The following is a 55,331-nucleotide window of genomic DNA, read 5'->3' on the forward strand; positions in this document are numbered from 1 at the left end:
GCGCTGATCGATCTCACCGGCCGCCGTTCGCCGCGGCTGGCCAATCACATCGTCTCGTGGACCTCGCTGCCGGTCGGCGTCGTCTCGTTGGCGGAACGCTTTGGCGGCCGCACCGTGACGCGCGAGATATTCACCGCCATGGTCGACGACGTCGCCGGCAGGCTGGCCGCTTTCGATGGCCGCGATCGGTTGAGCCATCTCAAGGCCGGCCCGAATTTTCATCTGCTGGGCACTTCGGGCACGGTGACGACGCTGGCCGGCGTCCATCTCGACCTCGAGCGCTACGATCGCCGACGGGTCGACGGCCTGTGGATGGACCGCGACAGCGTCGACCGCATGGTGGAGAAACTGGTCGGCTGGGATTTCCAGCAGCGCTGCGCCAACCCCTGCATCGGCGCCGACCGCGCCGATCTCGTGCTGGCCGGTTGTGCCATCCTCGAAGCAATCCGCGCCGTCTGGCCCTCGGAGAGGCTGCGCGTCGCCGACCGGGGCTTGCGCGAAGGAATATTGAGTGAGCTGATGGCCGATGACGGCGTCTGGCGCAATGACGGGCGTGCCAGGGCATCATGATCATGCTCAAACAAGAAATCAGGCAATGACGAAGAAACCGGAAAAGCCAGGATCCGCCAGCATTCGCGTGCTGAAGACGCGGATCAAGAAGAAAAGCGGGCTGAAGGAATCGTCGCGCCGCTGGCTGCAGCGCCACATCAACGATCCCTATGTCCAGCGCTCCAAGGCCGACGGCTATCGCTCGCGCGCGGCCTACAAGCTGATCGAGATCGACGACAAGCACCACCTCTTGAAGCCCGGCATGAAAGTAATCGATCTGGGTGCCGCCCCCGGCGGCTGGTGCCAGGTCGCGGCCGCGCGCACGAAATCGACGGCCGAAAACCCGCATGTCATCGGCATCGATTATCTCGAAATGGACGCCGTGCCCGGTGCGCCGGTGCTGCTGATGGATTTCCTGGACGCCGACGCGCCGCAAAGGCTGGCCGAGGCGCTGGGCGGGGATCCGGATGTCGTGCTGTCCGACATGGCGGCGCCGACCACCGGCCACAAGCGGACCGACCATATCCGCACCATGCATCTGTGCGAGGTGGCGGCCGATTTCGCGCTCTCGGTCCTCAAGCCGGGCGGCCATTTCCTCGCCAAGACCTTCCAGGGCGGCGCCGAAAATGAGTTGCTCTCGATGCTCAAGAAGAATTTCCGCTCCGTCCATCACGTCAAGCCGCCGGCCTCACGCGATGAATCAGTGGAGCTCTATCTGTTGGCCAAGGATTTTAAGGGGCGAGAGTCCGGTCCGCCGCCAGGCGGATCGGAACGTCCAGTGGACGTTCCGAAGGACTCGAGCGCCCCGAGCCATAGCGAAGGGCCGGGGGACGCCGACGGCTGAAAGGCCAGCTCCCCGCCGGTCCGCCGCCAGGCGGATCGGAACGTCCAGTGGACGTTCCGAAGGACTCGAGCGCCCGGAGCCATGGCGAACGGCCGGGGACGCCGCGGCTGATCGCTCTACGGCGACTTATCACTCTCCCGGCGATCTGACGGGTTCCAGCGTCTTCGGCGTCGTCAGCCGGCCATGGCCGGAGACGGCGTTACCGGCGTCGGGCGCCATCCGCATGAACGACAGCGACGCCGCCGCCGACACCGCCGCCACGATGAAGAAGGCGGTATGGAAGTCGCGCAGCGTCAGCGGGCCGCCATGGATCGAGGTCGAGACTTCCAGAATGCCGCCGGCGAGCGCCACGCCGAGCGCGATCGAGAGCTGCTGGAACACCGCCGTGATCGGCGTTGCCTTGCTGGTATCCTCGGCCGACACCTCGGCATAGGAGAGCGCGTTGATGCCGGTGAAGAACATCGAGCGGATGAAGCCGCCGACCAGCAATATGGCCAGCATCAGCGCGTAAGGTGTTTCGGGGGTGAAGAGGCCGTAGATGGCGATCGATGCGGCGGCGACCAGCGAGCCGACGATCAGCACGCGGCGAAAGCCGACAACGCGGAAGATCAGCGCAGTGACGAATTTCATACCAATGGCGCCGATCGCCGAGACAAAGGTGATCATGCCGGACTGGAACGGTGTCAGCCCGAAACCGATCTGGAACATCAGCGGCAAAAGGAACGGCACGGCGCCGATGCCGATGCGAAACAGCGAGCCGCCAAGCACCGACGAGCGGAACACCTGGTTACGGAACAGTTCGAGCGCCAGCAGCGGATTTTTGGCGCGGCGCGCATGCATGAGATAGAGCGCGCCCGACAGCAGTCCCACGGCGATCGTGATGAAGCCGGTCGCCGGCGGCAGATAAGGCAGGCTGACCACCGACAGGCCAAAGACGACGCCTGAAGCGGCCAGCCCGCTCAGGACGAAACCGACGAAATCGAGCGGCGGCGTCTCGGTTGCCTCGGTTTCCGGCAGGAAGCGAGTGGCAAGCCAAATGCCGATCAGGCCGATCGGGACGTTGATCAGGAAGATCCAGTGCCAGGTGAAGTAGGTGGTGATGAAGCCGCCGATCGGCGGACCCACCAGCGGGCCGACCAGCGCGGGAACGGTCAGCCACGACATGGCGGCGACCAGTTCGCTCTTGGGCGTGGCGCGCACCAGAACCAGGCGCCCGACCGGGGTCATCATGGCGCCGCCAATGCCTTGCAGGAAACGCGCGACTACGAAGGCGGGCAGCGAACCGGAGAGGGCGCACGCCACCGAACCGGCAATGAACACTGCAATCGCGGCACGAAAGATGGTCTTGGCGCCGAAGCGATCGGCCATCCAGCCGCTGATTGGAATGAAGATCGCCAGCGACACCAGATAGGCCGTCAGCGCCAGTTTGAGCGCGATCGGGCTGGTGTGGATGTCGATGGCGATCGCCGGCAGCGATGTCGCGATGACGGTCGAATCCATGTTTTCCATGAAGAGAGCGACCGCCAATATGAGCGGAATGGTGCGGTTCACAAGACGCGTCCGGACTGATTCTCTGTGTCGTCGGCTGGGGCAAGCCGGCACGCAGGGCGGTTATCACGGCCAGAGGGTGATGTCGTGTTAAATTGCTGTCACTTTTGTGCGACTGCAAGGATGCGGCCTTTCGCTTTGGCATGCCCCATGCCGGCAGAGATCCCTGCCAGGCAAGGGACACCTTGCATGGAACGACACACATCATTATTGTAGTGAATATAACTACTATGGGGACATTGCCATGGAAAAAGGTGTTTCGGCGGCCGATGCCAATCGCAGGTTTTCTCTCCTACTGCGCGGCGTTCGCGAAGGACAAAGCTACGTGGTGACCAGTCACGGGCGTCCGGTCGCTCGGATCGTGCCTGCGGATCATCAGGAGGGTGTGGCTGCCCGATCGCGCGCGGCGTTGTTGTCGCGCCTTGAGCGCCAGCCTGTCATGAATGCCGGGCAGTGGACGCGCGATGAGCTTTATGAGGACGAGCATTGAAGATCGCGCTCGATACGAATATCCTTGCTTACGCGGAAGGGGTGAACGGTGCGGAGAAGCGCGACATCGTTCTCGAATTGCTGCGCGATCTCCGGCAAGATGACGCGGTTATTCCTGTTCAGGTTCTTGGTGAACTCTTCAACGTTTTGGTCCGCAAAGCAGGAAGACCGCCCCTGGAGGCACGGGATGCCCTTCTGAGCTGGAGCGACGCATTTTCCGTTGCCGCGACGACGCAGGACGTGATGATGATGGCCGCTGATCTGGCTACCGATCATCGACTCAGCATTTGGGACTCGGTCATTCTCTCCACGGCCTCGCAAGCTGGCTGTCGGCTGCTGGTCTCGGAAGATCTGCAAGACGGCTTCACATGGGGCGCGGTCACTGTCGTCAGTCCTTTCGCAGCGCCGCGTCACCCATTGCTTGATGCTCTAGCGGGGAAGTCTGGCGACTAGAACGCGGAACGACGCAACGATCGGCTTTTCATCCGTCCCGCGACGTGTTACCAGCCACCGCCAATCCTGAAAGGGAATAACGAGTCGGCGCTGTCCATTCCGGTCCAGCGCTTTTTCGCATTCAAAGGGCTGGCCATGGCAAAAATCATCGAAACGTCCACCGGCGCACTGGCGCTGACCTTTGACGACGTGCTTTTGCAGCCCGGTCATTCCGAGGTGATGCCCGGCCAGACCGACATCCGCACCCGCATCGCCGGCGACATCGATCTCAACGTGCCGATCCTGTCGGCGGCGATGGACACGGTCACCGAGGCAAGGCTTGCCATCGCCATGGCGCAGGCCGGCGGCATCGGCGTCATCCATCGCAATTTCTCGCCCGCCGAACAGGCCGAGCAGGTGCGGCAGGTCAAGAAATTCGAATCCGGCATGGTGGTCAACCCGGTCACGATCGGACCCGACGCCACGCTCGCCGACGCATTGTCGCTGATGCGCACCTATTCGATCTCGGGCATTCCGGTGGTCGAGAATGGCGGCGCCGGTGGCCACAAGACCGGGCGGCTGGTCGGCATCCTGACCAACCGCGATGTGCGCTTCGCTTCCGATCCGGCGCAAAAGGTCTACGAATTGATGACCCGTGAGAACCTGATCACGGTCAAGGAGAACGTCGACCAGGACGAGGCCAAGCGGCTTCTGCACCAGCACCGCATCGAGAAGTTGGTGGTGGTCGACAAAACGGGCAATTGCGTCGGGCTGATCACCGTCAAGGACATCGAGAAGTCGCAGCTCAACCCGCACGCCACCAAGGATGCGCAGGGGCGCCTGCGCGCCGCGGCCGCCACCAGCGTCGGTGATGACGGCTTCGAGCGCGCCGAGCGTCTTATCGAGGCCGGCGTCGATCTTTTGGTGATCGACACAGCGCATGGCCACTCGCAGCGCGTGCTGGACGCGGTGACGCGGGCGAAGAAGCTTTCCAATTCCGTGCGAATCCTGGCCGGCAACGTCGCCACCGCGGAAGGCACGCGGGCGCTGATCGACGCCGGCGCCGACGCCGTCAAGGTCGGCATTGGTCCGGGCTCCATCTGCACCACCCGCATTGTGGCCGGGGTCGGCGTTCCCCAGCTTTCGGCCATCATGTCGGCGGTCGAGACGGCGCACAAATCAGGCGCCTCGGTGATCGCCGACGGCGGCATCAAATATTCCGGCGATCTCGCCAAGGCACTCGCCGCCGGCGCCAGCGCCGCCATGATCGGCTCGCTGCTTGCCGGAACCGACGAAAGCCCGGGCGAGGTCTATCTGCACCAGGGCCGCTCCTTCAAGGCCTATCGCGGCATGGGCTCGGTCGGCGCCATGGCGCGGGGCTCCGCCGATCGCTACTTCCAGGCCGAGGTGCGCGACACGCTGAAACTGGTGCCGGAAGGCATTGAAGGGCAGGTTCCCTATAAAGGACCTGTGTCTGGCGTGCTGCACCAGCTTGCGGGCGGGCTGAAAGCCGCTATGGGTTATGTTGGTGGCCGCGACCTTGCCGATTTCCGCGACCGCGCCACCTTTGTGCGCATATCCAACGCCGGACTTCGTGAAAGCCACGCCCATGACGTCACGATTACCCGCGAAAGCCCCAACTATCCCGGCGGAGCCTGATTCTTCCGGACTTTGGGCGAACTTGACCTCCATGGTGCTGCGCTTGTCGCGCCATGTCGGGGCGTTCTGCTTCCTCTCGGCGGCGGTTTTTGTCGCCATGACAGGGATGGAGTTCTTCTATTTCCGTCGACTGAGCGGGGGCCTGGCCTCGCTCGACATGCGCTATTTCGGATTCACGCCCGACGAAGGCATGGCCTGGCTTACGGCGCTTGGCCGGCGCGGCAGCGAGATCATCCTAGTCTGGCACTACCTGACCTTCGATCTTCTGTTTCCGGCGCTGTTGTCGCTGACGCTGGTCAGCCTGATCCTGGCAACTGGCCGGCGCCTGAAGAATTTCCGCGTGCTGCCGGCGCAGATGCAGGCGGTCTTCGCGCTGGTCCTGGTGCTGCCCTATACGCTCGCCGACTACGCCCAGAACATCGCCGTGGCGCGCCTTCTGTCCGATTTCCTCTACGCCAATCCGGACTCGCTGTCCTTTGCCTCGGCGCTGATCGTCACCAAATTCGCGCTTCTCGCCGTCCCGGTCATCGTCATTGCCGCTTTCTGGCTGGCAGGCCAAAGACGTCGGAGTTGAAGCGGGGCAGGGCAGGGGCGACTTCATGAACCAGACCACGATCTTCTGGCCTGTGCTGGCTCACGTGCTGCTGATCTACATCGTCTATATCGTCATGGGCCGGCGCCGCTATTTTGCCGTCAAGTCGGGTGAAGCCAAGGTCGGCCAGTACAAGGTTCGTTCGACCGAGCCGGCCTCTACTGTCACCGTCGCGAACAATTTGATCAACCAATTCGAACTGCCGGTGCTTTTCTACGTGCTGTGCCTGACACTGCACATGACCAACGGCGTCAATTACATCACCCTCGCACTGATGTGGATTTTTGTCGCGTCGCGCTATTTTCACGCCTGGTTTCACCTGACCAGCAATAAGCTGCTGGTGCGCAACCGCTCCTTCGTGCTGGGCGCGGTGGTGCTGGCGCTGGGCTGGATCTGGCTGGCCCTGCACTTGCTCGCGATCGTATGAGCTGCGCCAATCACCTTCTCCAAAAGGGAAGGGGGAAAGGCCGGCGCCTATAGATCGAACACCGCGATCTTGCGATTGTCGAACTTGATGCCGATCTCGCCGCGTACCAGCTTCAGCGCGTGTTCGCCGAACACGGCGCGCCGCCATCCTTGCAGCGCGGGCACATCGGCATCCTCGCCCTCGGCGGCGATGCGATCGATGTCATCGCTGGAGGCCAGCACCTTCGAGGCGACGCCCTGTTTTTCGGCGATGATCCTGAGCAGCACCTTCAACAGTTCCGCGGCCGCATTCGAGCCCTCGGGCGGCTGGAAGTTTTTCGGCAGTTTCGGCATCTGCTCCTTGGGCAGGGCGAGCGCGGTGTTGACCGCGCCGAGCAATGCCGTCGCCGTCGAGGAGCGTTCCCATCCCTTGGGAGTGGTGCGCAGCTTGGCAAGGGCTGGCGCATCGCGCGGTCCTTGCTGTGCGATCTCGTAGATCGCGTCGTCCTTGAGCACACGGCCGCGCGGCACGTCGCGCTCGCGCGCCTCGCGTTCGCGCCATGCCGCCACGGCCTGCACGATCGCCAGCTCCTGGGGCTTGCGAAGCCGCATCTTCAGCCGTTTCCAGGCATCCTCGGGGTGCGGATCGTAGGTCTCGCGCGAGGTCAGGACATCCATCTCCTCATTCAGCCAGTGGGCGCGGTTTTCCCGCGCCAGCTCGGCGTTGAGGTGCTGATAGACCTCGATCAGATGCGTGACGTCGGCCAGCGCGTAATCAAGCTGCTTGTCGGACAGCGGCCGATGGCGCCAGTCGGTGAAGCGCGACGACTTGTCGAGCCGCGCCCCGGTGATGCGCTGTACCAGCTGATCGTAGGAAACGCTGTCGCCGAAGCCGCAGACCATCGCCGCCACCTGGGTATCGAACACCGGGTGCGGAACGAGGTCGCCGAGATGGACGATGATTTCGATGTCCTGGCGCGCCGCATGGAAGACTTTGACCACCGCCTCGTTGGCCATCAGCCTGAAGAAGGGAGCCAGGTCGATGTCAGGTGACAGCGGATCGATCAGCGCGGTCACGCCGGGCGCGGCCATCTGGATCAGGCACAGGATTGGCCAGAAGGTCGTTTCGCGGATGAATTCGGTGTCGACGGTGACGAAATCCGACTTTTCGAAAGCGGCGAGAACGGTCTCGAGTTCTTTCTGGGTGGTGATGACGTGCATCAAATCGCTTTTGGCAGGAGTAGGGTCTTCCTAGATTTCAGCCGGGAAGGCTTTCGTCAAGCTGTGGCGCCATCGTCACGGCCCTTCCGGACTGTCTGGATCACTATTTCTCCTCGCCAGCCGCGCGAAAATGGTCGACGTGCGCAACAGCGCCGTGAAGCGGCTGCGCTTGCCCGCCGGTACTCCAGAGCGTGCCTGCATGCGGTAGAGGATGACGGCAATGAAGATCGCGTAGACCACGGCGCTGAAGACGAACAGCGCGCTTGGCCCGAAATACTGCATCGCGGTCGAGGCCGCGAAAGGGCCGCCAATAGCGCCGAAGGAGTAGAACAGCATCAGGGCGGCGTTGATCAGCACGAACTCGCCGGCATCCGCGCGGTCGTTGGAATGTGCCGCCGACAGCGAATACAGCGGCATGGCGAAACAGCCGAAGATAAAGATGATGATGAAGTTGAGCAGCGGGTTGCTGCCGGCGATGAACACCAGCGCCAGAGCCGAAAGCATCGCGCAGCAGGTCGTCATCAGCAGCACCCGGCGCCGATCCCAGCGGTCGGAGAGGTAACCGAGCGGATACTGGATGATGGCGCCGCCGAAAATGCCGACGCTGACGAAGGTGACGACATCGCCGACCGACATGCCGATCTGCTCCGCATAGACCGGCGACAAGGTGCGAAAGGCACTGTTGGTGACGCCGACGGCGATGCAGCCAAAGCAGCCCAGAGGCGAAATCCGCCAGACGCGGGCCAGATCGAGCTTGACCTCTTCCGGCGGCGTCGGGTTGGAGCGGTCGCCGAGCGAGACCGGCACCAACGACAGCGTGATCATGATCGACATGATTGCGAAGATGGTGAAGCCACCGGCGCCGAAGACGGGAATCAGGAACTGGGCTGATGTCACCGATCCGGTATCGACCATCCGGTAGATCGCCAGCACGCGGGCGCGGTCGCGGTTGGTGACGCCGGAATTCAGCCAGCTTTCGACGATGGTGAACAATCCGGCGAAACAGAAGCCGCCGGCAAAGCGCACCGCGCACCACATCACCGGACCGAGAACCAGCACGAGCAGCAAGGTGCCGACGGAGGCGATCGCCGCCAGCGCCGAAAACGCCCTGATATGGCCCACCGCCTTCATGATGCGGGTGATGGCCAGGCAGCCGAGCAGGAAGCCGGCGAAATAGAAGGTGCCCATCAGGCCGATGTCGGAAGCCGAAAACCCTTCCTGCACGCCACGCAGCGCGATCAGCGTGCTCTGCAGCCCATTGCCGCCGAGGAGGATGCCTGCGGCGAGAAGAAGCGGGATCAGGGGACGGATGGAGGACATAAGGAATACAGCCGCTCATCGTTGATCCTTTTTGGACCATCGTCTCCGTCGATGCCAGCGGCATTTGCCAATGAAAAGGCGGCAAGGCCTCGGCCCGAATTCAGCTCGGCGGATGAAACAGATGTCGATGGCGACCGGCAGCGCCGGTTAATCGGTCAGAGTATCAATCGACGCGCTCAAAAATGTCTAGGCTGGTCCCGAAGGCGCGCCATGTTCCAACCGTGGTCAGCTTTGCGGGCTCACCCTCGGCATCGGCTGAAAGAGCCAGGCCAGCCACCGTGTGCCACAACATCTCGATCTTGCCGTCTCGAAAAATGCCGGTATAGCTGACCGCCGCCGGCCCCGTCTTTCCTGACGCCGCGGAAGTAAAGCCGATCACATCTCCATGAGCGGCCCCGTGAAGAGGCACTTCCATCCCGGAAAAGCTGCTGTCGGGCAACGCTGTCTTGAAGACACCGCGGATCAAACCCTCACTATCGTCCTCAATAATTACAACCGAACCGTATTGATTGCGCCAAGTGCCCTTCCAGGAAAACACGTTTGCCTCCTCTCGGTCCATCATGCGCTAACGCGACAGGCGGTTCACCGTTCCGCCACATGACCGGCCATAAATTGAAAGCCGAAGTTCCAAGCTGAGAGATCGCCCCTCCGTCCCTTTGCCTTGACAAACCATGCCTCTCATGCGCTTTTCGCGCAAATTTTGGGCCGGGCTGCGATGCTTTGGCCCGCCACTCACAATCCCGGACTTTTATCCATGACCATGCACCGTTACCGCAGCCATACCTGTGCCCAGTTGCGAAAGAGCGACGTCGGCAATTCCGTTCGCCTGTCGGGTTGGGTGCATCGCGTGCGCGACCATGGCGGCCTGCTGTTCATCGACCTGCGCGACCATTACGGCCTGACCCAGATCGTCGCCGATCCCGATTCGCCTGCCTTCAAGATCGCCGAGACCTTGCGCGGCGAATGGGTGATCCGCGTCGATGGCGAGGTCAAGGCGCGCTTGCCCGAGACCACGAACGCCAATTTGCCGACCGGCGAGATCGAGATTTTCGCCCGCGAGATCGAGGTGTTGTCGGCGGCCAAGGAATTGCCGCTGCCGGTGTTCGGCGAGCCCGATTATCCCGAGGACATCAGGCTGAAATACCGCTTCCTCGACCTGCGCCGCGAGACACTGCACAAGAACATCGTGGCGCGCACGAAGATCATCGCCGAGATGCGCAAGCGCATGGGCGAGGTCGGCTTCACCGAATTCTCGACGCCGATCCTGACCGCCTCGTCGCCGGAAGGCGCGCGCGACTTCCTGGTGCCGTCGCGCATCCATCCCGGCACCTTCTACGCGCTGCCGCAGGCGCCGCAGCAATACAAGCAGCTGATCATGGTGTCGGGCTTCGACCGCTATTTCCAGATCGCGCCCTGCTTCCGTGACGAGGACCCGCGCGCCGACCGCTTGCCCGGCGAATTCTACCAGCTCGACCTCGAAATGAGTTTCGTCGAGCAGGACGACGTGCTGTCGACCATGGAACCGGTGATGCGCGGCGTCTTCGAGACCTTCGCCAACGGCAAGCCGGTGACGCAGAAATTCCAGCGCATCCCCTATGATGTCGCCATGCGCAAATACGGCTCCGACAAGCCGGACTTGCGCAACCCGATCGAGATGCAAGCCGTCTCCGACCATTTTCGCGATTCCGGCTTCAAGGTGTTCGCCAACATCCTGGCCAACGATCCGAAGGCCGAGGTGTGGGGCATTCCGGCAAAGACCGGCGGCAGCCGCGCCTTTTGCGACCGCATGAATAGCTGGGCGCAAGGCGAGGGCCAGCCGGGCCTGGGCTACATCTTCTGGCGCAAGGAAGGCGACAAGCTCGAAGGCGCCGGCCCGCTCGCCAAGAACATCGGCGAGGAACGTACCGAGGCGATCCGCTTGCAACTCGGTCTTGCCGACGGCGACGCCGCTTTCTTTGTCGCCGGTGATCCGAAGAAGTTCGTGTCGTTCGCCGGCGCGGCGCGCACCCGTGCCGGCGAGGAGCTGAACCTCGTCGACCGCGAACGCTTCGAACTGTGCTGGATCGTGGACTTCCCGTTCTTCGAATGGAACGAGGAGGAGAAGAAGATCGACTTCGCCCACAACCCGTTCTCGATGCCGCAGGGTGGCATCGATGCGCTGAACGGCGAGGATCTGCTCGGCATCAAGGCCTTCCAGTACGACATGGTCTGCAACGGTTTCGAGATCGCCAGTGGCGGTATCCGCAACCATCTGCCCGAAACCATGGTCAAGGCGTTCGAGACGGTCGGGCTCGACCGCGCCACGGTCGAGGAGCGCTTTGGCGGCCTCTACCGTGCCTTCCAGTATGGCGCGCCGCCGCATGGCGGCATGGCCGCCGGCGTCGACCGCGTCGTCATGCTGCTGGTCGGGGCGAAGAACCTGCGCGAGATCACCATGTTCCCGATGAACCAGCAGGCTTACGACCTGTTGATGAACGCGCCGTCGGAAGCCTCGCCGCAGCAGCTTCGCGATTTGGCGCTGCGGGTAGCGCCGGTGAAGAAGGACTGACGGGTGCAACTGCCCTTTCTCCCCGTCACTATACGGGGAGAAATGTCCGGCAGGACAATGAGGGGCAGCGCGGATGCTGGGGATTTGCGAGCGATCGTAGCAGCCGAGGCCTTCTGACAGGCAATCGTTTCAGACTGGAATTCATATTCGCAAGCGTCGGCGCTGCCCCTCATCCGCCTGCCGGCACCTTCTTCCCGTATAGTGACGGGGAGAAGGCAGCTAATTCGATCAGTCCTCGTTCGCCTTGACGGTCACGCCGAGCGTCTTCGGCAGGTCGAGCGGGTTGGACATGGCGCCCGCCATGATCAGCGCGAACGGCACCGATGCCGGCGGCTCGGCCGAGATTTCGAGGCTCTTCGGATCGTCGAGATATTTGCTGACAGCCGCCGTAACCTGGGCCGTCAGCTCGGGATTGTTGAGCTGCGCCATGCCGAACGGCACGATTGCCTTGGCCTGGTTGGCGATGTCCTTGGCCGACATGCCCTGCTGCTTGCCGACATAGTCCAGCACCTTGCCGGTCAGCGAATCGTCGTCGAAGCGGATCGATGCGCTGTTGAACGAAAGCTGCTGCAACAGGCCGAGCATGGCCATGCCTTGCGCCGAATTGTCGGCGCCTTCCGGCTGTGCGGCCATCTTCTTCTGCATTTCCTGCAGCGACTTGATGAAGTCGATCGTGTAGCCGCCGAGGTCGAAGGTCATGCCGAGCGTGCCGGCATTCTCGACGGATATGTCGTATTTCGACAGCTCCATCTTGCCGTCCGACGGCTGCCAGGTGCCGGCCATTTCAAGATTGCCCGAAATGTTCTGGTAGCCGAGCGCGTTGATGACCTCCTTGGACTTGGGGTCCTCGACCAGCGAGAGATCGGCCGTGAATTTCTCCGTGTTGGCGGTGAATTCCATCGCCTTGCCGTCGGCGGGCGGCGTGATCTGGATGGCAAGCCCGTCCATCGAAAAAGCGGTCTTGTCGGCGACCTTGACCGTCATGTTCGAGAGTTCAGCGGATTTGTACATCATCAGCGAGCCAAGCGGGCTGGTGGAGTCGTCGGCCGGCACCGTCATGTCGTGGATGACGAAGGGGCTGAGATCCAGGGTGACGCCGTCCTTGCTGTGTTCGAAGGCCGAGGTCGACACGGTGCCGATATCATAGCCGCCATTGGCCTCGGTGATGTTCTCGAGCTTGACGTCGCCGATCGTCAGCGCTTCCTTTTCCGCGGCCGGTTTCACCGACACGCCCTGCAGTATCATGCTGGTGTTGTCGCCGGTCACGCCGGTCCAGGAGATGTCGACGCCCTGGGCGGAGAGTGCTGCCTTCAGCCGGTCCGCGACCGCCGCGTCCTGGGCAAGGGCCGCATTCAGCGGCAGCGTGAGCAAGAAGGTCGAAAGTGCGAATTTCCGGAGAGTTGAGCGGTTGATTGTCATCGCAAGGTCCCTGAGAGTGTCCTGAAATTATTTTTCAATTCGTTGCGCCATCACCATTCCGTGACGAACTGGACGGGAAAAAGGCGTGTCCCGGCACAATGGTCGAAAATCGCGCTGAAAGGCAAACCCGATCCGACCGCTATTGGAGAATGCAGTGAATTTGGCATGAAGGTCGAGCCGCCAGCGTGCTTCGCAATAGATGCGGCATGTAACAGATTGATGTTGGCCGGCAAGCTCGACCTTGCGGTTTTCTGTTGCAGAATTGCGCGCAAATCGACTGGCCCGGTGCGCGCCTCTTGCCGCGAATCACCCGCTCGGCTAGGTGCAGCCCATGGGAAAGAGGCTTTTGCCGCCTGACAATGGCGGCGGCGATCATATCGAACCGGTCGACCTGAAGAAGGCGCTGGAAGAGCGCTATCTCGCCTATGCTTTGTCGACCATCATGCACCGGGCGCTCCCGGATGTGCGCGACGGACTGAAGCCGGTCCATCGCCGCATCATGCACGCCATGCGCCTGTTGCGCCTCAACCCCGACCAGGGGTTCGCCAAATGCGCTCGTATCGTCGGCGAGGTGATGGGCAAGTTCCACCCGCATGGCGACCAGTCGATCTATGATGCGCTGGTGCGGCTGGCGCAGGATTTTTCGATGCGCTACCCCTTGGTCGACGGCCAGGGCAATTTCGGCAACATCGACGGCGATAACGCCGCCGCCATGCGCTACACCGAAGCGCGTATGACCGACGTGGCCACCGATCTGCTTGCCGGCATCACCGAGGACGCGGTCGACTATCGGCCGACCTACAATGAAGAAGACGAGGAGCCGGTCGTGCTCCCCGGTGCCTTCCCCAATCTCTTGGCCAACGGCTCGTCCGGCATCGCGGTTGGCATGGCGACCTCGATCCCGCCGCACAATGCCGCAGAGCTTTGCGACGCGGCGCTGCATCTGATCGAGCATCGCGATGCGCCGGTGGCGAAGCTGATGGATTTCGTCCAGGGCCCGGATTTTCCGACCGGCGGCATCATCGTCGACAGCCGTGCCTCGATCCTCGAAGCCTATGAGACCGGCCGCGGCGGGTTTCGCGTGCGGTCGAAATGGAACCAGGAAGACCAGGGCAGGGGCACCTGGAGCATTGTCGTTACCGAAATCCCCTATGGGGTGCAGAAGGCGCGGCTGATCGAGAAGATCGCCGAGCTGTTGATGGCCCGCAAGCTGCCGCTGCTCGAGGATATCAGGGACGAAAGCGCCGAGGACATCCGCGTCGTGCTGGTGCCGAAGAGCCGTTCGGTCGACCCAGGCATCCTGATGGAATCGCTGTTCAAGCTGACCGAGCTCGAAAGCCGTTTCCCGCTCAACATGAATGTGCTGTCGCGCGGCAAGGTGCCCAACGTGCTGTCGCTGAAGGGCGTGCTGCAGGAATGGCTGGACCACCGCCGCGACGTCCTCATCCGTCGCTCGAAATTTCGCCTCGGCGAGATCGAGAGGCGGCTGGAAATCCTTGCCGGCTACCTGATCGCCTATCTCAACATCGACGAGGTGATCAGGATCATCCGCGAGGAGGATGAGCCCAAGCAGGTCATGATGGCCCGCTGGTCGCTCACCGACACCCAGGCCGAAGCGATCCTCAACATGCGGCTGCGCGCCTTGCGCAAGCTGGAAGAATTCGAGATCCGCAAGGAATTCGACGGCCTGACCGCGGAGAAGAAGCAGATCGAGGCACTGCTGGCGTCCGATGCCAAGCAGTGGTCGACCATCAAGTGGGAAGTCACTCAGGTTCGCGACAAGTTCGGTCCGGAGACCGAGATCGGCAAGCGCCGCACGCAGTTCGCCGACGCGCCCGAGCACGACCTGACCGATATCGCGCACGCCATGATCGAGCGCGAGCCGGTCACCGTGGTGGTTTCGGAAAAAGGCTGGCTGCGGGCGATGAAGGGCCATCTGGCCGATTTTTCGACGCTGACCTTCAAGGAGGGCGACAGCCTCAAGCTCGCCTTCCATGCCCAGACGACGGACAAGGTTCTGGTCTTCACGACCGGCGGCAAGTTCTACACGATCGGCGCCGACCGGCTGCCGGGCGGCCGCGGCCATGGCGAGCCGATCCGCATCATCGTCGACATGGACAATGACCAGGACATCGTCACCGCCTTCGTCCACGATCCCAAGCGCAAGCTGCTGCTCGCCTCTTTCGACGCCAACGGCTTCATCGTTCCCGAGGAAGAGGTGGTCGCCAACACCCGCAAGGGCAAGCAGGTGATGAACGTCAAGGCGCCGGACGAGGCCAAGCGCTGCGTGCCGGTCACCGGCGATCACCTGGCCATCGTTGGCGAGAACCGCAAGATGCTGGTGTTCGCGCTCTCGGAAATTCCGGAGATGGGTCGCGGCAAGGGTGTGCGGCTGCAGAAATACAAGGACGGCGGCCTGCTCGACCTCAAGCCGTTCACGCTGGAGACCGGTCTCTCCTGGCAGGATTCGGCCGACCGTACCTTCACCCGGTCGCGCGAGGAATTGGCTGAATGGATCGGCGCCCGGGCGTCGGCGGGACGGATGGTGCCTAAGGGATTCCCAAGGACTGGGAAGTTCGGCTAGAAGCTGCCGATCTCCTCCCTCGTGGGGGAAATGGCCGGCTGGCCAGAGGAGGCGCTGTCCCGCCAGCGCATCAAATGGCTGGCTACACCTCTCGCAATTCTCGGTCCTTAAGGTCAGATCAGGGGTTCACGCCCCCGTCTGTCCTGCAGGAGATTCCCCACGAGCGGGGAGATTGGCAGCTGCGCCATCACCATTTGGAGTATCGTCACGATTGCTGCACTATATCGGTGCATAACTGACCGGATGGGCCGGGGAGAACAGGGCGTTTGAAGGAAGCAAAGATCCAGAAGCCGGAACGGCAGCAGCGCCTCTTCGGGCTGTCCACACCGCTTCGTTCGGCCGTCATACCGCCGCTCTCGGCGGCGCGCTGGCTGCTGGTGCTGATCGTTGCCGCCGGCGTCTATTTTTTCCACGGCTTCCTGTTCCCGGTGCTGGCCGCCCTCGTTATCGCCTTCGCCAGCTGGCCGCTCTACCGACGGCTGCTGGTCGGCGTCGGCGGCAACCGAACCATCGCCGCCACATTTGCCATCCTGTTCATCCTGGCCTTCCTGGTGATACCGATCGCGCTTGCCGGCACCTACGCCATCAACGAGGTGCGCGAATGGGTCGGCTGGGCGATAGAGACCAACCGCCACGGTGCGGTGACGCCGCACTGGATCGCCACCCTGCCTGTGGTGGGTGAGTGGCTGAACGAGCAGTGGACGACCAATCTCGGCCATCCCGGCGGCATCGGCGAACTGATCCAGCTGGTCAGCGGCGCCAATATAGGCAGCATCTACCGCGGTGCGCTCGCCGCCGGCGGCAGCGCTTTCAGCCTCTTTCTGACGCTGCTGTTCATGATGATCGCCCTGTTTTTCGCCTATCGCGACGGCGAGAATTTCGCCGGCCAGATCGACCGCCTCGGCGAGCGCATCCTGCCCACCCGCTGGGAACGGATCTCGCGCGTCGTGCCGGCGACCATTTCCTCGACCGTGACCGGCATGACGGTAATCGCCATCGGCGAGGGACTGGTGCTGGGCATCGCCTACTGGCTGGCTGGTGTGCCGTCGCCGGTGACGCTCGGCGCGCTGACCGGCGTCATGGCGCTCATCCCCGGCGGTGCGCCATTGTCCTTCACATTGGTCTCGATCTACCTCGCCGCCAGCGGCTCACCGATGGCCGGCCTGGCGCTGTTCATCTGGGGCACGGTCGAGTTGTTCGTCGTCGACAAGACGTTGCGCCCCAAGCTCGTCGGCGGCCCGATAAAACTGCCCTTCCTGCCGACCTTTTTCGGTTTGATCGGCGGCGTCAAGACCATGGGTTTTCTCGGCCTGTTCATCGGCCCGGTGCTGATGGCGCTGCTGGTCGCGATCTGGCGCGAGTGGCTGCGCGAGGTGGAACTGGCCGACGAGATCGTGCCGCCGAATGAAATCGAAGCCGGTCCACAAATCGAGGTCCTGCCCGAACCCAGCGTGGTCAAGAAAGCCAGCGCCTGAATCTCCACTCTACGCCGGATGGTGTACCGCGAGGTCGCCGCGGCGCTTGCGCCCATCATGCAACTGCCAGAGCGAATGGGCGACGAGCGTGACGATCAGGATGCCGCCGCCGATTAGGCTGTTGCGGGTCGGCGTCTCGGCAAAGATCATCCACACCCAGATCGGCGCCAGCACGGTTTCGAGCAGGTAGAACATCGCCACTTCCGGTCCTGAAATGTATTTCGGCCCGGCGGCGAGGCAGAAGAACGAGATGGGCATAATGACGGCGCCGTTGAAGATGATCCACCATGGCGCGTTTACGTGAAAGCCTTCGCCGCTCACCATGAAGGCCGCCAGCCCAAGCGGCAGAAGGACGCCGATCAGCGAGGTGAATCCCATGTCCTTGCCGCTGGCTCGCGAGAGGGTGATGGCCACCGCGATGAAGAAAGCCGAGCACAGCGCCATGAAATCACCGAACAGCTTGCCGCTGCCAACCGAACCGCCGACGATGACCAGCACGCCGAGGATCATGACCAGCATGGCCGCGATCGTCACCGCTCCCGGCCTTTCCCGTAGGAATATCCAGGACAAGAGTGCGGCGAAGACGGTGTTGAAGGCCAGGATGAACACCAGGTCGGCGGTCGAGGTGTGGAAGACCGCGGTAACGAAGGTGATCGAGGTCAGCCCATAGCATATCGCCACGATCAGCCCGGACCAGCCGGGGATAAGCGGCGGGACATTCCGGCTCAGCGCGCGCCAGACCGACCAGATGATCATCGCGGCGATGAAGGTGGTTCCGGTTCGCAGCAAAAGGATGGTCCACGCGCCGCCATCCGCAAGGCGGATCAACGGTATGTCGACGGTCAGTATCAGTCCGCCGATGGCGGTTATCAGAAGGCCCTTCTGGTGATCATGGTGAGAGGACATGCAGGAACTTTCGCAATTGAATTGCAGGCGGCCGGTCGGCGCAAGCGCGCACTCTCTCCAGCCGAGCGGCTGAAAGACCAGCATCCCCTGCCTTGAAACAGTTTAAGCGTGGATCGGGGGAAAACTCAGCGTCAGACCGCTTCGTTGGTATAGCGCTCCCAGCCTTTTGGGCCGAGATGCTCCTGCGGCATGAAGCGCATCTTATAATTCATCTTGCGCGAACCATTGACCCAGTAGCCCAGGTAGACATGGGGCAGCCCCATCGCCTTGGCACGGGCGATATGGTCGAGGATCATGAACGTGCCGAGCGAGCGGCTTTCGAAATCGGGATTGAAATAGGAATAAACCATCGACAAGCCGTCGGCCATCTTGTCGGTGAGCGCCACCGCTATGAGTTCACCCTGGCCTTTGCCGGTGATGAAGGTGTCGGGTCCGCGCCGCCGGTATTCGATCACCTTGGTGTCGACATGGGTATCCTCGACCATCATGGCGTAGTCGAGCACCGTCATGTCGGACATGCCGCCGCGGCGGTGGCGGGCATCGAGATAGCCGCGAAACAGTGAATATTGTTCGGTCGAGGGCTCGGCGTTGTGCATGGCGCCGACGAGGTCGGAATTGTGCTGCAGCACACGCTTCATGTTGCGGCTGGCGGTGAACTCCTGTGCCAGGATACGCACCGACACACAGGCGCGGCAGGTCTCGCAGGCTGGTCTGTAGGCGATGTTCTGCGAGCGCCGGAAGCCGCCTTGCGTGAGCAGGTCGTTCATCTCCGAGGCCTTGTCGCCGACCAGATGCGTGAACACCTTGCGCTCGAACTGGCCGTCGAGATAGGGGCACGGCGACGGCGCGGTCAGGAAGAACTGCGGCGACTGGGTCGGGTGCTGCGTCATCGAGCCTTGGAAACACTCCTTCGAATCGCTCTACCTTTGGCTCCGGCGGCGAAAAATTCAACAGGATTGTGAAGGTGTGGGCAACTCAACACCTTCACATTTGCGCTCAAGGGGGCTGCGGCTTTGCTTCAGGGCGGTTTCAGCGGCCGGTGCGGCTGACGACAGTGCCGAGCAAAAGATCGTGCAGCGTGCGCTTGCGGTCCGAGAACAGGGTCACCAGCAGGACCAGCGGCGACAGGATGACGTTGCCGGCCCAGAACAATACGGAATGGACGACCGCGGTCAGCCCGTCGATGCGGGTGCCGTCGAGACGGTCGAGGCGGATGCCCATCATCTTCATGCCCGTGGTGGCCTGGTCGGCGCTGCCCAACGTGTTCCAGATGTAGAGGATGGCGACTGCCGGCACCAGGACGCCGAACAGCATCCAGCCCAGGCCGAGGGTCAAGAGCCCGAGGAAGAACACCAGGATGGCCACCGGAATGCTCAGCAGGCCAACGATGAGATAGTCGAGCACGAAAGCCAGAATGCGCCTTGTGCGCACGCCTTCAAAAGCCCTGACATCGTCGAGCCGGGTGTTGATGATTTCGCCGTCGAGAACGCGAGCGTTCATGTCATTTCCTCGTAACAGGGGCCTGCTTAGCCTGCGCCCACCGCACCAGAAATGGTGAAGGCTCATGGTGGAATCAAGATCGGACCGTTTCGCCGCGGCGCCAGGCGGGACAGAATGGGCTGAGGGTCCGAAGCGGTTGAATTTGCAGCACGGATGGCGTTAGCTTGCTGCGGCGCAACAAGACGCCGAGGGGACGGGGCAATATGGACTACGACATGCTGGTCATCGGCAGCGGCCCTTCCGGCCGCCGCGCTGCCGTGCAATCGGCCAAACTCGGCAAATCGGTGCTGGTGGTCGACCGGGGCCGGCGCCTTGGCGGCGTCTCGGTGCACACCGGCACCATTCCTTCCAAAACGCTGCGCGAAACGGTGCTCAACCTCTCGGGCTGGCGCGAGCGCGGCTTCTATGGACGCGGCTATCGGGTCAAGCAGGATATCTCGGTCGGCGACCTGATCGAGCGCCTGCACAAGACGCTCGACCATGAGGTCGAGGTGCTGCAGCACCAGTTCATGCGCAACACGGTCAAAAGCGCGCGCGCGGCGGTGAAATTTCTGGGCTCCAACAAGGTCAGCCTGACATCGGACAATGGCGACTACAGCGAAGTCGGTTTCGCCAACGCACTGATCGCCGTGGGCACCAGGCCGCATCGGCCGGCCGACGTGCCCTTCGACAAGACCCGTGTCTTCGACAGCGACGAAATGCTTGAACTCGACCGCCTGCCACGCACGCTGACGGTGATCGGCGCCGGCGTCATCGGCGTCGAATACGCCACGATCTTTTCCGCGCTCGACGTACCGGTGACCCTGGTCGAGCCGCGCAACTCCATCCTCGATTTCGTCGACCGGGAGATCGTCGACGATTTCATCCACCAGATGCGCGACCGCGGCATGACGATAAGACTGGGCAGCGCGGTCAAGGAAATCCGCTCCAAGCCGGATGCCGCCGAAGTGGAACTGGCCGATGGCCGCACCATTCGCTCCGAGGTCGTGCTCTACGCCGCCGGCCGCACCGGCAATGTCGGCAGCCTCGGCCTCGACGTGGTCGGCATCGAAGCCGACTCCAGGGGCCGCATCAAGGTCGATCCCCAGACTTTCCAGACCAGCGTGCCGAACATCTACGCGGCCGGCGACGTCATCGGCTTTCCAAGCCTCGCCTCGACCTCCATGGAGCAGGGCAGGGTGGCCGCCTGCCATGCCTTTGGCGTGACCCTGCCCGCGCCGCCGGAGACCTTTCCCTACGGCATCTACGCGGTGCCGGAGATATCGACGGTCGGCCAGTCCGAGGAGCAGGTACGCCAAAGCGGCGGCGCCTATGAGGTTGGCGTCGCGCGCTTCCGTGAGACGTCGCGCGGCCACATCATGGGCGTCGACACCGGCTTCCTGAAGCTGTTGTTCTCGATCGAGACGCGGCGCCTGCTCGGCGCGCACATTGTCGGTGAGGGCGCCACCGAACTCATTCATATCGGCCAAGCGGTGATCAATCTCGGCGGCACGGTCGACTTCTTCGTCAACAACACCTTCAACTATCCAACCCTGGCCGAGGCCTACAAGATCGCCGGCCTCGACGCCTGGAACAGGATGGGAAGAGGGTAGATCAGCCTTCCAACTGCGACAGCAGCGCCAGCATCACGTCGGCAGAGGGCATCGGCAGCACCGCCTCGATTTCCGCCGGCCGCACGCCGGCGATCGCGGCATCGGCGCCGCCGCTGACGGTGCCGAGCGGCCCGCGAAAACCGTGTTTCGACCAGGCAAGCTCTTGCAGCTTTGGGCTGGTCAGCGCCTCCAGCAGCCTGTCGACCGCGGGGTCGACGACGATCAGCGGATGCGCCGAATAGACGGTTGGCCTGGGGTAGAGAATCTCGGGCTTGGCGCCCATGCCGGCCTGCACCCTTTGCCAGCGCGCGGGATCGGCGAGCGCCCATTCCACCAGTTGGTTCTCATAACCCACCACCATCGGCTCGGCGCCGAGACCGCCGGCGATGTACTGGTCGAACAGCTTTCCCGACGAGGACGACTTCAGCCCCATGCTGCGGAAGATCGCCTTGGCCTGGTCGCCGTGCTGGGCAAGCAGTTCCTGGGTCGCCACGTCGCTGCTCATCAGGCTGAGCACCAGGCCGGCGAACATGAAACCGGAGTTGGAGCGGTTGGGATCGGTGGAGACGATGCGGGCGCGGCCATAAAGCTCGTCAATGCCGAGATCGGCCCAGTTCTTGCCGGCCAGAATGGCGTCGAGCAAGGCCTTGAGATCGAGCTGGTTGTAGCCGCCCTTGGCGGCGACCGTGACCAGCCCGCTCTTCTTTAGCCCTTCGACTACAGGTCCCCAGGTGTAGACGACGATCGGGGAGTTGAGCACGACCTGGTCGTTGCGGATCGAGACACCGCTCTTGCGCGCGAGGTCGACCATGATCGAGGATGAGGGCCACAGGAATTGCGGTTTTTGGGTGAGCAATGCCGGCTCGCGCACCATCTCCACGGAACCGGCGACACGCGCATCGAGTTCCAGCCCGTAGCCGCCAAGCGCATGCACGACGTCCGGATCGGCCAGGAATGCCTGCTTCTCGCCGCCGATGAAGCCGAACAGATGCGCTTTGTTGCCAAGATAGCCACGGAATTCGGGACGATCCTTCAGCGTCAAATAGCCGCCGGTGCCGGCAGCGGCGGCACCCAGCAGACCCAGTCCGAAAGCGCGGCGCGAAATGGCCATCAGCGTCCGATATCCTCTTTCAACGACTCCTGAATGAGTCGCAGGTCGACGTCGAGCGTGCCAAGTTCGCTGTCGGCCAGGCTGTCGGCATAATGCACGAAGGCGTCCTGAAGCTTGGTGATGACGGCGCCGACATTGGCGAGCCGGACCTGGCTGGGTGCACGCCGGTTCGCCAGCGTCGCGTAGCCTTCCGCCACTTCCGCCGCCTGCGGCACGTAGTAGGTGAGGAAACGCCGCACCGAGGGCGCGGTTTCCGGCTTCGTCTCGACTTTGGAAATCACGTCGGCGGCGATGTCGGACAGGTTCTTCACCTTGGCTTTCATGTCCTTATCGGCGATCGAACCGGCCGTTGCCGACAGCCGGTCCGCGGCTGGCTGCGCTTGCGCCAGGAGTTCGCGGGCGAAGGCCACTTTGCTGCCGCTGAGCGTGCTGAGGTCGAGCCCTTCGAAAAGCTGTCGCGGCGCCAGCACGAACACCAGTCCGGCAAAGACGAGGGCCGCGATGATGGCCGACACCAGGAACGGGAACTGGGTCAGAAAACCCAAGCCGACAAGCAACACCGCAGATATCCCGCCCGCCGCGATCCAGTTCCAGTCATTGCCGAACAAGCCACGCATCCCGGCAGGCTCTAATTGTAGCCGCGCGCGGCGCGGAAGGCGCCGGCCAGATCGCCGCTGCCATCGAAGACCCGTGCCGAGGTCGCCTTGGCGAGACTGTCGAGCTGGCTCTTGTCGGCGTCGCCGAAGGTGACGCCGAAGACCGGCACGCGCACGGCGGCGTTGCGCCAGTGAGCGAGAAACAGGTCCGCGCCGCCATCGGTGCGGCCATCGGTCATGATGACGATGGCCGGGAGGTATTTCGAAAGATCCGCCGTGGCAACGATCTTCTGCAGGGCCTGGTCGGCACAGGCATACATATCGGTGCCGCCGCCGACGCGTTGCTGGGCAACGTCCGCCAGCAGCTCGCTCTGGCCCGCCGAGTCGCCTTTCGCCTCGAATGTGTCGCGCACGACAGCGTCGAAAGGCAGCACGAAGATGCGGTCGGACGGCGTCCATTGCACCAGCACCTCGCTTGCCTTTTCCGGCGTGAACAGGAATTGGGCGGCGGCCTGCAACTGTTTCTCGCCCTGGTCTTCCATCGAGCCGGAAAAATCGAAGCACAGCGCCGTCAGCGAAGGCTTGCGCAAGGCCTCCTGGTAGAGGTCGAGCGCCTTGCGGATCACGGCCGGCTCCGGAATGCGGATCGACGTCACCAGCTTGCCGGGATCAAAATTCCAATCCGGCTCGGCGGCGGCCTGGATGGCCGCGCCGCCGAGCGGCAGCCGCCGACCGGTATCGGCGATGCGTTTGCGTGCCGCGTCCGACTGCAGATAGGCGAGAAGGTCGGTGAAGAATTTTTCGACATCGGCTCCGCGTCCATGATCGATGAAACCCAGCGGCGAGTCGCCGACAGCGACGCCGTCGGCCGGATAGATGGCATAGAGCGGCTCGTTGCCCATCTGCTTGAGTTTGTCGTTGGTCTCCTTCAGCGCCGCCTCGTAGTTCCACATCGCGTCGTAGACGGTGCCCTTGCCGGCGCTGTCGACGTAGAGATCGGCGAGCCAGCCCGACGAACCGGACGAGCGCTCGACGCCTTGCAGCAAGGCACTTACCGCATCGTGCACGGCGGGATTGTCGAGGTCGCCCGGCTCGATCACCTCCTTGCCGCCGAGCGCGCTGGAGAGCATTGCGAGATAGGCGCTGGCGCCCGAATTGGACTGCGTCGCCGACGTCATCAGGAATTTCAGGTTGCCGTCCTTCACCGCGGCCAGGATGTCCTTCATGAAGACCTGCCTGCCGACCCAGCCGAGCTCTTCGGCCTTGGACTTGCGCACGCCCAGAATGACCGGCATCTGCGCGATCGACGTCAGGTTGCGCACCTTGCGGCCGCTGTCGAACAGGTCGACCCAGACGCTGGAGGCCGGCCAAACCGCATCCTGGTCGAGGCCGCCAGGCTTTTGCAGTCCGAGCCCGATGTCGAGCGAGCCTTGGTAGGAAATCGTGCAGGTCGCGCCTTGCTTGGCGCAGAATTGCTGGACGATCGGCTCCAGCACCGTATTTTCGGAGCCGGAGACGATCGAGAATTTGACTTGGCTGGAATTGCAGGCCGTCAAAAACACCGCGAAGGCGAGCAGCAGAACGGACGTCAGCGTCTTCGCCATGGCGGTTCCGATCAGGACTGGGTCAGCGCTTTCTTCAAGTCGATCGTCATCTGGTCCATCTGTTTTTCGGCGTCGGCCCGCTTCTGGCGGCCCTCCTGCTGGACTTTCAGCACGCCCTGTACCGTGTCGATGAGATCGCGATTGGCCTGCGCCAGCGTCTCGACGTCGACGATGCCGCGCTGCGCCTGTTCCTCGACCGAAATCGCCTGGTCCTTCATCATTTTCGACGTCTGGCGGATCATCTCGTTGGTTGCGTCGGTCACCGTCTTTTGCAGTTCGAGCGCCGACTTCTGGTTGGTCAGCCCAAGCAGGATGAGCATCTTCTGCTTCCAAGCCGGCACGGTCAGCGCCGAGGTCGCTTGCAAATTCTCGATCAGCGTCTCGTCGCCCGACTGCACGATGCGGATCTGCGGCAGTTGCTGGATGCCGAGCTGGCGCGCCTGCACCAGGTAGAAGATGCGCTTTTCCAGGCGGTCGAGCGCCTGCACGGCATCCTGATAGGTTTGCGCCTCCAGCGTGCCTCCAGTGTCGCCGCTAGCGGTATCCGCCGCGGCCTTCAGCTTCGGCAACTCGTTGGCACGGTAGTCATCGACGAATTTCTTGCCGGCCTGCACATAGGCGTCGAGCTTGAGGATGGAGCCCTTGGTCTGCTCATGGAGGTCGTCGAGCACGGCAATGTCGCGCCGCAGCGTGTCCTTGTGACGGTCGAGCTCGAGGCCGATGCGATCGATCTGTCCCGCCACGTCTTCGTACTTCTCCTTGAAGCGCTCGAGCCGCGCCTTGAACGAGGAGAACAGGCCGCTGAGGAAACCCTGGTCCTTGAGCGAGGCCGGATCGAGATTCTTGGCCTTCATGATGATGTCGGTCAGGAGATCGCCGGTGTCGCCGAGGTCCCGGTTGCGCAACTGGGACAATATCTTGTCGGCATAGTCACTGACTGCCTGCTGGGCACGGTCGCCATAGACAGAAATGCCGGCACGGTCTCTTACGTCGATCGTGCTTTCGATTCTGGCGATGTCGGACGGATCGGCTACGATTGCCGGCAATGTCGAAGTGTCGTCGAGCAGAGTGATGCTGTTCTTGTCGGCCATGCAGACTTCCCCTCGGTAACAGCATCTCGATAGGTAATCTGTGACAGTGATATGTCGCCGCTGTGGAAAACGGTAGTCCGAGGCCGTTTTCGGCGGTGAACAGTGCCGTCTTCCGGCCTAGCGTCAAGAAATATCTATTCGGCGGCCTCCCGCACGGCTGGAGATGACCCGGTTCGCAGGAGCAATGGCAGGCACAGCACATAAAGCGCCCCCCCCGCGATCCAGACTGTGCCGGGAAAGACGGTGCGCGTGCGGAAATAGAGCATGGCGATGATGAAGGGCCCGAACACCGAGACCAGGCTGGTCATGCTGGTGAGCACGCCCTGCAGCCGTCCCTGATGGTCGGCGCCGACGCGTGAGGTCAACAGCGACTGCAATGCCGGAGCTCCGATCCCGCCGAGACAGAACAGCGGCAGCAGGGCGAAGGCCATCCAGCCCTGCCAGGCCAGCGCTATCGATATATAGGCCGTGCTGTCGGCGAGGATGGCGATGATCAGCGCTGCTTTCTCGCCCCAGCGCTCGGTGATCGGCCCGGCAACAAAACCCTGGGCTCCAGCATGGAAGAGCCCGAACAGCGCCAACGAGATGCCGACGGTGAACAGGTCCCAAGCGAATTTGCCTTGGACATAGAGCACCCAGATGGTGCCGCCGACTTCGCCGACCAGGGCAAGAACGGCGAAGGCACCAAGCAGCGGCAAAAGGGCCGGGAAAGTCAGCGCCCAACGCAACGGCGCCAGCGGGTTGAAAGACGGCATTTCGCTTGCGCCGCCCGCGCGCTTCGGTTCCGGCAGCAGGAAGAAAGCCAGTACCAGGTTGATCCCGTTGAGTGCTGCCGCAACCAGGAAGGGCGTGCGTAGCCAAACGTCACCAAGCAGGCCACCGAGCGCCGGACCGGCTATGAAGCCGACGCCAAAGGCGGCGTTGAGATGGCCAAAACCCCGAGCACGAAGATCCTGGCTGCTGATATCTGCCATGTAGGCGGAAGCTACCGCCATGCTGGCGCCGGTGACGCCCGCGATCAGCCGGCCAACGAACAGCAGCGGCAGTGTTGGCGCGAAGGCCATGAACAGATAGTCCGCCATCGATCCCGTGAGCGAGACGAGCAAGACCGGCCGACGGCCGTAGCGGTCGGACAGGGCGCCGAGCAGCGGCGAAAAAAGCACCTGCATGGCGGCGTAGGCCGACAGGAAGGCGCCAAAAATCCAGCCGATATCGTCGACATGGCCGACCGTGCGCAGCAAGCCCGGCAGCACCGGCATCATCAGCCCGACGCCCACGGCGTCCAGTGCCATCGCCATCAGGACGACGAGATAAGCTCTTTTCACGATCGGACTCAGGAATTTATCGTTGATAAGGAAGGTTTATCACTGATAAATTCACGGCGCAAGCTGGAGGACCAGACGGATTCGCATGAAACTGGACAAGACGATGATCGTCGACGAAGCGCTAGGCTTGCTCAACGAGGTTGGCATCGATGCGCTGTCGACCCGCCTTTTGGCGCAGCGGCTCAAGGTGCAGCAGCCGGCACTCTACTGGCATTTCAGGAGCAAGCGCGCCTTGCTCGACGCGATGAACGAAGAGATCTTGCGGCGCGGCCATCGGCATCGAACACCACGGCTCGGCGAGACCTGGCAGGATTTCGTGCGCAAGAATGCCCGCAGCTTTCGCAGCGCCCTGATTGCCTATCGCGACGGCGCGCGTGTCCACGCCGGCACGGAAGCGGATCCGCAAGAGCTCGGGCACTTCGAGCGGCTGCTGGAATTCCTGGCGGGCGAGGGCATGGCGGCGATTCCAGCCATGGAATTGCTGATGACGGTCGGCCGCTACACGGTCGGCTGTGTCACGGAGGAGCAAGCCGAATATCCGTCAGGTCCGGGGCGTGGCGAAGCGCTAGATGCCGCGGCGCATGATCATCCGCTCTTGCGCGAAGCCTTGGTGCACTACCGTGCCGGCGGACACGAGGCGCTGTTTGAAAGCGGGCTCGCCCTGCTGATCGCCGGGGCAGAAGTTCGAATGGTGGCCGAACGCTGATTGGGCAGCGAGCGGTCGCAGAGGCGGTCAGCCTCCCTGTGCCGCTCCGGCCAGCCATCGCTCGACGATCGCGGCGTCCGGGTCGCCGATTTCGTGGCCTGATGGAACGATCCGGGCGTCGATCTCGCTACCGTGCCGGCTGAGCAGCGTCACCAGCGCCAACGCGAAAGGCCCGTAGGTCTCGTCCGCCGCCCCGGCAATGATCAGCGTCCGTGTGCCCATGAGGTCCGTTGAAGGCACCTTGTCGAGCACCGGCATTGGCCTCAGCAGCGCCGCGCTCCGGACAATGCCGGGATGGAGCAGCATCAGGCTCGAAACCAGATTGGCGCCGTTCGAATAGCCAAGGAATGTCGCGTGGGCGAGATCGAGCCCATGGCGCGCGGCGACTTCGCTTGCGAATGCCGCGAAGGCGGCGGTTTCGACACGGATGCTTTGCTGGCCGAAGCGCGTCGGCGTGATTCGCTCGAACCAGCGAAAACCGTCCTCCTGCGGGATGCGGCCCCGTACCGCGATCAGGGTGGCGTCGGGCGCGATGCGCCTCGCCAGCGGCACCATGCTTGTCTCGTCGACACCCGATCCATGCACCAGGAACAGGAACGCGCGGCCGCTTTTGCCGGCACCGAGGAGGCGATAGGGAAAGGCTAGATCCAGCATCAGAGGGCTATTTTCGACACTGGCGCCAGTCATACCGCATCCCATTGATTATATGAGGTTTCGCTCAATTTGCCGGCTTCAAAACGCAATATTTTCATGCTCCGCGAAAGTTGATTGAACCAGGCTCATTCCGGCCCGTTTCTGCGCCGATACACTCCCTGTGGGAGAAATCGAAGCGGTGCGTCGGGGGTCGCATTGCTGGACATGAACAACCAGCTTTGAGGCCTTTTGTCGATGACTACCCCTGTTTCGCCAGATCGCGATTTGCGTATCTTGGAACGCGACACGCGTATCGATGTATTGCGCGCGCTGGCACTGCTCACCATCTTCGTCGACCATGTGCCGGGCACGGCTTTCGAGACCCTGACCTACAAGAATTTCGGGTTTTCGGACGCGGCCGAGGCGTTCGTGCTGATATCAGGCATTTCGGTCGCGCTCGCCTACGGCACAAAGTTCCGGCCGGGCGGCCGGCTTCTGGCGACCTTGAAAATGTGGCGGCGGGCCGGCGTGCTCTACGTCGCCCACATCGTCACGACGATGGTGGTGATGGCCCTGTTCTGCGCCGTGGCGGTGTTTGCCAGGCGGCCGGAACTGCTGACGCTCATCAACATCGAGCCCTTGATGAAAAACACGCCGCAAGTGCTGGTCGGCATCGTCACGCTCGGCCATCAGCTCGGCTACAACAACATCCTGCCGGTCTATGCAGCGCTGCTTTTGATGGCGCCGGCGTTCGTCCTGTTCGTCAGCTCCAGGCCCGCCGCGGCGCTTGTCGTGTCCGGCACGCTATGGCTGGTTGCCGGAATTTGGGAGATCGCTCCGCCCAATTACCCCGAGCCCGGTTTCTGGTTCCTCAACCCGTTGTCCTGGCAGTTCCTATTCAACATCGGCCTTGCCGCCATGCTGCATGTCAGGCGCGGCGGTGTCATTCCGGTCAACCGCTGGCTTGTCGGCGCGGCCGCGACCTATGTGCTGGCGGCTCTGGTGTGGGTGCATAGCCCGCTCTGGGGACAGATAACGTGGTTCAACCTGCCGGTGGTGATCGGCGGCTTCGACAAGACCTTCCTGTCGTTGCCGCGGCTGTTGCACATCCTGGCGGTCAGCTACCTCGTCGTCGCCCTGCCGACGGTGTCAAACCTGTTCCGCACCAGCCCCGACCATCCGCTGGCCATACTGGGCAAAAGATCGCTGCCGGTATTCATCGCCGGCACGGTGATCGCCATGGTCGCGCAGGTGATGAAGCTGATCAATCCGGGCGGGCTCGTCTATGACAGCCTGCTGATATCGGCCGGCATCGCCATGCAGTTCGCGCTCGCCTTCTATCTCGAATGGCTGTCGACCATCGGCGGTTCGGGCAAGGCCCGCACGGCCCAAACGGTTCCCGCGCCGGTTCGTGCGCCTTTGGGGACTGCCATGGCAAGAGCCAATCGGTAGGCGGTTCGGCCGTGCGGTTCAGCCGCGTGGCGAAGCCGTCGAGGTTCGCACGATCAGTTCGACCGGCAGTTGATGCCGGCTGACCGGCCCGTCGCTCTCCAGGATCGCCCTGACGGCAAGGCGGCCCATCTCGGCAATCGGCTGGGCGATCGTGGTCAATGGCGGCTCGGACACCGCTGCTTCCGGAACACCGTCGAAGCCGACGATGGAAACGTCGTCAGGCACGCTCAGCCCGCGTGCGCTCAGCCATTCGAGCGCCACCAGGGCTATTCTGTCCGACATGGCCAGAATGGCGGTGGGCGGCGTGTCGGAGGCGAAGATGGTCTCGAGCCCCGCCTTCGTGCTCGCCACGTCGTTGGCGGTCTCGTAGACAGGCACTTTGGTTATGTCGACGCCAACCCGCGAAAGCTCCCGGAGATAGCCGGTGAGGCGGTCGCGCGTTCCGGCATAGGTCGCCGCCCGAACCTGTTCGGCCGAAACAAGGCCCGTCCTGTTGTCGGCGAAGGGCAGGGCCATGACGGCGAAGCGGCGATGGCCGAGATCCGTGAGATGGCGGGCCGCCATGCCGGCGCCGGCGATGTTGTCGACTCCGATCGCGGCGACCGAGCCGTCCTCGGAGTCGAGGTCGAGCGCGACGAAGGGCAGCTTGCGCTCACGTGCCAACTCCACCAGGCGCGAGCCACCTTCGATGCAAAAGACGATGAAGCCGTCGACCAGAGCGCTCTGGATGTTCCAGGCAAGCTGCTCGTTGTTGGCGGCCGAGACCAGGGAAATGCCGGCTCCGGTCGCATCGCAAGCTTGCGAGATGCCCGCCATCATGACGCGCGCAAACGGATCGTCGAAGAAATAGGAGAGGGGCTCGGCGGTGGCCACGCCGATGGCGTTGACCTTGCCGGCCCGCAGCAGCCTGCCCTTTGGATCGGGGCCGCCATAACCCATTGCCTCGGCCGCGGCGCGAACCCGTTCGCGGACTTCCTCGCGCACGATCTCGGGGCGGCTGAATACGTTGGACGCGGTGCCGTGCGAAACACCGGCGGCCTTGGCGATGTCGGCCAGCCGTACGGGTCGTCGATTGCCTGCGGTGAGTGACGCCATTTGTGCGTGCCTCCTGACATCCATGTAGCACGTTCTTCCGCCGCATCTAGTATTTTCGTTGGATCGATTCAAATTTTGCTTGACCTGCGCCGGTTTCGATCCTAGGTTTGAATCGATCCAAGTGGCAGCTTGTTCTGCTGAATAGCCAAAAAGGGAGGAGCGCCATGCATCCCGTCAACTACCTGTTCGCCGACATCTACCGCAACGACTGGAATATCGGGTCAGCCACCAACAAGGCTAGGCATCGTGGTGAGACGGGCCCATGGGTTCGCGATCTTCGCTTCTTGGTGGCGCGCAAGCGGAGCTGATCAAACCGGCTTTTTCGCGCCCGACGATTGGATCGATTCAAAGACAAGGAGGATGAGTCATGCATCCCATCAAGCATCTGTTCGAAGATATCTACCGCAACTACTGGGGCATCGCACCGGCCACCGAGCGACCGGAAGCGCGACGGCGGGTGAAACCTGCTGTTGGCGGCCGTGCCCTTTGGGTCCGCCCGGAACGCCGCCGGGATTGACCTCAAGCAATCATTTCAGGGTCGTGGACGTGCCACGGCCGAGATCGCTATCGCCAGCCAGCCTGCAATGAGCAGGGTGCCGCCGATCGGCGCCGACATCGGAAACAGCCTTGAGCCCCAGAAATCGCGGGCGAGAAGATCGCCCGCGAAGAGGAGCAGCCCGGCGAGCAGAACGAGGCTGGCGATGCGCAGCCAGCGGTTCGCGCCGATAAGGCCGATGGCGAGGAAGACCGGCGCATGCATCAGCAGGAACGACGCGGCGGTGCCGGTAAAGGCGCCGCCGCGGTGGGCGGCGGCCGCCGAAAGCGCCACCCCCGCCGCGCCGACGAGGCCGCCGGCAAGCACGAGGAGGCGGCTGCCGTTTGGATCGGGGTTCATGGCCGGCGTGCTCCTTCTTTCTTCAGCAAGCGTCAGGGCTTGCGCGCTTCCAGCGCCATATGCCGCGTCCGCCGCGACTGGACGGTCCAGTTGTAGGCCGCCCCGAGCGCCATCAGCACCGACGTGCCGAGAAACACCGCCGGCATGCCGAAATGGCCGCCCACAAAACCGCCGGCCAGTGGCCCCGCGACCTGTCCGACATACTGCGCCGAGATCGCCAGGCCAAGCACGTTGCCGCCAACGCCGTCGGGGATGTTGTGCCTGATGACACTGGTGATGCAGGGCAGGAGGCCGCCCAGCGCCAGGCCCATCAGGAAACGCAGGCCGATAAGCTGCCAGCTATTGGTGACAAAAGCCTGCGGGATAAGGAGCAGCGCCGAAACCGCCAGTGCTCCCACGACAACGTTCCAGTGCCCGATCCGGTCCGCGAGCTTGCCGAGCCAGGACGCCGAGAGGATGGTGCCCAGCGCGGCGGCCGACATCACAACGCCGGCGACGAGCGTCACCCTGCTCTGGTCCTCGATGAGCTGCTGCACATAGACGGTGATGATCGGCTCGATCGACATTGTGGCGAAGGCGAGCAGCATGCCGGTGGTCAGCATGGCCACGACCGGGCGCTTGTCCGGGATCTGCGACCAGCCGCTTTTCGGCTTTGCCGCCGACACCGGTTTGGCTGGCTTCGGGCGCGGGCTCTCCTTGATGAGGAAGGTCGTTGCCAGGAAGGCGAGGAAGATCACACCGCCTGACAAGAGGAAGGTGGCGCGAATGCCGATCACCGGCGGCAGCACGCCGCCCAACAGGGGACCGACCAGCGAGCCCGCCGTAATGCCCGCCGACAGCACGCCAAGCGCCCAGCCGGAACGCTCCTTCGGCGTCTGCATGGCCACCAGTATGGTTGAACCGGAGGAATAGCCGCCCGCGAAGCCGATCAGCAGGCGCAGCAGAACCAGTTGCCAGACCGTCTCGACCATGCCCGTCAGCGACATGCAGATCGCCATGCCGAAGGAGGCGCGCACCAGCATCACCTTGCGCCCGTAGCGGTCACCCAGGCGCCCCCATAGCGGCGCTACTGTGGCCGCGGCGAAGAAGGTGGCGCCATAAGCGACGCCGGACCACTGCACGATTGCCGCGTGGCCCTGTGCGCCGAGCTGTTCGACATAGAGCGGCAGGAATGGCAACAGCAGGGTCATGGCGATGAGCGTGCTGAACGAGCCCGCGAAACAGACCGCGAGATTGCGCCGCCAGTGAATGTTGTAGCCGCTTTGCTGCGTGTCTTCCTGCGTCATGCCCTGCCTGCCCGGTATCAGCGCTTGTTGCGGATACCATTTTGGGATACCAAATTGGTCTCCGTCATGAACTTCACGCCGGCCGCTGTCAATGCGGCTTCGGAAAGGGCGCGCGATGTCGCAGATGCAGAATGTCGAACGGCAGCTTCGCGAGATGATCCTGGCGCTCGAGATCGGGCCGGGAGAGCGGCTGACCGAACGCTGGATCGAAAGCCAATTCGGCGCCTCGCGCACGCCTGTCAGGGCGGCGCTGCTGCGGCTGGAGACCGAGGGGCTGGTCGGCAGGGACGGGCGCGGCTGGACCGTTTCGCCCATCAATCTGGCCGAACTCGAGCAGGTTGCGGTCTATCGCGAGGCGGTCGAGATCGCGTCATTGCGGCTGACGTGCGGGCAAGCCGACAAGAGCGCCATCGATGTCATCGAGGCGATGCTCGATTCCTGCGACGAAGATACGCCGCGCGAGGAGTGGCATCGTGTCGGCATGGATTTTCACATCGAGCTGGCGCGGCTCTCCGGCAACGAATTCCTGTTCCGGGCGGTTCGTGACGCGATGACGCGCCTGTCGCGCGCCCGCTGGCTGGAAGTGCGTGACGAGACGGCCCTTGGCCGTGCCTGGGTCGAACATCGCGCCATTCTTGCCGCGACACGCCTCGGTCAGGCTGATGAAGCCGCGCGGCTGCTGTCGGCCCACATCATCGGCAGCCGTGATCGGCTGGTGACGTCGCTTGCCAACGACCGACGTGGCCTTCGCGCCAGGGGATTTGCCGTCGTCGCCGCTTAGTGCGGTCCATGCGCTGCGGCGCGCTGGCCGGAAAAACAGACGGGTCTGACGTGAAGCGCACTTTCGGCCTCGCTTCAAGGAAGCCGATGGCGTAAGAGCGGCGATGGAAAACAACCGGTTTGAAACACCTGTGACCGTCAAATCCGTCACGGCGGGAAGCACTCAGCTCTTGCGTTCGGCAAGGGAGGCTTCCGATTACCTCCTCAACAACTGGCCCGGCAAGCGCAGCCCCAAGCATCGTGCGGCGCTGCAGGCCTGTCACGACGCGCTCGCCGGCGACAAGCCGGCGATGAATGCCAGGCGCGCTTTCATCGCCGCGGCGCGGGAAGTGGATGTCTTCATCAGCGACAAGGCGCCAGCCTGATATTAGCTCGCGGTTTGGGCTGACAATTGGATTTGAGGCTCGGCCCGCATTAGCGGGCCGGATGCCGTTAATCCTTCGTTTCGGTCTCAGTCTCGGTTTCAGGCTTCGTACGTTCGCGCGCGGCAACCTTGGCCGCCAGCTTTTCAGCCTTCTTGGCCGCTTTCTGGCGGTCGCGCTCCTTGCGTTCCTGATCGTAGTTTGGTGCTCGCGCCATGTCGGCTCCTTTTTGTGACTGCCTTGCGGCCCTGAGCCTGCCTAGGAGCATTAGCCGTCAAACACAACAGCCGAAGCGACAATGCGTGGCTGCTGGCATCGAAGAGATGCGGGCGCTTGCCAGATCGGCGCCACAATGATGTAGGACATGCGGGCGCCATGAATTGAGAACCGCCCGTTTGTTTTGATCAAGTGACCGATGGCCACAATTTCGCGGACCGCAGCAAGAGTTTTCTATTATGCGAGAAACGTCGCGCGCGATGTCGCTCCGCAAGCGTTGTTTCGTGCCCGGCTGGCTGGCCGTCTCGAAAGGGCCAGGCTTTCCGGTGAGGCGGCGCGCCGCAGGCTGAATTACTACAACAAGTTGCAGGATGGTTTCGCGCCAAGCGCCGATGCCATGCGCATCGGCAAACTGCCCTTCACGCCGACCATGTACTATTACGACCTGAAGGAGTTCGCCCGCTACTTCGATCCCGGCCTGCTCATCGACCTGGAATTCGGCGACGTCAGGAATGTCCCCAAGGTGCCTTCGATCGTCAAGGACCGGCCAATCTGTGCTGACGACAAGAACGCGATCATCATGAAACTCGACAAGTTTCGTCATTTCCAGATGCCGGCTGACGCGATGTCGTTCGCCGACAAGCTGCCGTCCGTTGTCTGGCGCGGTGATCTCAACAATCCGATCAGGACAAGATTTCTGAACGCTGTGCGCGACCTGCCGTTCTGCGATGCCGGTTCGCACAAGCCGAACGCACCGCCCGAATACGCCAGGCCTTTTCTCAGCATCAGCCAGCACCAGCGCTATCGCTACATCGTCTCGCTCGAGGGCAACGACGTGGCGACCAATCTCAAATGGATCATGAATTCGAAGTCGCTCTGCATGATGCCGCCGCCGACCTATGAGACATGGTTTGCGGAGCGGCAGCTCGAAGCCAACGTCCACTATGTGCCGCTCGCGGCGGATTTCTCGAACCTTGAGGACCACGTCGCCTATTTCGAGCGGAATCCGGCGGAGGCGGAGCGCATCATCGCGGCTGCGAACGCCTATTGCCGGACATTCGACGACGAACAGACCGAGCAGACGATCTCTCTGCTGGTGCTCTACAAATACTTCGTGCTCTCGGGCCAGATCAAACCGGATGCCGAGGTGTGGCGCTACATAACGGGCTAGTTGCGGCGCTCGGTCGAGGCCGCCAGCCGCATTCGGGCGCTATCGGAATGCGTGGCTGGATGGTAGGGCAATCATGCTGCGGGAACCATCCCGACCGTCATTTGTTTAACCGCGTTTATCTTTGATCAAAAGAGTCCATGGCCACCCTCCAACGAACGACGGCAAAGGTCTTCTACTATGCGCGGAACGTCATGCGCGACATCGCGCCCCAGGCGATCTTCCGGCGGCGATTGGCCAGCCGCCTGCAGCAGGCCAGGCTCTCGGACGAGGCCGTGCGTCGGCGACTGAATCACTACAACAAGCTGCAGGACGCTTTTACACCAGGCCCGGATGCTGTGCGCATCGACAAGATACCGTTTGAACCGAGCATGTACTATTACGACCTGAAGGAATTTGCCCGCTATTTCGATCCATCATTGCTCATCGACCTGAAGTTCGGTGATGTCATCGGCGTGCCCAAGCTGCCGACCCTCGTCAAGGACCGGCCGATCCGCGCCGACAACGGCAATGCCGTCGTCATGAAGTTCAACAAATTCCGCCACTTCCACATGCCCCTCGATACCGTCGCCTTCGCCGACAAGCGCCCTGCCGTGGTCTGGCGCGGCGACCTCAACAACCCGATCAGGACACGGTTCCTGGATGTCGCGCGCGACTTGCCGTTCTGCGATGCCGGTTCGCACAAGCGCAGCGCACCGGCTAAGTACAGCAAGCCTTTCCTCAGCATCAGCCAGCACCTGCGCTATCGCTACATCGTCTCGCTGGAGGGCAATGACGTGGCGACCAACCTCAAATGGATCATGAATTCCAACTCGCTCTGTCTGATGCCGCCGCCGACCTACGAAACATGGTTCGGCGAGAGCCAGCTCGAGGCCGGTATCCACTATGCGCCGCTTGACCCGGATTTTGCCGATCTCGGCGAAAAAGTGCGTTATTTTGAAGGGCACCCGGCCGCGGCGGAGCGCATCATCGCCGCAGCCAATGCCTATTGCCGCAAATTCTCCAATGAACGGGACGAGCATGCGATCTCCTTGCTCGTCCTCTACAAATATTTCGTGCTCGGCGGCCAGATCGAACCCGATCCCGAACTCTGGCGGTTTATCGGCGGCTAGCTCTTGCTCTCTGCCTGACGCTGATCAGATATCGCTGCGGTCGAGAACCAGATCGGCTGGGCCGAAGCGATCCTTCGCTGTCAGTTGCTGGTGCCAGTAGGGGTAGAGCAGAGCCGGCCGGCTGACCGCGTCGAGGCGCTGGCGTTCTTCGGTGCCGAGCTTCAGGGCCGCCGCCGCAAGGTTGTCCTTGAGCTGAACGTCATTGCGGGCACCGATCACCAGCGAGGAGACGGCAGGGCGTCCGAGCAGCCAGGCGAGCGCCACCTGCGCCGCCGAGACGCCACGATCCTTGCCGATCTCGACCAGCACATCGACAATCCGCCACAGCCGGTCCTCGTCGCGGATCGGCGGCTCGGACCAGCCGGCAAGCTGGCGAGCGGTCGGGCTGTCGCGGCGGTATTTGCCCGACAGCAGGCCACCGGCGAGCGGGCTCCAGACCAAAACGCCCAGCCCTTGGTCGACCGAGATCGGCAAGAGCTCGTACTCGGCCTCGCGCGCTTCCAGCGTATAGTGGATCTGCTGGGTGACGAAGCGTTGCTGGTGACGGCTGTCGCTGATGGAAAGCGCCTTCATCACCTGCCAGCCGGAATAGTTGGAGCAGCCGATGTAGCGCACCTTGCCCTGGCTGACCAAACTGTCGAGCGCGGCAACGGTCTCCTCGAGCGGAGTGAGGCCGTCCCATTGGTGGACGAAATAGATGTCGATGACATCGGTCTTCAAGCGCTTCAGGCTGCTCTCGCATTCACGGATCAGATGATGGCGCGACAGGCCCTCGTCGTTCGGGCCCTTGCCGATCCGCATCCGCGCCTTGGACGCGATCAGCACATCGTTCTTGCGCTTGCCGCCGAGAGCTTCGCCTATGATCTCTTCGGAGAGGCCGTTGGAATAGACATTGGCGGTGTCGATGAGGTTGATGCCGGCATCGATGCACATATCGATCATCCGCTTGGCTTCGGCGAGATCGCTGTTGCCGACCGCGGCGAAGGGCCCGGCGCCGCCGAATGTCATGGTGCCAAGCGTCAGTGTCGAAACCTTCAGGCCGGAACGGCCAAGGGTGCGGTATTCCATGTCAGATCCTCACGATTTTGTTGAAGAGGCGTGCCGGCAAGGCAGGCCTGGAAGGCGACCGCGCATTTGTAGGACAATTCGGCCGGCTTGTCGCCATGCGACGACGGTCGATCGATCAGACATCGCGGAATTTGCAACGTCGGCAATTGCGCCTGTGCTGCAATAAAACCGTCACCGCCGGCCTATATTGAAGTCGGCTCAGGTGTTTCCATTCCCGGCCGCCGGCCAGCAATTTGGAGCGCCCAGTGGTAACCGACAGGGCTTGCAAGCGGAGCAGTTGATATGACCGAGCTGAAACAGAATTCCCCTGCCAAGGACTGGCTTGAAGCCGAGCTCGCCGACACGCTCGACGAGGACTATGAGCTCGAAATGTCGGAGCCGGCCCTCTCGATGGAGATCGCCAAGATCTACAAGAACTCGCATCCGCCTTCGATCGATCGCATGCAGTATTTTCGCGACCTGATCAGCCTCCAGTCCGAATTGATCAAGCTGCAATCCTGGGTCGCCTACCACAAGAAGAAACTGGTGGTGATATTCGAGGGCCGCGACTCCGCTGGCAAGGGCGGCGTCATCAAGCGCATCACACAGCGGCTCAATCCGCGTATCTGCCGCGTCGTGGCGCTTCCGGCTCCGACCGAACGCGAGAAGTCGCAATGGTATTTCCAGCGCTATGTCCCGCATTTGCCGGCAGGCGGCGAGATCGTTTTGCTCGACCGCTCCTGGTACAACCGCTCCGGCGTCGAACGGGTAATGGGTTTTGCCAGCCCCGAGCAGGTCGAGGAGTTCTTCCATGACGTGCCGGAGTTCGAGCGCATGCTGGTGCGCTCGGGCATCACCGTGGTCAAATATTGGTTCTCGATCACCGACGAGGAACAGCAAATGCGCTTCCTGATGCGGATCCACGACCCGATGAAACAGTGGAAGCTGTCGCCGATGGACCTGCAGTCGCGGGTGCGCTGGGAACACTACACCAAGGCCAAGGAGGAGACCTTCGCCCGCACCAACATTCCCGAGGCGCCCTGGTTCATCGTCGAGGGTAACGACAAGAAGCGCGCGCGGCTGAACTGCATCGACCATCTGCTCAAGCAGCTGCCGTATGAAGAGGTGCCGCACGAGGAGATCACGCTGCCGGAGCGCGTCTTCAACCCGGAATACGAGCGCCAGGTGCTGCCGCGCGAGCTTTACGTGCCGGAGAAGTATTGAGCGAGAGTTTTGTCTTTCTCCCCGTATAGTGACGGGGAGAAATGGGCTTTCGTCGAGGGTTTCTCCACCTTACGCCCGTTTGATGACGACGTGCGTGGCCAGTGCCGTCGCAACCTGTTCGCTGCACTGGTAGCCAAGATTCAGCATGTCGAGGCCCGCAAAAAGGTTCTCGCCTCTGCCAAGCAGCACCGGCGAGATCGCCACGTGCATGTCGTCGATCAGCTTTTCCTGCAGATACTGCCGGATGGTGGAGATGCCGCCGCCGACCCGCACATCCTTGCCTGACGCGGCGGCTTTGGCCTGTTCGAGAGCCGAATGGATGCCGTCGGTTACGAAATAAAAAGTCGTGCCGCCTTCCATCACGATGGGATCGCGCTTGTAATGCGTCAGCACGAAGGTCGGGACGTGATAGGGCGGATTGTCGCCCCACCAGCCCTTCCAGCTGTCGTCAGGCCACTCGCCCCGGATCGGCCCGAACATGTTGCGGCCGAGGATCCAGGCGCCGACATTCTCGAAGCTGCGCGCCGCAAAGTCTTCGTCAACGCCTGTCTCGCCGCCTTCCTGGCCAAACATCTTGCGGAAGGTGCGGGTGCTGAAAGCCCATTTGTGCAGGGCCGGTCCGCCGACACCGAGCGGATTTTCAAGGCTCTGATCGGGACCGGCGCCATAGCCGTCAAGCGACAGGCTGAAAGCGTTGACGCGAAGTTTGGACATGAGAACCTCCTCCTTGAGAACCAGTTGTCTTTTGCAAGTGGTTTCTTCTAGCAAACTGATTTTGAATTGCAAGTGGTTTTTCGAGCCGGAAAAGGTATTTCCGATTGCCGCCAAGCTACGGCCGCCGCCTCATTGGCCGGTCGGTTGGCGCGCGACGATCTCAAGGGCCTCGCTGTGGCTGATCGTCAGGTCGCGGGCGGCAAGCGCCTCCCGCATGGCTTTCGCCATCGTCTTGGCGTCGCGATAGGCAAGCATGTCCGTTTCCTCGGGTCACGGCGAAGCCTTCGTCAGTGCCCGCAATGCCGACACCTTCGCCCGACGGTGAAACGGGTCAGGAAGCATCCTCAGGAGGCGTTCGCCATACCTCTTGGCCGAGGTGCGGGCTGCCGGCCGCTTCCGGCCATGCTTCCATCATAGCTGCAGCCGCCAGTTTTTGTCAGCGGGTTTTCGATAGAACCGCCGACCAGTTGAAAGAGTGGTGACATCTACTGAAGTGCCTTGCCCGGGAAGTCGGGCTACCCCTTCAGCATCACAGCCACTTCGGGCGCGAAATAGGTCAGGATGCCGTCGCAGCCGGCGCGCTTGAAGGCGAGCAACGATTCCAGCATCGCCTTTTCTCCATCGATCCAGCCATTGGAATCAGCCGCCTTGATCATCGAATATTCGCCCGAGACCTGGTAGGCGAAGGTCGGCATCTGGAATTCGTCCTTCAGCCGGCGGATGATGTCGAGATAGGGCAGGCCGGGCTTGACCATCAGCATGTCTGCGCCCTCGGCGAGGTCCTGTTCGGCCTCGCGCACCGCCTCGTCCGAATTGGCGTGGTCGATATAATAGGTCTTCTTGTCGCCCTTGAGCAGACCGGCGGTGCCGACCGCCTCGCGATAGGGGCCGTAGAAGGCCGAGGCGAATTTGGTGGCGTAGGACATGATCGCCACGTCCTGGAAACCGTTGGCGTCGAGCGCGTCGCGGATGGCGCCGATACGGCCGTCCATCATGTCGGACGGCGCGATGATGTCGGCGCCGGCCGCTGCCTGGATGACGGCCGCCGCCGCGACCTGTTCGACGGTCTCGTCATTGACGATGATGCCATCGCGCAGGATGCCGTCATGGCCATGGCTCGTGAACGGGTCGAGTGCGGCGTCTGTGATGATGCCGATCTCGGGTACCGCGTTTTTGATGGCGCGTGTGGCGCGGTTGATGATGTTTTCAGGGTCGAGGATGTGGGAACCCGTCTGGTCGCGCAGGCCGAGATCGACGTTGGGGAAGGTGGCAAGGGCCGGGATGCCGAGCTTGGCCGCGCGTTCGGCCTCCTTGACGGCAAGATCGACCGACAGCCGGAAGACGCCGGGCATGGCGGCAATCGGCTCCCGGACATTCCTGCCCTCGACGACGAAGATCGGCCAGATCAGGTCGTCGACCGACAGCCTGTTCTCCTGCACGAGCCGGCGCGACCAGTCGGCCTTGCGCATGCGGCGCAGGCGGCGGCTGCCGGTGACGTCATCGACGCTGCGCGCGCCGGCAGCTTTTGCTGGGGTGAATTTGTTCATGGCCAAAACTCCGGATCGGTGGCTTTTACCACGAGCCCTTGGTGCTGACCAATGCGACACGTTTGTGCCAGTGCCGAAAGCTGCCTGTAGCGCTGTCCCGCCACGCCTATTGGTTCAGGGCTGCCCGTTGCCCGAAAGGATCTGTGCCGCGCCTTCGATTGCCACACGGAACGCGTCGTCGAAGCTGACACCGCGCACCTGCCAACGATAGGTCTTGCCGTGATCGGCCAGTCGCCAATCGGCGACCCAGCCCAGTTCCTTGTCGCTCCACACGATGCTGCCGGCGAGCGCTCGGTCGCCTCCGGCTTGCTTGGCCACCCGATCCAGCCTTGCCATGTCCGTCGCGCGCAGCGCTTCTTCGCCCAAGCCGGCAAGTTGCGCGGCCTTCGGAAACGCGACATGCATCAGCATCGGCCCGGTGGCGTTGACGAAGGATTCGCGCATCGTCTCGCCACGCCCTTCCTCGGCGCTCAGCATGAAATGCCGCGCGCCTTGTTCGGTCGTGAGGAAGACGGTGAGTGTCGGCCGCTCGCCAAGCCAGGGCCTGCTGCCGAGCGACGCCAGCAGCCTGTCGATCACGTCAGGCTTGTAGAAGCAGGTGAGATCATGCGGCCGGTCATGCGTCCCTTGCTCGTCATGGATCGGAATGCCCTCCATCCGGTCATGGTAGCGGAACGAGTCGACAAAGCTGCCGGCCTTGTCGCGCAGCGCGTCCATTTCGCGTCTGGCAAGCAGCCGCTGATCGCCCGAAACACGGACGAGCACCTTGTCGAGGCAGGTCCTGAAGCCGAGCTGACGATTTTCTTCACCCTGGCCGGTGACAATGGTCTGCGAGTGGTAAAGGTCGCCAAGGTCGGCTGCCCCCGCGGGGACATTGGTTGCCCACAAAAACGACAGGCAACTCAGAACAAAGGCAAAGCGCAAAAAATGCGGCATGGCTAACTATCCTGCTCTCGGCCTGTCGTAGCGGCCACCAATGTCTAGCATCGGCGACCGCTAGCCGCCAAGATCGAGGCGGCCGGGCTGCAGCCATTGACGCACCCATGTGCCGCCTTTAGCACTTCAGTCCCGCAGGCGCGGGAACAAGGATTCTCTGGCGATGGATTTTGGTGGAGGCGACGAAATTCGCTTCGAAAGGTTGGGCAGGGCCGGGGTCGTCACGCTGACGCGGCCGCAGGCGCTCAACGCCGTCACCCATCGCATGATCAAGGCACTGGGCAAGGCCCTGCGGTCTTGGGAGCGCGACGAGGGTGTGGATGTCGTCGTGGTCAAGGCCGAGGGCAGGGCGTTTTCGGCCGGGGGCGACATCCTGCACATCTACGAAGCCGGCCGGGCTGGAAACCCACCGGTCGAATTTTTCGCCGACGAGTATCGCCTCAACGCCTACATCGCGCGTTTCAAGAAGCCCTATGTGGCGCTCATCGACGGTATCGTGATGGGCGGCGGGGTCGGCATTTCCTTCCACGGTTCGCACCGGGTGATGACCGAGAATGCCCAGTTCGCCATGCCGGAGGTCGGCATCGGCTTTTTCCCGGATGTCGGCGCCAGTCATCTGCTGCCCGACCTTGGCGGTTCCTTCGGCATGTACCTGGCGCTGACCGGGAACCGCATTCGTTATGGCGATGCGCTGTGGTCTGGGCTGGCCACCCACACCATCAAGGCTGAAGACCAGACAAGCTTCCTCGATCGGCTGGCGCTGACGGGCGATCCGGAATCGGTGCTGCGCGGTTTCTTTGTTCCGGCCAAGCGGGAGACCGACAGGCCGATCCTGGAGGCGATCTCCCGCCATTTCGCCCAACCGTCGCTGCCGGATCTGATCGACAGCCTGGACCGCGCGGGCAATGACGAATTCGCCACCGGGACGCTGGCAACGATCCGCACGCGCTCGCCGACCAGCCTTCGCGTCGCCTGGCGACAGATCAGCGCCGGGCAGACATTGTCGATGGACGACTGCATGAGGATGGAGTTCCGCATCCTGAACCGGATGCTGGCCGGCCACGATTTCTACGAAGGCATCCGCGCCGCCATCATCGACAAGGGCTCGAAGCCGCAATGGCGGCCGGCAGCGATCGATGCGGTCAGCGAGGCGGATGTCGAGGCCTATTTTGCCCCGCTCGGCGATCGGGAGCTCGAGTTGTGAGCGAAGTGACATCGAGACGCGTCATCCTGCAGCCCTCGACGGTCGAGGTGATCTTCGCCTGGTTCCAGCGCGTCATCGCGGGTTACTGCCTGCTGTTCGGCATCCTCTACTGGATCAAGCTGATCGGCTTCTATCCGGGCTCGCTGTGGCGGTTCGACCTTATGCCGGTGCATTGGCAGGTCGCGGCGGTGATGCTCGCCGTGTTCTTTCCCTTCGCCGCGGCGGGGTTGTGGATGCTGGCGTCCTGGGGTCCGGTGATCTGGTTCATCTGCGCGGTCACGGAGACGGTCATGTATGCCGGCTTTCCCGAGCTTTTCGGCCATCGTCTGCTGATTATCGTCTCGCATGCCTGCGTGGCGCTGCTCTATATCGTCTTTCGCGTCGTCATCTACCTGCAGAAGCGACCGGCACGGCACTAATGCATGTCGCCCCGAAGTGTCCTCGGTTGCGGGACAACGACATGCATAAAATCAGAAGCCTGCGGCAGGTCGGGCGAATCCTATTCGCCGCGACATGCTGCAAGCCCTTGTACGCGTTGACGACCTGGCGACCGCCTGAATCCGGCGCGGCGATCATTGCCTAAATCTTTAGGTTAATCATCCTTGCTCGGGTGACCGTTCGTTAAGCGTCTTGCGAAACCTCTTACCGGTAAGCTCTTGTTAGCCCTAGCGTTTAAGTCGAATTTTATGAGTATTCGATAGTGTCGCGATCAAGGTGAAAAACAAAAAATCACCAAGGCGACAAACGAGAGGCAAAGACAATGATCAATTCGCGTCCGGCGGCGAAGACCGCCAACGTTTCCGACGATCGCCGCGAGGCTATCCGTTCCCTGTACATGGAATCGCTGCAGCTGGTCGAGCGCCTGCACCGCCGTCTGCTTGATGTCATCAAGGACGAATTCGACCGCAACGGCCGCTCCGACATCAACGCCATCCAGGCGCTGCTGCTCTTCAACATCGGCAATTCCGAGCTGACCGCCGGCGAACTGCGCTCGCGTGGCTATTATCTCGGCTCGAACGTCTCCTACAATCTGAAGAAGCTGGTCGATCTCGGCTTCATCAACCACCAGCGCTCGCGCATCGACCGCCGTTCGGTCCGCGTCTCGCTGACGCCGAAAGGCAATGAAGTGGCAGACGTGGTTGCCGGTCTCTATGAGCGCCATGTCGGCTCGATCGAACAGGTCGGCGGCATCAACACCGACGAGTTCAAGCAGATGAACCGCGCTTTGCAGCGGCTCGACCGCTTCTGGAACGACACGATTGCCTACCGGATGTAAGAGCATCCTGGAAACGGAGCCGCGCCGCAGAAGCGTGGCCGAAACAGCGACCTTCAGTCAGGGCCGGTGCCGAAAAGCACCGGTCTTTTCTTTCTTGCGTCCGGCCAAAGCAAATTACGGGCCAAGGCCACGTTGCCGCCATATTCCAATGGAACCGAGAGCGGCAGTGATGCTGTGGTGAAGACCATGCGTCCACCCGCAACCGTGTCGCGCCCCTTGCCTTGGTCGCCAATGTGATACGGACCATGGTTGGCTAATTGTTAAGATTGCCGATTTTAGAGTGCGGGCGAGATCGCGCGATGGTTGACGCAGCAAGTGATCGAACCGCTACAAGAATGTCTGGAACGTCCATGAGAACCAGCCGCCGCTTTTTCCTTTCCGGAGCCTCCGCGCTCGCCGCCGCCGTGGTGGCTGGGCGTGCGAATGCGCAGGATGTGATCGGGGATATCCTGAAATCCTCGGCCCGCGGCAACTGGGACGATCAGTTCGATGCCCGCGCCAGCGAAGGCGGCAAGGTGGCCTCGACGCTGCCCATCTTCAGTCCCCAGACTGTCGCCTTCACCGAGCAGGCGGTCGCGCAGTATCAGAACATTGTCGGGCAGGGCGGTTGGACGGACGTTCCCGCGACCAAGAAGCTGCAACTCGGCGTCGACGATCCGGACGTGGTGCCGCTGCGCAAGCGCCTGATGGTTGCGGGCGACCTGTCGCAGAGCGCCGGCATTTCGACAGCGTTCGATTCCTATGTTGACTCGGCGGTCAAGCGTTTCCAGTTGCGCCACGGCCTGCCGGCTGACGGTTCGATGGGCAAATACACCTACGCCGCGATGAACGTTTCGGCGCAGATCCGGCTCGGCCAGTTGCAGACCAATCTGCAGCGGCTGAAGGAAAAGGCCGGCACGCTGGGCAGCCGTTACGTGTTGGTCGACATTCCGGCGGCGCAGATCGAAGCGGTCGAGAACGACCGCGTCGTGCTTCGCCACACCGCGATCGTCGGCAAGATCGATCGCCAGACGCCGATCGTCAATTCCAAGATCAACGAGATCATCGTCAATCCGTACTGGAACGCCCCGGTCTCGATTGTGCGCAAGGACATCATTCCGCTGATGCGGAAGGATCCCGATTATCTCAAGAACAGCCATATCCGCCTGTTCGCGCCCGATGGCAGCGAAGTCGATCCGATGAATGTGGACTGGTCGACGGACGATGCCGCCAAGTACCGTTTCCGCCAGGATCCCGGTTCCGAAAACGCCATGGCGTCGGTCAAGATCAATTTCCCGAGCCCGGACGGCGTCTACATGCACGACACGCCGCAGCAGAGCCTGTTCGGCAAGATGATGCGCTTCGATTCATCGGGCTGCGTGCGTGTCCAGAACGTGCGCGATCTCGTCACCTGGATCCTGCGCGACACGCCCGGCTGGGATCGCCAGCATTTCGAGGCGGCCATCAAGACCGGCCAGAACACGCCGATCCAGGTCACCAACCCGGTGCCGGTGCATTTCCTCTATCTCTCTGCCTGGTCGACAGGACCCGGCGTCGTCCAGTTCCGCGACGACGTCTATGCGCTCGACGGCAACAGCGAACTGCAGATCACGTCTTCGCTGTAACGAGCTGATATTTTTTTAAAAAGCCGCTCTCAGGGGCGGCTTTTTTGTTGCGGACGCCGTCAGATCCACTCATTCGGCCGGCTGGACGAAGCTCAGGCGATTGGCGATGGTCGGCAAACAGCCGGGATCATGCCATGGACGTCGCCATCTTCATTCTCGTCGTGCTCGTCTTCGTCGCGCTGTCGGGCGCGCTCGTCCGGCTGGTTCGGGTGCCGCTGCCGGTGCTGCAGATCGCCATCGGCGCGGCCCTTGCTTGGCCGGCCAAGGGCCTGCATGTCGAGATAGATCCGGAGCTTTTTCTGCTGGTGTTCATCCCGCCGCTCCTGTTCGGCGACGCCTTCGCGGCGCCCAAACGCGAACTCGTCGCCTTGCGCGGACCCATACTCGATCTCGCCGTCGGGCTCGTCTTCTTCACCATTGTCGGCTTCGGCTATGCCTTGCATTGGCTGGTGCCGAGCATTCCGCTCGTCGTCGCATTCGCGCTGGCTGCCGTGCTGTCGCCGACCGACGCCGTGGCGGTGTCCGCGATCGTCGACAGGAATGTGGTTCCGTCCCGGCTGATGCACATATTGGAGGGCGAGTCGCTGCTCAACGACGCGTCGGGCCTGGTCATGTTCCGCTTTGCGGTGGCGGCGGCATTGACCGGCAGCTTCTCCTTCGCGGGAGCCTCGCTCAGCTTCCTCTACGCCGTCGCCGCCGGCATCCTGGCCGGTGTCGCCGCGCTGTTCATCGCCGCCAAGGCGCTGCAACTGCTCAACCGCATCGGCGGCGTGCCGGCCGAGGCGCAGGTTCTCGTCATGATCCTGCTGCCTTTCGTCGCCTATCTCGGCGCCGAGCATGTCGGCGCCTCGGGCATCCTGGCGGCGGTCACCGCCGGCCTGCTGACCGGGGCTTCTGGCATGTACCGCTTCCTCGGCGTGTCGGCGCGCATGCAGACCCTGTCGCTTTGGGCGACGCTCACTTTCGTCTTCAACGGCGCTCTGTTCATCCTGCTCGGCCTGCAGCTTCCCGACATCATCCGCAAGGTCCCACCGGAACTGTCCAGCCGTCATTGGCTGATCGAGCCGGTGGCGACGGTGCTGATCTTGACGCTCTGCCTGATCGGACTGCGCTTCCTGTGGATCTGGGTCGGCGACATCGCCCAGGCGATCGCGGCGCGCATCGGCAAACGCGAGTCCGAGCCGTTCGGATTTCGCGTCCGGCTTGCCGGCTCCGTGGCCGGCGTGCGCGGCGCCATCACGTTGGCGGGCATCCTGTCATTGCCGCTCGCTTTGCAGGACGGCTCTCCCTTTCCGGCACGCGATGTGGTGATCTTCCTTGCCGCCGGCGTCATCATCTGCTCGCTTCTGATCGCCAGCCTTGCCTTGCCCAGGATAGCGCGGGGGCTGGTCGAGCCGGGCAAGGATCCGGCGGCGGCGGAAGAGCGCCGGGCGCGCGTCGGCGCCGCCAATGCGGCGATCGCCAGGATCGAGAGCATCGCCAACGAGGCAGGCGAGGGCGAGGCGGTCCAGGCCCGGCTTGCCGTCGCCGACAGCATCGTGGCAGGTTATCGTAGACGCATCGCGGCTTCGGACGAAGCCGACGAGGCCCGTGCCGAGGCTCGCGAGGCCGGCAGGCTGGAACTGGAACTCAGGGCGGCCGGCATCGAAGCCGAGCGCTCCGCGCTGCGCGCCATGTTCCGCAGCCAGGAGATCAACGATCACACGATGCGCGCGCTGTTTTCTGAAATCACCTTGACCGAGGCCTTGTTGAAGCAGCGGCGGGACAGGAAATAGCGATCCGCCGCGATCCGTTGGCGCAAACCGGCCAGCAAATTTCGCGCTGCAAACGTGGCGAGCCCAAAACAACTGTGTTAATGGCCCGGCGAACGCAATGCATGTCGCCCAAGGCCGTTGAGTGGTTCGGGACGACGGCGTGCACGAATTTGCCCTTCCAACCCTAGGGGAACTCAGGCCATGGCAACAGCAGCGGCGGCGTCCAACAAATTCGAATCCTTCTTCGAAACCACTTTGGAAGATGCCGATCCGGAGATCTTCGGCGCCATCCGCAACGAGCTCGGTCGCCAGCGCCACGAGATCGAACTGATCGCCTCCGAAAACATCGTCTCTCGCGCCGTGCTCGAGGCGCAGGGGTCGATCATGACCAACAAATATGCCGAGGGCTATCCGGGCAAGCGCTACTATGGCGGCTGCCAGTTCGTCGACGTGGCCGAGGAACTGGCCATCGAGCGTGCGAAAAAACTGTTCGGTTGTAACTTCGCCAACGTCCAGCCGAATTCCGGCAGCCAGATGAACCAGGCGGTGTTCCTGGCGCTGCTGCAGCCCGGCGACACTTTCATGGGCCTCGACCTCAATTCCGGCGGACATCTCACCCATGGCTCGCCGGTCAACATGAGCGGCAAGTGGTTCAAGGTCGTCTCCTATGGCGTGCGCAAGGACGACCATCTGCTTGACATGGACGCCATCGAAAAGACCGCGCACGAGACCAAGCCGAAGCTGATCCTGGCCGGCGGCACAGCCTATTCGCGCATCTGGGACTGGAAGCGTTTTCGCGAGATCGCCGACGCCGTCGGCGCCTATCTGATGGTCGACATGGCGCACATTGCGGGCCTCGTTGCCGGCGGTGTGCATCCCTCGCCCCTGCCGCACGCCCATGTGGTGACGACCACCACGCACAAATCGCTGCGCGGCCCGCGCGGCGGCATGATCCTGTGCAATGATGAGGATATCGCCAAGAAGATGAACTCGGCGGTGTTCCCCGGCCTGCAGGGCGGACCGCTGATGCATGTCATCGCCGCCAAGGCGGTAGCCTTCGGCGAAGCGTTGAAGCCGAGCTTCAAGGTCTATGCCGAAAGCGTGGCCGCCAACGCCAAGGCGCTTGCCTCCAGCCTCAAGGAAACGGGCCTCGACATCGTCTCCGGCGGCACCGACAACCACCTGATGCTGGTTGATCTCAGGCCTAAGAACGCCACCGGCAAGCGCGCCGAGGCGGCCCTTGGCCGCGCCAACATCACCTGCAACAAGAACGGCATCCCCTTCGATCCAGAGAAGCCCTTCGTTACCTCTGGCGTGCGGCTCGGCACGCCCGCCGGCACCACGCGCGGCTTCGGCCAGGCCGAGTTCCGCGAGATCGGCAAGCTGATCGCCGAGGTGCTGGATGGGCTCAAGGTCGCCAATTCCGACGAAGGCAATGCCGCGGTCGAGGCGGCGGTCAAGGCCAAGGTCGTCGCATTGACCGATCGATTCCCCCTCTATCCCTATCTCGGTTGATCGCTTATCTCGGTTGACCGGGCGCGAAGCGTCATCTTTTATCCACCGGCATCGCGTCACCCCTGATCGGGTGACGCATCGAACCGGAGAATTGATGATGCGCAATTTCTGTCTTGCTTCTCTCGGCGCCTTCGGTTGGCTGGCCGCCTGCGGCCCCGTTTTGGCGCAGACGCAGCCCTCTGCGGACATGCCTGCCACCAGCACTTTCGGCCGGTGGACGACAATGGTCGATACGCTCGACACCGGCCAGGACGCGCACAAGACCTGCGCGGCTTCCACAGCCTTCTTCGATGCGAGTGGCAATTCGGGCACGCTGACATTGTCGATCTCGACCGGCGACGCGCTGCCGCCCGATGCTTATCCGGCAATCTTGATCACCATCGACAACAAGAGCCTGCTAACCGGCAAGAAGATCGCGGCGACTTTCGGCGATCCCGGCGTCAAGGTTTCGACGACTGTCTATTCCAATGACGCCGTCAACGGCCGTCCGAGCTGGACGATCGACAACCAGGCCAAGACCAGTCTTGCGCTGCTGCGGGCCATGCGCCAGGTTACCTCGCTCGATGTGGCTTTCGGCAAGCAGGCTGTCGCCAGCATTCCGATGGACGGTTTTACAAAGGCCTATCGCAATCTCGGCGCGTCTTGTGGCTTTCCAACCAAGGACGTGGCGCCATAGCGGGCTGGCCGGCGCAACTGCTTGCCGTGCTGGCAATCTTCCTCGCGCCTCGCTATCTCTGAGGTACGGCAGGCTGTGGAAAAGCGGAACTGCTTCAATCCGCACCGGAAAGGTTCTAAGCCTTTCACCCCACCAGATTCGCGAACCCAAGGCTCTCCATGCGCTGTCCCTATTGCCAGTCCGAAGATACGCAGGTGAAGGATTCGCGCCCCGCCGAGGATGGCGCGGCGATCCGCCGGCGGCGTGTCTGCCCCGATTGCGGCGGCCGTTTCACGACGTTCGAGCGCGTGCAGTTGCGCGACCTCGTCGTGGTCAAGAAGTCGGGACGAAAAGTGCCGTTCGACCGCGACAAGCTGTTGCGCTCGGTCGAGATCGCGGTGCGCAAGCGCAATGTCGACCCCGAGCGCATCGATCGCGCGGTGACCGGGATCGTGCGCCAACTGGAAAGCTCCGGCGAAACGGAAGTGGCCTCGGGCGAGGTCGGCCGGCTGGTCATGGATGCGTTGAAATCGCTCGACGATGTCGCCTACGTGCGCTTCGCCTCGGTCTATCGCAATTTCCGTGAGGCCAAGGATTTCCACGAGCTGCTCGGCGAGCTGAAGGGGGACGAAGAAAAGAGCGAAGAGGACGCCGGCTGAGCATGGCAGCACCGCAACGCAGCGAGGCCGAACAATCGGCCCTTGACCGCCGTTTCATGGCCGCGGCCTTGCGGCTGTCGCGCAAGAACGCCGGACGCACCTCGACCAACCCTTCCGTCGGCACGCTGATCGTGCGCGATGATGGGACCGGGCCGATGATCGTCGGTACCGGCGTCACCGCCGTCGGCGGCCGGCCGCACGCCGAGACCGAGGCGCTTGCCGAGGCCGGCGAACTCGCGCGTGGCGCAACCGCCTATGTCACGCTCGAGCCTTGCGCCCATCACGGCCGCACACCGCCTTGTGCCAACGCGCTGGTCAATGCCGGCATTGCGCGCGTCGTGGGTGCCGCCAGTGATCCCGATCCGCGGGTCTCCGGCAAGGGTTACGCCATCCTGCGCGAGGCCGGTGTCGAAGTGGTCGAAAAGGTCCTCGCCACGGAAGCTGCCGAACAGATGGCGGGCTATTTGATTCGCTCTCTGAGAAAGCGCCCGGAAGTAATTCTGAAGCTTGCGCTTTCCAGCGACGGCAAGATCGGCAGGGAAGGCGCCGGCCAGGTCGCGATAACAGGCGACATGGCGCGCCGCGAAGTCTACCTGATGCGCGCCGAGGCGGACGCCATCCTGGTCGGCATCGGCACGGCGCTGGAAGATGATCCGGCACTGACGGTGCGTTTGCCCGGACTGGATAACCGGTCGCCGGCACGCATCGTGCTCGACCGCCAGATCAGGCTGCCGGAGGGCTCGAAGCTGGTGTCGGGCGTCGATCGCGTACCTCTTTATGTGGCGGCTTGCCTGGAGGCCGATCCGCAGCGCCGGGCCGCGCTCGAGCGCGCCGGCGTGCGCTTCATCGGTACGGAGACGCACGAGGGCGGCGTCGCATTGCCGGAGCTGCTCGAGGATCTGGCGGCGCTTGGCATGGCAAGCGTGCTGGTCGAGGGCGGCGCCAAGGTGGCGAGCGCCTTCCTGGCCGACGGGCTGGTGGACCGCATCGTGCTGTTCCAGGGTCCGGAAGCGATCGGCCAAGACGGCATTGCATCGCCTGTCGACGCTGACCATGTCCCCGTGGGTTTTCGCAAGCTGCGCGAGATGCGGTTCGGCGAAGACGGTTACGCCGAATGGATCAGGGATTTTCAGGGATAGCGATCGATGTTTACCGGGATTGTCACCGATATCGGCACCGTGGCCGCCATCAAGCCGCTGCGGGAAGGGGTGGGACTGCGCATCGACACCGCCTATGATCCCGAGACCATCGCCATCGGCGCGTCGATTTCCTGCGGTGGCGTCTGCCTGACGGTCACCGCTTTGCCCGACAGCGGCTCGCACGCGCGCTGGTTCGAGGTCGAGGCCTGGGAGGAGGCGCTCAGGCTGACCACGGCGTCCGGTTGGAAGTCCGGCACCAGGATCAATCTGGAACGGGCGCTGAAGATCGGCGACGAGCTTGGCGGCCACATCGTTTCGGGCCATGTCGACGGTACCGCCGAGATCATTGAACGCCGGGATGAGGGCGATGCGGTGCGCTTCACACTGGAAGCGCCGCGCGATCTGGCGAAATTCATCGCGCCGAAAGGCTCCGTCGCGCTCGATGGCACCTCGCTCACTGTCAACAGCGTGGCGGGCACTCGCTTCGACGTGCTGTTAATCCACCATTCGCTGACCGTCACCACCTGGCGCGAGCGCAAGGCAGGCGACCGCGTCAATCTCGAGATCGATACCATGGCCCGCTACGCCGCCCGGCTGGCGGAGGCGGCGAAAGAGGGGCTTTGATCGCCTGCGGGACAGTCCGACCCACGGCAATCTGATACGCGTCGGGCAATCTTCCGCTTGCGATCAAACCGGCTTCGGCCTAAGTCACCGGCGACTCCGGAGACATCTATGGCTGGCACATCCCAACACGGCAAGGCGTTCATTCGTCCCAAGAAGAAGGCTCACCTCCTCGTCATCGAGGCGCGCTTTCACGACGACCTTTCCGACGCACTGCTCGATGGCGCGACAAGCGCGCTCGACGAAGCGGGCGCGACTTACGACGTCGTCACCGTCCCCGGTTCGCTTGAAATTCCCGCGGTGATCACCTTCGCGCTCGACGGCATGGCCGAAGGCGGGACGGGCTATGACGGCTTTGTCGCACTCGGCACCATTATCCGTGGCGATACCTATCATTTCGACATCGTCGCCAATGAATCCAGCCGTGCGCTCATGGACCTGTCCGTGCAGGACTCGGTCTGCATCGGCAACGGTATCCTGACCACCGAGAACGATGCGCAGGCGTGGACGCGGGCCAAGCGCTCCGAAGGCGACAAGGGCGGCTTTGCCGCGCGCGCGGCGCTGACCATGATCGCGTTGAAGGAACAACTGGGAGCGCAATCGTGAGCGAACCCGCTTCGCCCGGACAGCCCGCGGTGCGCCACGCCAACAAGCGCGGCGCTGCCCGTCTGGCCGCCGTGCAGGCGCTCTATCAGATGGATGTCGCCGGCAGCGGCGTGTTCGAGATCACCGCCGAGTACGAGGCGTTCCGTCTCGGCAAGGAAGTCGACGGCGCGCTCTATCGCGAGGCGGACGCGCAGTGGTTTCGTGCCATCCTGACCGGGGTCGTCGAGAACCAGAAGACCATCGATCCGATCATCCGCCAGGCCCTGACCGACGACTGGCCGCTGTCGCGCCTCGATTCGACGCTCCGTGCCATTCTGCGCGCGGGCGTCTACGAACTGATGAAGCGCGAGGACGTTCCTGTCGCGGTCATCGTCACCGAATATGTCGACATCGCCAAGGCCTTCTACGAAGAAGACGAGCCGAAGCTGGTCAATGCCGTGCTCGACCGCGTGTCACGCCGGGTGCGTGGCGAGGGACGCGGCAAGGACGCTTCGTGACCGCCATCGCCGTCGAGGCGGGCAAGGAGGCGCGGCGCACCGCGCTGATCCTCGCCGCCTCGCAGGCGATCATCGGCTCGGCGGCTCCCATCGCCATTTCCATGGGCGCGCTGGCCGGGCAATATCTGCTCGGCGCCGACAAATCCCTGGCGACCGCGCCGATCACCGGCTTCAATCTCGGTGTGGCGCTAGGCGCCTTGCCCGCGGCCGCCATTATCCGCTGGCTGGGGCAGCGTGGCGGTTTCATGACCGGAACCGTGGTCACCGCGCTCGGCGGGCTGGTCGCCACCCTGGCTTTATTCCACGGCAGCTTTTGGCTGTTCGCGTTCGCGCTGCTCGTCATCGGTGTCGGCGGCGCCTTCGTCCAGCAGTTCCGTTTTGCCGCGGCCGACAACGCGCCGCCGGCGTTCAAGGCCCGCGCCATCTCCTTCGTGCTCGCCGGTGGCATCATCACCGCCATCCTCGGGCCGCAGATCGTCATCTTCACGCGCGAATTATTCGCACCAGTCATGTTTGCCGGTTCCTTCGCCTCGATCCTGCCGCTGGCGGCTGTCGGCGCCGTCATCCTGTCGTTCCTTCGTTTGCCGTCAAGGACCGCGAGCAAGGTGGACGTTGCCGACGGCGATGCCCGACCCCTTTCCGAAATCGTCACCAAGCCGCGTTTCGTCGCGGCGCTCTTCTGCGCCGTCGGCAGCTACGCGCTGATGAGTTTCGTCATGACCGGCGCGCCGCTCGCCATGGTGGGCTGCAGCCTGTCGGAGGACGATGCGACGCTGGGCATCTCCTGGCACGTCATGGCGATGTTCGGGCCAAGCTTCTTCACCGGCTCGCTGATCCATCGCTTCGGCGCCGAGCGCATTGTCGCCCTCGGCCTTCTGTTGCTGATCGGCTGTGCCGTCGTTGCCTTGTCGGGCCTGGCGCTGTGGCAGTTCTGGACGGCGCTGATCCTGCTCGGCCTCGGCTGGAATTTCAGCTTCATCGGCGCCACCGCCATGGTGGCGGCCAGCTACCACCCTTCCGAAAAGGGCAAGGTGCAGGGCTTCCACGACTTCGTCCTGTTCGGCTCCGTCGCCTGTGCGTCGCTGATGTCGGGCATGGTCTACAACGCCTGGGGCTGGACCATGCTCAACTGGATGATCTTTCCCGTCGCCGCACTTTGCTTCGTGGCACTCGGCGCGCTGAAGATCACAAGCTTGCGGCCGGCTTGACGCGAATTTGAAAGCTATGCGTCCGGCGGCAGAACCTGAAGCACCCGCGCTATGAACATATGGAACTCAGCCATGTAATTGCGCAGGAAATCCTCAGTGGATTCAACCGTCACCTCGCCGTCATCCGTGATCAGTCCCGGCGTGAACTGGATATAGGCTTCGGGCGCATTCATCTGCGGTGAGTTGCAGAAACTCAGCACGCTGCGGAGGCTTTGTTGGGCGACAGCGGTCGCGATCGCGCCCGGCGATGTTCCGATGACGGCCGACGGTTTGCGCGCGAATGAATTCTTGCCGTAGGGGCGGCTGGCCCAGTCGATCGCGTTCTTCAGTCCGCCGGGGATCGAGCGATTATACTCCGGGGTGACGAACAGCACGGCCTGGACGGAGGCGATCGCCTTTTTGAACGCCTGGGCGGCCGGCGGGAAATTGGCGTCGTAGTCGTAACTGTAGAGAGGCAGATCCTTGAAGCCGATTTCCGTCATTTCGAGCTCGGGAGGGGCAAGTTGAACAAGCGCCTTCGCGAGCTTGCGGTTGATGGATGCCTGGGCAAGGCTGCCGATGAGATAACCGACCTTGTGTATGGCCATGACACGCTCTCCGTGTTTGCCGC

At 62.9% G+C, this 55,331-nt stretch carries 56 protein-coding genes and 1 pseudogene (1 of these 57 running past the window's edge); 33 read left to right on the plus strand and 24 right to left on the minus strand.

Annotated elements, in window-relative coordinates; translation table 11 throughout:
- Positions 1-570 carry the 3' end of a Ppx/GppA phosphatase family protein gene (locus FJ954_RS15875; RefSeq protein ID WP_140662079.1) on the plus strand. 792 nt of this gene lie to the left of the window's left edge, so only the last 570 of its 1,362 coding nucleotides appear in the window; the start codon falls outside the window, past its left edge; the stop codon is at positions 568-570.
- A gap of 25 nt (positions 571-595) precedes the next feature.
- On the plus strand, positions 596-1,393 hold the full coding sequence (locus FJ954_RS15880) for an RlmE family RNA methyltransferase (RefSeq protein ID WP_015318290.1): 798 nt from the start codon (positions 596-598) through the stop codon (positions 1,391-1,393).
- Between the two features lie 129 nt (positions 1,394-1,522).
- Here the strand turns inward: FJ954_RS15880 and FJ954_RS15885 are convergent, their stop codons facing one another.
- Positions 1,523-2,944 carry an MFS transporter gene (locus FJ954_RS15885; protein ID WP_140661921.1) on the minus strand — a complete coding sequence of 474 codons (1,422 nt, stop codon included), beginning with the start codon at positions 2,942-2,944 and terminating at the stop codon, positions 1,523-1,525.
- Between the two features lie 241 nt (positions 2,945-3,185).
- On the opposite strand from FJ954_RS15885, the gene FJ954_RS15890 reads away from it, so the two are divergent.
- From FJ954_RS15890 to FJ954_RS15910, 5 genes are all read left to right on the plus strand, one after another.
- Complete coding sequence (locus tag FJ954_RS15890) at positions 3,186-3,431, plus strand: type II toxin-antitoxin system prevent-host-death family antitoxin (RefSeq protein ID WP_140617089.1); 246 nt, start codon at positions 3,186-3,188, stop codon at positions 3,429-3,431.
- The gene (locus FJ954_RS15895) at positions 3,428-3,883 is read left to right on the plus strand and encodes a PIN domain-containing protein (RefSeq protein ID WP_140617088.1); all 456 of its coding nucleotides are present in this window, start codon (positions 3,428-3,430) and stop codon (positions 3,881-3,883) included. The genes FJ954_RS15890 and FJ954_RS15895 overlap by 4 nt, the downstream gene beginning before the upstream one ends.
- 135 nt (positions 3,884-4,018) lie before the next feature.
- Entirely contained in the window at positions 4,019-5,521 is a 1,503-nt protein-coding gene (guaB, locus tag FJ954_RS15900; RefSeq protein ID WP_015318286.1) for an IMP dehydrogenase, read from the plus strand.
- Between the two features lie 31 nt (positions 5,522-5,552).
- Positions 5,553-6,095: a hypothetical protein gene (locus tag FJ954_RS15905; RefSeq protein WP_015318285.1), complete on the plus strand. Its 543-nt coding sequence runs from the start codon at positions 5,553-5,555 to the stop codon at positions 6,093-6,095.
- 25 nt (positions 6,096-6,120) lie between these two features.
- Positions 6,121-6,540 carry an MAPEG family protein gene (locus FJ954_RS15910; protein WP_015318284.1) on the plus strand — a complete coding sequence of 140 codons (420 nt, stop codon included), beginning with the start codon at positions 6,121-6,123 and terminating at the stop codon, positions 6,538-6,540.
- Between the two features lie 47 nt (positions 6,541-6,587).
- Here the strand turns inward: FJ954_RS15910 and rnd are convergent, their stop codons facing one another.
- The 3 genes from rnd to FJ954_RS15925 form a co-directional block, all read right to left on the minus strand.
- A complete protein-coding gene (rnd, locus tag FJ954_RS15915; protein ID WP_140661922.1) occupies positions 6,588-7,739 on the minus strand; it encodes a ribonuclease D in 1,152 nt (383 codons plus the stop codon).
- Positions 7,740-7,814: 75 nt separating this feature from the next.
- Positions 7,815-9,059, minus strand: coding sequence for an MFS transporter (locus FJ954_RS15920; RefSeq protein WP_140661923.1), 1,245 nt, complete (start codon positions 9,057-9,059; stop codon positions 7,815-7,817).
- 163 nt (positions 9,060-9,222) lie between these two features.
- Complete coding sequence (locus tag FJ954_RS15925; protein WP_015318281.1) at positions 9,223-9,597, minus strand: avidin/streptavidin family protein; 375 nt, start codon at positions 9,595-9,597, stop codon at positions 9,223-9,225.
- Positions 9,598-9,819: 222 nt separating this feature from the next.
- Here FJ954_RS15925 and aspS point away from each other — a divergent pair, with 222 nt between their 5' ends.
- Positions 9,820-11,607 (plus strand): aspartate--tRNA ligase, encoded by a 1,788-nt coding sequence (gene aspS, locus FJ954_RS15930; protein WP_041163861.1) that lies wholly within the window; start codon positions 9,820-9,822, stop codon positions 11,605-11,607.
- A 228-nt stretch (positions 11,608-11,835) separates the two neighbouring features.
- Here aspS and FJ954_RS15935 read toward each other — a convergent pair whose 3' ends face one another.
- Positions 11,836-13,026, minus strand: coding sequence for a hypothetical protein (locus FJ954_RS15935; protein ID WP_140661924.1), 1,191 nt, complete (start codon positions 13,024-13,026; stop codon positions 11,836-11,838).
- Positions 13,027-13,357: 331 nt separating this feature from the next.
- On the opposite strand from FJ954_RS15935, the gene parC reads away from it, so the two are divergent.
- Both parC and FJ954_RS15945 read left to right on the plus strand, forming a co-directional pair.
- Positions 13,358-15,610: a DNA topoisomerase IV subunit A gene (gene parC / locus FJ954_RS15940; protein ID WP_140617081.1), complete on the plus strand. Its 2,253-nt coding sequence runs from the start codon at positions 13,358-13,360 to the stop codon at positions 15,608-15,610.
- 266 nt (positions 15,611-15,876) lie between these two features.
- Entirely contained in the window at positions 15,877-17,085 is a 1,209-nt protein-coding gene (locus FJ954_RS15945) for an AI-2E family transporter (protein ID WP_015318277.1), read from the plus strand.
- 9 nt (positions 17,086-17,094) lie between these two features.
- On the opposite strand, the gene FJ954_RS15950 is transcribed toward FJ954_RS15945, so the two are convergent.
- The 3 genes from FJ954_RS15950 to FJ954_RS15960 all read right to left on the minus strand — a co-directional run bounded on the left by FJ954_RS15950 (position 17,095) and on the right by FJ954_RS15960 (position 19,491).
- A complete protein-coding gene (locus FJ954_RS15950) occupies positions 17,095-17,991 on the minus strand; it encodes a DMT family transporter (RefSeq protein ID WP_041163860.1) in 897 nt (298 codons plus the stop codon).
- 131 nt (positions 17,992-18,122) lie between these two features.
- Positions 18,123-18,881, minus strand: a complete 759-nt coding sequence (locus FJ954_RS15955) for an arginyltransferase (RefSeq protein WP_015318275.1) — start codon at positions 18,879-18,881, stop codon at positions 18,123-18,125.
- 139 nt (positions 18,882-19,020) lie between these two features.
- Complete coding sequence (locus tag FJ954_RS15960) at positions 19,021-19,491, minus strand: RDD family protein (RefSeq protein ID WP_015318274.1); 471 nt, start codon at positions 19,489-19,491, stop codon at positions 19,021-19,023.
- A 203-nt stretch (positions 19,492-19,694) separates the two neighbouring features.
- On the opposite strand from FJ954_RS15960, the gene sthA reads away from it, so the two are divergent.
- The gene (gene sthA, locus FJ954_RS15965; protein WP_015318273.1) at positions 19,695-21,083 is read left to right on the plus strand and encodes a Si-specific NAD(P)(+) transhydrogenase; all 1,389 of its coding nucleotides are present in this window, start codon (positions 19,695-19,697) and stop codon (positions 21,081-21,083) included.
- Between the two features lies 1 nt (position 21,084).
- On the opposite strand, the gene FJ954_RS15970 is transcribed toward sthA, so the two are convergent.
- The 5 genes from FJ954_RS15970 to FJ954_RS15990 all read right to left on the minus strand — a co-directional run bounded on the left by FJ954_RS15970 (position 21,085) and on the right by FJ954_RS15990 (position 26,783).
- On the minus strand, positions 21,085-22,194 hold the full coding sequence (locus FJ954_RS15970; protein WP_140661925.1) for a hypothetical protein: 1,110 nt from the start codon (positions 22,192-22,194) through the stop codon (positions 21,085-21,087).
- The gene (locus FJ954_RS15975) at positions 22,194-22,811 is read right to left on the minus strand and encodes a 5-bromo-4-chloroindolyl phosphate hydrolysis family protein (RefSeq protein WP_140661926.1); all 618 of its coding nucleotides are present in this window, start codon (positions 22,809-22,811) and stop codon (positions 22,194-22,196) included. Before FJ954_RS15975 ends, FJ954_RS15970 begins: the two co-directional genes overlap by 1 nt.
- Positions 22,812-22,822: 11 nt before the next feature.
- Positions 22,823-24,394, minus strand: coding sequence for a substrate-binding domain-containing protein (locus FJ954_RS15980; protein ID WP_140661927.1), 1,572 nt, complete (start codon positions 24,392-24,394; stop codon positions 22,823-22,825).
- 11 nt (positions 24,395-24,405) lie between these two features.
- Positions 24,406-25,485, minus strand: a complete 1,080-nt coding sequence (locus FJ954_RS15985) for a toxic anion resistance protein (protein WP_140661928.1) — start codon at positions 25,483-25,485, stop codon at positions 24,406-24,408.
- 134 nt (positions 25,486-25,619) lie between these two features.
- Positions 25,620-26,783, minus strand: a complete 1,164-nt coding sequence (locus FJ954_RS15990; protein ID WP_140662080.1) for a TCR/Tet family MFS transporter — start codon at positions 26,781-26,783, stop codon at positions 25,620-25,622.
- Between the two features lie 112 nt (positions 26,784-26,895).
- Here FJ954_RS15990 and FJ954_RS15995 point away from each other — a divergent pair, with 112 nt between their 5' ends.
- On the plus strand, positions 26,896-27,516 hold the full coding sequence (locus tag FJ954_RS15995; RefSeq protein WP_140617074.1) for a TetR/AcrR family transcriptional regulator C-terminal domain-containing protein: 621 nt from the start codon (positions 26,896-26,898) through the stop codon (positions 27,514-27,516).
- A 27-nt stretch (positions 27,517-27,543) separates the two neighbouring features.
- Here the strand turns inward: FJ954_RS15995 and FJ954_RS16000 are convergent, their stop codons facing one another.
- Entirely contained in the window at positions 27,544-28,203 is a 660-nt protein-coding gene (locus FJ954_RS16000; RefSeq protein ID WP_140661929.1) for an alpha/beta hydrolase, read from the minus strand.
- A gap of 201 nt (positions 28,204-28,404) precedes the next feature.
- On the opposite strand from FJ954_RS16000, the gene FJ954_RS16005 reads away from it, so the two are divergent.
- Entirely contained in the window at positions 28,405-29,601 is a 1,197-nt protein-coding gene (locus FJ954_RS16005) for an OpgC family protein (protein ID WP_140661930.1), read from the plus strand.
- Between the two features lie 18 nt (positions 29,602-29,619).
- On the opposite strand, the gene FJ954_RS16010 is transcribed toward FJ954_RS16005, so the two are convergent.
- Positions 29,620-30,696 (minus strand): substrate-binding domain-containing protein, encoded by a 1,077-nt coding sequence (locus FJ954_RS16010; RefSeq protein WP_140661931.1) that lies wholly within the window; start codon positions 30,694-30,696, stop codon positions 29,620-29,622.
- A 164-nt stretch (positions 30,697-30,860) separates the two neighbouring features.
- On the opposite strand from FJ954_RS16010, the gene FJ954_RS31565 reads away from it, so the two are divergent.
- The gene (locus FJ954_RS31565; protein ID WP_015318269.1) at positions 30,861-31,004 is read left to right on the plus strand and encodes a hypothetical protein; all 144 of its coding nucleotides are present in this window, start codon (positions 30,861-30,863) and stop codon (positions 31,002-31,004) included.
- A 59-nt stretch (positions 31,005-31,063) separates the two neighbouring features.
- Positions 31,064-31,213, plus strand: a complete 150-nt coding sequence (locus tag FJ954_RS31570) for a hypothetical protein (RefSeq protein ID WP_015318268.1) — start codon at positions 31,064-31,066, stop codon at positions 31,211-31,213.
- A 15-nt stretch (positions 31,214-31,228) separates the two neighbouring features.
- Here FJ954_RS31570 and FJ954_RS16015 read toward each other — a convergent pair whose 3' ends face one another.
- Both FJ954_RS16015 and FJ954_RS16020 read right to left on the minus strand, forming a co-directional pair.
- A complete protein-coding gene (locus FJ954_RS16015; RefSeq protein ID WP_015318267.1) occupies positions 31,229-31,591 on the minus strand; it encodes a DUF423 domain-containing protein in 363 nt (120 codons plus the stop codon).
- 32 nt (positions 31,592-31,623) lie between these two features.
- Complete coding sequence (locus FJ954_RS16020) at positions 31,624-32,877, minus strand: MFS transporter (protein ID WP_140661932.1); 1,254 nt, start codon at positions 32,875-32,877, stop codon at positions 31,624-31,626.
- A 115-nt stretch (positions 32,878-32,992) separates the two neighbouring features.
- Here FJ954_RS16020 and FJ954_RS16025 point away from each other — a divergent pair, with 115 nt between their 5' ends.
- Both FJ954_RS16025 and FJ954_RS16030 read left to right on the plus strand, forming a co-directional pair.
- Complete coding sequence (locus tag FJ954_RS16025) at positions 32,993-33,658, plus strand: GntR family transcriptional regulator (protein ID WP_140661933.1); 666 nt, start codon at positions 32,993-32,995, stop codon at positions 33,656-33,658.
- A gap of 103 nt (positions 33,659-33,761) precedes the next feature.
- Positions 33,762-34,022, plus strand: coding sequence for a DUF982 domain-containing protein (locus FJ954_RS16030; protein WP_015318264.1), 261 nt, complete (start codon positions 33,762-33,764; stop codon positions 34,020-34,022).
- 67 nt (positions 34,023-34,089) lie between these two features.
- On the opposite strand, the gene FJ954_RS16035 is transcribed toward FJ954_RS16030, so the two are convergent.
- The gene (locus tag FJ954_RS16035) at positions 34,090-34,236 is read right to left on the minus strand and encodes a hypothetical protein (RefSeq protein ID WP_015318263.1); all 147 of its coding nucleotides are present in this window, start codon (positions 34,234-34,236) and stop codon (positions 34,090-34,092) included.
- A 198-nt stretch (positions 34,237-34,434) separates the two neighbouring features.
- Between FJ954_RS16035 and FJ954_RS16040 the strand changes: the two genes are divergently transcribed.
- Positions 34,435-35,406, plus strand: a complete 972-nt coding sequence (locus tag FJ954_RS16040) for a glycosyl transferase family 90 (protein WP_015318262.1) — start codon at positions 34,435-34,437, stop codon at positions 35,404-35,406.
- A gap of 137 nt (positions 35,407-35,543) precedes the next feature.
- The gene (locus tag FJ954_RS16045; protein ID WP_140661934.1) at positions 35,544-36,515 is read left to right on the plus strand and encodes a glycosyl transferase family 90; all 972 of its coding nucleotides are present in this window, start codon (positions 35,544-35,546) and stop codon (positions 36,513-36,515) included.
- A 24-nt stretch (positions 36,516-36,539) separates the two neighbouring features.
- Here the strand turns inward: FJ954_RS16045 and FJ954_RS16050 are convergent, their stop codons facing one another.
- Positions 36,540-37,583, minus strand: a complete 1,044-nt coding sequence (locus FJ954_RS16050) for an aldo/keto reductase (RefSeq protein WP_140661935.1) — start codon at positions 37,581-37,583, stop codon at positions 36,540-36,542.
- Between the two features lie 282 nt (positions 37,584-37,865).
- On the opposite strand from FJ954_RS16050, the gene ppk2 reads away from it, so the two are divergent.
- Entirely contained in the window at positions 37,866-38,786 is a 921-nt protein-coding gene (gene ppk2 / locus FJ954_RS16055) for a polyphosphate kinase 2 (protein WP_015318259.1), read from the plus strand.
- A 69-nt stretch (positions 38,787-38,855) separates the two neighbouring features.
- Here ppk2 and FJ954_RS16060 read toward each other — a convergent pair whose 3' ends face one another.
- The 4 genes and pseudogenes from FJ954_RS16060 to FJ954_RS16075 all read right to left on the minus strand — a co-directional run bounded on the left by FJ954_RS16060 (position 38,856) and on the right by FJ954_RS16075 (position 41,983).
- Positions 38,856-39,500, minus strand: a complete 645-nt coding sequence (locus tag FJ954_RS16060) for a dihydrofolate reductase family protein (protein WP_140661936.1) — start codon at positions 39,498-39,500, stop codon at positions 38,856-38,858.
- Between the two features lie 144 nt (positions 39,501-39,644).
- A pseudogene (locus FJ954_RS16065) lies at positions 39,645-39,755 on the minus strand (glyoxalase superfamily protein); the annotation flags it as partial.
- 260 nt (positions 39,756-40,015) lie between these two features.
- Positions 40,016-41,047 carry a porphobilinogen synthase gene (gene hemB, locus FJ954_RS16070; RefSeq protein ID WP_140661937.1) on the minus strand — a complete coding sequence of 344 codons (1,032 nt, stop codon included), beginning with the start codon at positions 41,045-41,047 and terminating at the stop codon, positions 40,016-40,018.
- Between the two features lie 114 nt (positions 41,048-41,161).
- Positions 41,162-41,983, minus strand: a complete 822-nt coding sequence (locus tag FJ954_RS16075) for a DUF2066 domain-containing protein (RefSeq protein ID WP_140661938.1) — start codon at positions 41,981-41,983, stop codon at positions 41,162-41,164.
- Positions 41,984-42,146: 163 nt separating this feature from the next.
- Between FJ954_RS16075 and FJ954_RS16080 the strand changes: the two genes are divergently transcribed.
- The 13 genes from FJ954_RS16080 to FJ954_RS16140 all read left to right on the plus strand — a co-directional run bounded on the left by FJ954_RS16080 (position 42,147) and on the right by FJ954_RS16140 (position 54,721).
- Positions 42,147-43,187: an enoyl-CoA hydratase/isomerase family protein gene (locus FJ954_RS16080; protein ID WP_140661939.1), complete on the plus strand. Its 1,041-nt coding sequence runs from the start codon at positions 42,147-42,149 to the stop codon at positions 43,185-43,187.
- On the plus strand, positions 43,184-43,606 hold the full coding sequence (locus FJ954_RS16085) for a DUF6163 family protein (RefSeq protein ID WP_015318253.1): 423 nt from the start codon (positions 43,184-43,186) through the stop codon (positions 43,604-43,606). Before FJ954_RS16080 ends, FJ954_RS16085 begins: the two co-directional genes overlap by 4 nt.
- Positions 43,607-43,947: 341 nt before the next feature.
- Positions 43,948-44,463: a winged helix DNA-binding protein gene (locus FJ954_RS16090; RefSeq protein WP_013896002.1), complete on the plus strand. Its 516-nt coding sequence runs from the start codon at positions 43,948-43,950 to the stop codon at positions 44,461-44,463.
- 350 nt (positions 44,464-44,813) lie between these two features.
- On the plus strand, positions 44,814-46,067 hold the full coding sequence (locus FJ954_RS16095) for a murein L,D-transpeptidase (protein ID WP_140661940.1): 1,254 nt from the start codon (positions 44,814-44,816) through the stop codon (positions 46,065-46,067).
- 134 nt (positions 46,068-46,201) lie between these two features.
- Positions 46,202-47,842 (plus strand): Na+/H+ antiporter, encoded by a 1,641-nt coding sequence (locus tag FJ954_RS16100; RefSeq protein WP_140661941.1) that lies wholly within the window; start codon positions 46,202-46,204, stop codon positions 47,840-47,842.
- A gap of 180 nt (positions 47,843-48,022) precedes the next feature.
- Entirely contained in the window at positions 48,023-49,336 is a 1,314-nt protein-coding gene (gene glyA / locus FJ954_RS16105) for a serine hydroxymethyltransferase (protein WP_015318249.1), read from the plus strand.
- Between the two features lie 97 nt (positions 49,337-49,433).
- A complete protein-coding gene (locus FJ954_RS16110) occupies positions 49,434-50,012 on the plus strand; it encodes a hypothetical protein (RefSeq protein WP_181177835.1) in 579 nt (192 codons plus the stop codon).
- A 158-nt stretch (positions 50,013-50,170) separates the two neighbouring features.
- On the plus strand, positions 50,171-50,650 hold the full coding sequence (nrdR, locus tag FJ954_RS16115; protein ID WP_015318247.1) for a transcriptional regulator NrdR: 480 nt from the start codon (positions 50,171-50,173) through the stop codon (positions 50,648-50,650).
- 2 nt (positions 50,651-50,652) lie between these two features.
- The gene (gene ribD / locus FJ954_RS16120) at positions 50,653-51,789 is read left to right on the plus strand and encodes a bifunctional diaminohydroxyphosphoribosylaminopyrimidine deaminase/5-amino-6-(5-phosphoribosylamino)uracil reductase RibD (RefSeq protein WP_140661943.1); all 1,137 of its coding nucleotides are present in this window, start codon (positions 50,653-50,655) and stop codon (positions 51,787-51,789) included.
- A gap of 6 nt (positions 51,790-51,795) precedes the next feature.
- The gene (locus tag FJ954_RS16125; RefSeq protein ID WP_140661944.1) at positions 51,796-52,413 is read left to right on the plus strand and encodes a riboflavin synthase; all 618 of its coding nucleotides are present in this window, start codon (positions 51,796-51,798) and stop codon (positions 52,411-52,413) included.
- Positions 52,414-52,521: 108 nt separating this feature from the next.
- The gene (gene ribH, locus FJ954_RS16130) at positions 52,522-53,016 is read left to right on the plus strand and encodes a 6,7-dimethyl-8-ribityllumazine synthase (RefSeq protein WP_140661945.1); all 495 of its coding nucleotides are present in this window, start codon (positions 52,522-52,524) and stop codon (positions 53,014-53,016) included.
- On the plus strand, positions 53,013-53,513 hold the full coding sequence (gene nusB / locus FJ954_RS16135; RefSeq protein ID WP_015318243.1) for a transcription antitermination factor NusB: 501 nt from the start codon (positions 53,013-53,015) through the stop codon (positions 53,511-53,513). Before ribH ends, nusB begins: the two co-directional genes overlap by 4 nt.
- On the plus strand, positions 53,510-54,721 hold the full coding sequence (locus FJ954_RS16140; protein WP_140661946.1) for an MFS transporter: 1,212 nt from the start codon (positions 53,510-53,512) through the stop codon (positions 54,719-54,721). The genes nusB and FJ954_RS16140 overlap by 4 nt, the downstream gene beginning before the upstream one ends.
- A gap of 14 nt (positions 54,722-54,735) precedes the next feature.
- Here the strand turns inward: FJ954_RS16140 and FJ954_RS16145 are convergent, their stop codons facing one another.
- Complete coding sequence (locus FJ954_RS16145) at positions 54,736-55,308, minus strand: NADPH-dependent FMN reductase (RefSeq protein ID WP_023773263.1); 573 nt, start codon at positions 55,306-55,308, stop codon at positions 54,736-54,738.
- Between the last annotated feature and the right edge of the window lie 23 nt (positions 55,309-55,331).

It is taken from the genome of Mesorhizobium sp. B2-3-15 (assembly GCF_006442875.1).
Lineage (GTDB): Bacteria > Pseudomonadota > Alphaproteobacteria > Rhizobiales > Rhizobiaceae > Mesorhizobium > Mesorhizobium australicum.

Excerpts from the sequence above, each read along its gene's own strand:
- FJ954_RS16060 (WP_140661936.1), bottom strand. The coding sequence starts at position 39,500 with ATGTCCAAACTTCGCGTCAACGCTTTCAGCCTGTCGCTTGACGGCTAT.
- aspS (WP_041163861.1), top strand. The coding sequence starts at position 9,820 with ATGCACCGTTACCGCAGCCATACCTGTGCCCAGTTGCGAAAGAGCGAC.
- FJ954_RS16100 (WP_140661941.1), top strand. The coding sequence starts at position 46,202 with ATGGACGTCGCCATCTTCATTCTCGTCGTGCTCGTCTTCGTCGCGCTG.
- FJ954_RS15910 (WP_015318284.1), top strand. The coding sequence starts at position 6,121 with ATGAACCAGACCACGATCTTCTGGCCTGTGCTGGCTCACGTGCTGCTG.
- FJ954_RS15935 (WP_140661924.1), bottom strand. The coding sequence starts at position 13,026 with ATGACAATCAACCGCTCAACTCTCCGGAAATTCGCACTTTCGACCTTC.
- FJ954_RS15990 (WP_140662080.1), bottom strand. The coding sequence starts at position 26,783 with ATGGCGATGGCACTGGACGCCGTGGGCGTCGGGCTGATGATGCCGGTG.
- FJ954_RS15955 (WP_015318275.1), bottom strand. The coding sequence starts at position 18,881 with ATGACGCAGCACCCGACCCAGTCGCCGCAGTTCTTCCTGACCGCGCCG.
- FJ954_RS15980 (WP_140661927.1), bottom strand. The coding sequence starts at position 24,394 with ATGGCGAAGACGCTGACGTCCGTTCTGCTGCTCGCCTTCGCGGTGTTT.
- FJ954_RS31565 (WP_015318269.1), top strand. The coding sequence starts at position 30,861 with ATGCATCCCGTCAACTACCTGTTCGCCGACATCTACCGCAACGACTGG.
- FJ954_RS15960 (WP_015318274.1), bottom strand. The coding sequence starts at position 19,491 with ATGAACGCTCGCGTTCTCGACGGCGAAATCATCAACACCCGGCTCGAC.
- ribD (WP_140661943.1), top strand. The coding sequence starts at position 50,653 with ATGGCAGCACCGCAACGCAGCGAGGCCGAACAATCGGCCCTTGACCGC.
- FJ954_RS16030 (WP_015318264.1), top strand. The coding sequence starts at position 33,762 with ATGGAAAACAACCGGTTTGAAACACCTGTGACCGTCAAATCCGTCACG.
- FJ954_RS16145 (WP_023773263.1), bottom strand. The coding sequence starts at position 55,308 with ATGGCCATACACAAGGTCGGTTATCTCATCGGCAGCCTTGCCCAGGCA.
- FJ954_RS31570 (WP_015318268.1), top strand. The coding sequence starts at position 31,064 with ATGCATCCCATCAAGCATCTGTTCGAAGATATCTACCGCAACTACTGG.
- FJ954_RS15950 (WP_041163860.1), bottom strand. The coding sequence starts at position 17,991 with ATGTCCTCTCACCATGATCACCAGAAGGGCCTTCTGATAACCGCCATC.
- FJ954_RS16075 (WP_140661938.1), bottom strand. The coding sequence starts at position 41,983 with ATGCCGCATTTTTTGCGCTTTGCCTTTGTTCTGAGTTGCCTGTCGTTT.
- FJ954_RS15890 (WP_140617089.1), top strand. The coding sequence starts at position 3,186 with ATGGAAAAAGGTGTTTCGGCGGCCGATGCCAATCGCAGGTTTTCTCTC.
- FJ954_RS16000 (WP_140661929.1), bottom strand. The coding sequence starts at position 28,203 with ATGACTGGCGCCAGTGTCGAAAATAGCCCTCTGATGCTGGATCTAGCC.
- FJ954_RS16005 (WP_140661930.1), top strand. The coding sequence starts at position 28,405 with ATGACTACCCCTGTTTCGCCAGATCGCGATTTGCGTATCTTGGAACGC.
- FJ954_RS16050 (WP_140661935.1), bottom strand. The coding sequence starts at position 37,583 with ATGGAATACCGCACCCTTGGCCGTTCCGGCCTGAAGGTTTCGACACTG.
- FJ954_RS15905 (WP_015318285.1), top strand. The coding sequence starts at position 5,553 with ATGGTGCTGCGCTTGTCGCGCCATGTCGGGGCGTTCTGCTTCCTCTCG.
- ppk2 (WP_015318259.1), top strand. The coding sequence starts at position 37,866 with ATGACCGAGCTGAAACAGAATTCCCCTGCCAAGGACTGGCTTGAAGCC.
- FJ954_RS16010 (WP_140661931.1), bottom strand. The coding sequence starts at position 30,696 with ATGGCGTCACTCACCGCAGGCAATCGACGACCCGTACGGCTGGCCGAC.
- guaB (WP_015318286.1), top strand. The coding sequence starts at position 4,019 with ATGGCAAAAATCATCGAAACGTCCACCGGCGCACTGGCGCTGACCTTT.
- FJ954_RS16095 (WP_140661940.1), top strand. The coding sequence starts at position 44,814 with ATGAGAACCAGCCGCCGCTTTTTCCTTTCCGGAGCCTCCGCGCTCGCC.
- FJ954_RS16045 (WP_140661934.1), top strand. The coding sequence starts at position 35,544 with ATGGCCACCCTCCAACGAACGACGGCAAAGGTCTTCTACTATGCGCGG.
- FJ954_RS15995 (WP_140617074.1), top strand. The coding sequence starts at position 26,896 with ATGAAACTGGACAAGACGATGATCGTCGACGAAGCGCTAGGCTTGCTC.
- FJ954_RS15880 (WP_015318290.1), top strand. The coding sequence starts at position 596 with ATGACGAAGAAACCGGAAAAGCCAGGATCCGCCAGCATTCGCGTGCTG.
- FJ954_RS16025 (WP_140661933.1), top strand. The coding sequence starts at position 32,993 with ATGTCGCAGATGCAGAATGTCGAACGGCAGCTTCGCGAGATGATCCTG.
- FJ954_RS15975 (WP_140661926.1), bottom strand. The coding sequence starts at position 22,811 with ATGCGTGGCTTGTTCGGCAATGACTGGAACTGGATCGCGGCGGGCGGG.
- FJ954_RS16110 (WP_181177835.1), top strand. The coding sequence starts at position 49,434 with ATGCGCAATTTCTGTCTTGCTTCTCTCGGCGCCTTCGGTTGGCTGGCC.
- nrdR (WP_015318247.1), top strand. The coding sequence starts at position 50,171 with ATGCGCTGTCCCTATTGCCAGTCCGAAGATACGCAGGTGAAGGATTCG.
- FJ954_RS16090 (WP_013896002.1), top strand. The coding sequence starts at position 43,948 with ATGATCAATTCGCGTCCGGCGGCGAAGACCGCCAACGTTTCCGACGAT.
- glyA (WP_015318249.1), top strand. The coding sequence starts at position 48,023 with ATGGCAACAGCAGCGGCGGCGTCCAACAAATTCGAATCCTTCTTCGAA.
- parC (WP_140617081.1), top strand. The coding sequence starts at position 13,358 with ATGGGAAAGAGGCTTTTGCCGCCTGACAATGGCGGCGGCGATCATATC.
- FJ954_RS15920 (WP_140661923.1), bottom strand. The coding sequence starts at position 9,059 with ATGTCCTCCATCCGTCCCCTGATCCCGCTTCTTCTCGCCGCAGGCATC.
- rnd (WP_140661922.1), bottom strand. The coding sequence starts at position 7,739 with ATGCACGTCATCACCACCCAGAAAGAACTCGAGACCGTTCTCGCCGCT.
- FJ954_RS15970 (WP_140661925.1), bottom strand. The coding sequence starts at position 22,194 with ATGGCCATTTCGCGCCGCGCTTTCGGACTGGGTCTGCTGGGTGCCGCC.
- FJ954_RS16125 (WP_140661944.1), top strand. The coding sequence starts at position 51,796 with ATGTTTACCGGGATTGTCACCGATATCGGCACCGTGGCCGCCATCAAG.
- FJ954_RS16040 (WP_015318262.1), top strand. The coding sequence starts at position 34,435 with ATGGCCACAATTTCGCGGACCGCAGCAAGAGTTTTCTATTATGCGAGA.
- hemB (WP_140661937.1), bottom strand. The coding sequence starts at position 41,047 with ATGAACAAATTCACCCCAGCAAAAGCTGCCGGCGCGCGCAGCGTCGAT.
- FJ954_RS16015 (WP_015318267.1), bottom strand. The coding sequence starts at position 31,591 with ATGAACCCCGATCCAAACGGCAGCCGCCTCCTCGTGCTTGCCGGCGGC.
- FJ954_RS16035 (WP_015318263.1), bottom strand. The coding sequence starts at position 34,236 with ATGGCGCGAGCACCAAACTACGATCAGGAACGCAAGGAGCGCGACCGC.
- FJ954_RS15985 (WP_140661928.1), bottom strand. The coding sequence starts at position 25,485 with ATGGCCGACAAGAACAGCATCACTCTGCTCGACGACACTTCGACATTG.
- ribH (WP_140661945.1), top strand. The coding sequence starts at position 52,522 with ATGGCTGGCACATCCCAACACGGCAAGGCGTTCATTCGTCCCAAGAAG.
- sthA (WP_015318273.1), top strand. The coding sequence starts at position 19,695 with ATGGACTACGACATGCTGGTCATCGGCAGCGGCCCTTCCGGCCGCCGC.
- FJ954_RS16080 (WP_140661939.1), top strand. The coding sequence starts at position 42,147 with ATGGATTTTGGTGGAGGCGACGAAATTCGCTTCGAAAGGTTGGGCAGG.
- FJ954_RS16020 (WP_140661932.1), bottom strand. The coding sequence starts at position 32,877 with ATGACGCAGGAAGACACGCAGCAAAGCGGCTACAACATTCACTGGCGG.